At 45.2% G+C, this 57671-nt stretch carries 50 protein-coding genes (2 of these 50 cut by a window edge); 13 read left to right on the top strand and 37 right to left on the bottom strand.

The features are described 5' to 3' along the window. Window positions 1-10651: the 3' portion of an Ig-like domain-containing protein gene (locus SIO70_RS22645; RefSeq protein ID WP_320574562.1), read on the top strand. 4616 nt of this gene lie to the left of the window's left edge; only the last 10651 of its 15267 coding nucleotides appear in the window; its start codon lies off the left edge, out of view; it ends in the stop codon at window positions 10649-10651. Beyond that, complete coding sequence (locus SIO70_RS22640; protein WP_320574561.1) at window positions 10648-11637, top strand: type IX secretion system membrane protein PorP/SprF; 990 nt, start codon at window positions 10648-10650, stop codon at window positions 11635-11637. Before SIO70_RS22645 ends, SIO70_RS22640 begins: the two co-directional genes overlap by 4 nt. Window positions 11638-11976: 339 nt before the next feature. Here the strand turns inward: SIO70_RS22640 and SIO70_RS22635 are convergent, their stop codons facing one another. The 11 genes from SIO70_RS22635 to SIO70_RS22585 form a co-directional block, all read right to left on the bottom strand. Continuing rightward, complete coding sequence (locus tag SIO70_RS22635) at window positions 11977-12888, bottom strand: putative 2-dehydropantoate 2-reductase (protein WP_320574560.1); 912 nt, start codon at window positions 12886-12888, stop codon at window positions 11977-11979. A 95-nt stretch (window positions 12889-12983) separates the two neighbouring features. Continuing rightward, a complete protein-coding gene (locus tag SIO70_RS22630; RefSeq protein ID WP_083724878.1) occupies window positions 12984-13640 on the bottom strand; it encodes a response regulator transcription factor in 657 nt (218 codons plus the stop codon). 8 nt (window positions 13641-13648) lie between these two features. Continuing rightward, on the bottom strand, window positions 13649-14434 hold the full coding sequence (locus SIO70_RS22625; RefSeq protein WP_320574559.1) for a sensor histidine kinase: 786 nt from the start codon (window positions 14432-14434) through the stop codon (window positions 13649-13651). Then, on the bottom strand, window positions 14383-15060 hold the full coding sequence (locus SIO70_RS22620; protein WP_320574557.1) for a hypothetical protein: 678 nt from the start codon (window positions 15058-15060) through the stop codon (window positions 14383-14385). Before SIO70_RS22620 ends, SIO70_RS22625 begins: the two co-directional genes overlap by 52 nt. Window positions 15061-15074: 14 nt before the next feature. Then, window positions 15075-15704, bottom strand: coding sequence for a hypothetical protein (locus tag SIO70_RS22615; protein WP_320574555.1), 630 nt, complete (start codon window positions 15702-15704; stop codon window positions 15075-15077). 186 nt (window positions 15705-15890) lie between these two features. Further along, window positions 15891-17549 carry a phage tail protein gene (locus SIO70_RS22610; RefSeq protein ID WP_320574553.1) on the bottom strand — a complete coding sequence of 553 codons (1659 nt, stop codon included), beginning with the start codon at window positions 17547-17549 and terminating at the stop codon, window positions 15891-15893. 129 nt (window positions 17550-17678) lie between these two features. Continuing rightward, window positions 17679-18017 (bottom strand): hypothetical protein, encoded by a 339-nt coding sequence (locus tag SIO70_RS22605; protein ID WP_320574552.1) that lies wholly within the window; start codon window positions 18015-18017, stop codon window positions 17679-17681. A gap of 284 nt (window positions 18018-18301) precedes the next feature. Then, window positions 18302-18970, bottom strand: coding sequence for an ABC transporter permease (locus tag SIO70_RS22600; protein ID WP_320574550.1), 669 nt, complete (start codon window positions 18968-18970; stop codon window positions 18302-18304). Further along, window positions 18918-19295, bottom strand: coding sequence for a hypothetical protein (locus SIO70_RS22595; protein ID WP_320574548.1), 378 nt, complete (start codon window positions 19293-19295; stop codon window positions 18918-18920). The genes SIO70_RS22600 and SIO70_RS22595 overlap by 53 nt, the downstream gene beginning before the upstream one ends. 133 nt (window positions 19296-19428) lie before the next feature. Next, window positions 19429-21120, bottom strand: a complete 1692-nt coding sequence (locus tag SIO70_RS22590) for an arylsulfatase (protein WP_320574546.1) — start codon at window positions 21118-21120, stop codon at window positions 19429-19431. 111 nt (window positions 21121-21231) lie between these two features. Beyond that, window positions 21232-22089 carry a hypothetical protein gene (locus SIO70_RS22585; protein ID WP_320574544.1) on the bottom strand — a complete coding sequence of 286 codons (858 nt, stop codon included), beginning with the start codon at window positions 22087-22089 and terminating at the stop codon, window positions 21232-21234. 435 nt (window positions 22090-22524) lie between these two features. On the opposite strand from SIO70_RS22585, the gene SIO70_RS22580 reads away from it, so the two are divergent. Beyond that, the gene (locus SIO70_RS22580; protein WP_320574542.1) at window positions 22525-23733 is read left to right on the top strand and encodes a hypothetical protein; all 1209 of its coding nucleotides are present in this window, start codon (window positions 22525-22527) and stop codon (window positions 23731-23733) included. Here the strand turns inward: SIO70_RS22580 and SIO70_RS22575 are convergent, their stop codons facing one another. Further along, the gene (locus SIO70_RS22575; protein ID WP_320574540.1) at window positions 23734-24630 is read right to left on the bottom strand and encodes a LysR substrate-binding domain-containing protein; all 897 of its coding nucleotides are present in this window, start codon (window positions 24628-24630) and stop codon (window positions 23734-23736) included. Between the two features lie 89 nt (window positions 24631-24719). Here SIO70_RS22575 and SIO70_RS22570 point away from each other — a divergent pair, with 89 nt between their 5' ends. Then, on the top strand, window positions 24720-25934 hold the full coding sequence (locus SIO70_RS22570; RefSeq protein ID WP_320574539.1) for an MFS transporter: 1215 nt from the start codon (window positions 24720-24722) through the stop codon (window positions 25932-25934). A gap of 224 nt (window positions 25935-26158) precedes the next feature. After that, the gene (locus SIO70_RS22565) at window positions 26159-26665 is read left to right on the top strand and encodes a GNAT family N-acetyltransferase (RefSeq protein WP_320574536.1); all 507 of its coding nucleotides are present in this window, start codon (window positions 26159-26161) and stop codon (window positions 26663-26665) included. A 199-nt stretch (window positions 26666-26864) separates the two neighbouring features. Here the strand turns inward: SIO70_RS22565 and SIO70_RS22560 are convergent, their stop codons facing one another. The 5 genes from SIO70_RS22560 to SIO70_RS22540 form a co-directional block, all read right to left on the bottom strand. Next, window positions 26865-28178 carry a Gfo/Idh/MocA family oxidoreductase gene (locus SIO70_RS22560; protein WP_320574535.1) on the bottom strand — a complete coding sequence of 438 codons (1314 nt, stop codon included), beginning with the start codon at window positions 28176-28178 and terminating at the stop codon, window positions 26865-26867. Window positions 28179-28218: 40 nt separating this feature from the next. Continuing rightward, window positions 28219-28980, bottom strand: coding sequence for an SDR family oxidoreductase (locus SIO70_RS22555; protein WP_320574533.1), 762 nt, complete (start codon window positions 28978-28980; stop codon window positions 28219-28221). 14 nt (window positions 28981-28994) lie between these two features. Continuing rightward, window positions 28995-29597, bottom strand: a complete 603-nt coding sequence (locus SIO70_RS22550) for a TetR/AcrR family transcriptional regulator (RefSeq protein ID WP_320574531.1) — start codon at window positions 29595-29597, stop codon at window positions 28995-28997. A 96-nt stretch (window positions 29598-29693) separates the two neighbouring features. Next, the gene (locus SIO70_RS22545; protein ID WP_320574529.1) at window positions 29694-31202 is read right to left on the bottom strand and encodes a sigma 54-interacting transcriptional regulator; all 1509 of its coding nucleotides are present in this window, start codon (window positions 31200-31202) and stop codon (window positions 29694-29696) included. A gap of 33 nt (window positions 31203-31235) precedes the next feature. Beyond that, complete coding sequence (locus SIO70_RS22540) at window positions 31236-32330, bottom strand: vWA domain-containing protein (protein ID WP_320574527.1); 1095 nt, start codon at window positions 32328-32330, stop codon at window positions 31236-31238. Between the two features lie 78 nt (window positions 32331-32408). Between SIO70_RS22540 and SIO70_RS22535 the strand changes: the two genes are divergently transcribed. Beyond that, window positions 32409-33806, top strand: coding sequence for a carboxylesterase family protein (locus SIO70_RS22535; RefSeq protein WP_320574524.1), 1398 nt, complete (start codon window positions 32409-32411; stop codon window positions 33804-33806). Here SIO70_RS22535 and SIO70_RS22530 read toward each other — a convergent pair. Next, window positions 33776-34489, bottom strand: a complete 714-nt coding sequence (locus SIO70_RS22530) for an alpha/beta hydrolase (RefSeq protein WP_320574523.1) — start codon at window positions 34487-34489, stop codon at window positions 33776-33778. The two genes, SIO70_RS22535 and SIO70_RS22530, sit on opposite strands and share 31 nt — an antisense overlap. A gap of 81 nt (window positions 34490-34570) precedes the next feature. Beyond that, on the bottom strand, window positions 34571-34714 hold the full coding sequence (locus tag SIO70_RS22525; RefSeq protein WP_320574521.1) for a hypothetical protein: 144 nt from the start codon (window positions 34712-34714) through the stop codon (window positions 34571-34573). 232 nt (window positions 34715-34946) lie between these two features. On the opposite strand from SIO70_RS22525, the gene SIO70_RS22520 reads away from it, so the two are divergent. Continuing rightward, a complete protein-coding gene (locus SIO70_RS22520; protein WP_320574518.1) occupies window positions 34947-36038 on the top strand; it encodes an anaerobic sulfatase maturase in 1092 nt (363 codons plus the stop codon). Here SIO70_RS22520 and SIO70_RS22515 read toward each other — a convergent pair. From SIO70_RS22515 to SIO70_RS22490, 6 genes are all read right to left on the bottom strand, one after another. Beyond that, window positions 36005-36292, bottom strand: a complete 288-nt coding sequence (locus tag SIO70_RS22515) for a hypothetical protein (protein WP_320574516.1) — start codon at window positions 36290-36292, stop codon at window positions 36005-36007. The genes SIO70_RS22520 and SIO70_RS22515 overlap by 34 nt on opposite strands. Window positions 36293-36409: 117 nt before the next feature. After that, entirely contained in the window at window positions 36410-36796 is a 387-nt protein-coding gene (locus SIO70_RS22510; protein WP_320574515.1) for a DoxX family membrane protein, read from the bottom strand. Between the two features lie 19 nt (window positions 36797-36815). Beyond that, window positions 36816-37679: a serine hydrolase gene (locus tag SIO70_RS22505; protein WP_320574513.1), complete on the bottom strand. Its 864-nt coding sequence runs from the start codon at window positions 37677-37679 to the stop codon at window positions 36816-36818. Between the two features lie 43 nt (window positions 37680-37722). Then, on the bottom strand, window positions 37723-38412 hold the full coding sequence (locus SIO70_RS22500) for a DUF2461 domain-containing protein (RefSeq protein WP_320574511.1): 690 nt from the start codon (window positions 38410-38412) through the stop codon (window positions 37723-37725). A gap of 30 nt (window positions 38413-38442) precedes the next feature. After that, window positions 38443-39555 (bottom strand): tetratricopeptide repeat protein, encoded by a 1113-nt coding sequence (locus tag SIO70_RS22495; protein ID WP_320574510.1) that lies wholly within the window; start codon window positions 39553-39555, stop codon window positions 38443-38445. A gap of 22 nt (window positions 39556-39577) precedes the next feature. Further along, entirely contained in the window at window positions 39578-40303 is a 726-nt protein-coding gene (locus tag SIO70_RS22490; RefSeq protein ID WP_320574508.1) for a DUF72 domain-containing protein, read from the bottom strand. Between the two features lie 100 nt (window positions 40304-40403). Here SIO70_RS22490 and SIO70_RS22485 point away from each other — a divergent pair, with 100 nt between their 5' ends. Then, window positions 40404-42791, top strand: a complete 2388-nt coding sequence (locus SIO70_RS22485) for a discoidin domain-containing protein (protein WP_320574506.1) — start codon at window positions 40404-40406, stop codon at window positions 42789-42791. A 52-nt stretch (window positions 42792-42843) separates the two neighbouring features. On the opposite strand, the gene abc-f is transcribed toward SIO70_RS22485, so the two are convergent. Further along, the gene (gene abc-f / locus SIO70_RS22480) at window positions 42844-44433 is read right to left on the bottom strand and encodes a ribosomal protection-like ABC-F family protein (RefSeq protein ID WP_320574504.1); all 1590 of its coding nucleotides are present in this window, start codon (window positions 44431-44433) and stop codon (window positions 42844-42846) included. Window positions 44434-44576: 143 nt separating this feature from the next. Between abc-f and SIO70_RS22475 the strand changes: the two genes are divergently transcribed. Continuing rightward, window positions 44577-45230 carry a suppressor of fused domain protein gene (locus tag SIO70_RS22475; RefSeq protein WP_320574500.1) on the top strand — a complete coding sequence of 218 codons (654 nt, stop codon included), beginning with the start codon at window positions 44577-44579 and terminating at the stop codon, window positions 45228-45230. Here SIO70_RS22475 and SIO70_RS22470 read toward each other — a convergent pair. Together SIO70_RS22470 and SIO70_RS22465 are read right to left on the bottom strand one after the other, a co-directional pair. Next, window positions 45225-46100 (bottom strand): hypothetical protein, encoded by an 876-nt coding sequence (locus tag SIO70_RS22470; RefSeq protein ID WP_320574498.1) that lies wholly within the window; start codon window positions 46098-46100, stop codon window positions 45225-45227. The genes SIO70_RS22475 and SIO70_RS22470 overlap by 6 nt on opposite strands. A 48-nt stretch (window positions 46101-46148) precedes the next feature. After that, on the bottom strand, window positions 46149-46904 hold the full coding sequence (locus tag SIO70_RS22465) for a helix-turn-helix domain-containing protein (RefSeq protein WP_320574496.1): 756 nt from the start codon (window positions 46902-46904) through the stop codon (window positions 46149-46151). On the opposite strand from SIO70_RS22465, the gene SIO70_RS22460 reads away from it, so the two are divergent. Then, window positions 46903-47085, top strand: a complete 183-nt coding sequence (locus SIO70_RS22460) for a hypothetical protein (protein ID WP_320574494.1) — start codon at window positions 46903-46905, stop codon at window positions 47083-47085. The two genes, SIO70_RS22465 and SIO70_RS22460, sit on opposite strands and share 2 nt — an antisense overlap. Before the next feature lie 81 nt (window positions 47086-47166). Here SIO70_RS22460 and SIO70_RS22455 read toward each other — a convergent pair whose 3' ends face one another. Both SIO70_RS22455 and SIO70_RS22450 read right to left on the bottom strand, forming a co-directional pair. Then, window positions 47167-47580 carry a hypothetical protein gene (locus tag SIO70_RS22455; protein ID WP_320574492.1) on the bottom strand — a complete coding sequence of 138 codons (414 nt, stop codon included), beginning with the start codon at window positions 47578-47580 and terminating at the stop codon, window positions 47167-47169. A 231-nt stretch (window positions 47581-47811) separates the two neighbouring features. Continuing rightward, entirely contained in the window at window positions 47812-48375 is a 564-nt protein-coding gene (locus SIO70_RS22450) for a PhnA domain-containing protein (RefSeq protein ID WP_320574490.1), read from the bottom strand. An 86-nt stretch (window positions 48376-48461) separates the two neighbouring features. Between SIO70_RS22450 and SIO70_RS22445 the strand changes: the two genes are divergently transcribed. The 3 genes from SIO70_RS22445 (at window position 48462) to SIO70_RS22435 (ending at window position 51331) form a co-directional block, all read left to right on the top strand. After that, entirely contained in the window at window positions 48462-49298 is an 837-nt protein-coding gene (locus SIO70_RS22445) for a methylated-DNA--[protein]-cysteine S-methyltransferase (protein ID WP_320574489.1), read from the top strand. 109 nt (window positions 49299-49407) lie between these two features. Then, the gene (locus SIO70_RS22440) at window positions 49408-50835 is read left to right on the top strand and encodes a glycoside hydrolase family 28 protein (RefSeq protein ID WP_320574487.1); all 1428 of its coding nucleotides are present in this window, start codon (window positions 49408-49410) and stop codon (window positions 50833-50835) included. Between the two features lie 28 nt (window positions 50836-50863). Then, window positions 50864-51331, top strand: coding sequence for a hypothetical protein (locus SIO70_RS22435; protein WP_320574485.1), 468 nt, complete (start codon window positions 50864-50866; stop codon window positions 51329-51331). Window positions 51332-51537: 206 nt separating this feature from the next. On the opposite strand, the gene SIO70_RS22430 is transcribed toward SIO70_RS22435, so the two are convergent. The 7 genes from SIO70_RS22430 to SIO70_RS22400 all read right to left on the bottom strand — a co-directional run. Further along, window positions 51538-52071, bottom strand: coding sequence for a DUF4256 domain-containing protein (locus SIO70_RS22430; protein WP_320574483.1), 534 nt, complete (start codon window positions 52069-52071; stop codon window positions 51538-51540). A gap of 93 nt (window positions 52072-52164) precedes the next feature. After that, window positions 52165-52632: an SRPBCC family protein gene (locus tag SIO70_RS22425; protein ID WP_320574481.1), complete on the bottom strand. Its 468-nt coding sequence runs from the start codon at window positions 52630-52632 to the stop codon at window positions 52165-52167. Between the two features lie 72 nt (window positions 52633-52704). Further along, window positions 52705-53025 carry a metalloregulator ArsR/SmtB family transcription factor gene (locus SIO70_RS22420; protein WP_320574479.1) on the bottom strand — a complete coding sequence of 107 codons (321 nt, stop codon included), beginning with the start codon at window positions 53023-53025 and terminating at the stop codon, window positions 52705-52707. 75 nt (window positions 53026-53100) lie between these two features. Beyond that, window positions 53101-54510: a C1 family peptidase gene (locus tag SIO70_RS22415; RefSeq protein ID WP_320574478.1), complete on the bottom strand. Its 1410-nt coding sequence runs from the start codon at window positions 54508-54510 to the stop codon at window positions 53101-53103. Beyond that, window positions 54507-55424 (bottom strand): hypothetical protein, encoded by a 918-nt coding sequence (locus SIO70_RS22410; protein ID WP_320574477.1) that lies wholly within the window; start codon window positions 55422-55424, stop codon window positions 54507-54509. The genes SIO70_RS22415 and SIO70_RS22410 overlap by 4 nt, the downstream gene beginning before the upstream one ends. Before the next feature lie 114 nt (window positions 55425-55538). Beyond that, window positions 55539-56189, bottom strand: coding sequence for a response regulator transcription factor (locus tag SIO70_RS22405; RefSeq protein ID WP_320574476.1), 651 nt, complete (start codon window positions 56187-56189; stop codon window positions 55539-55541). Window positions 56190-56220: 31 nt separating this feature from the next. After that, on the bottom strand, window positions 56221-57671 hold the 3' portion of the coding sequence (locus SIO70_RS22400) for a 7TM-DISM domain-containing protein (RefSeq protein ID WP_320574475.1). It continues 379 nt past the right edge of the window; only the last 1451 of its 1830 coding nucleotides appear in the window; its start codon lies beyond the right edge, outside the window; it ends in the stop codon at window positions 56221-56223.

Here is a 57671-nt window from a genome sequence, read left to right as displayed (position 1 = left end):
TGTAGTTGGTTCAGATGTGGATGGTGATGCGCTGACTTACAGCAAGGCTACCGATCCTGCACACGGTACAGCTACCGTCAATGCAGACGGAACATATACTTATACTCCTGCTGCAAACTACAATGGTCCTGATAGTTTCACTATCGGGATCAATGATGGTAATGGCGGTACAGCAACGGTAACAATCAATATCACTGTAACAGCGGTAAATGATGATCCAACTGGCGCAGATCAAAACATCACAACTCCTGAAGACACACCATACAATGGTAGTGTAGTTGGTTCAGATGTGGATGGCGATGCGCTGGCTTACAGCAAAGCTACCGATCCAGGGCACGGCACCGCTACAGTTAATGCAGACGGAACATATACTTATACTCCAGCTGCAAACTATAATGGTGCCGATAGCTTCACTATCGAGATCAATGATGGTAATGGCGGTACAACAACGGTAACTATCAATATCACTGTAACTGCAGTAAATGACGCTCCGACTGGTGCAGACCAGAACATTGCTACTCCTGAGGATGTAGCTTATAATGGTAGTGTGGTAGGTTCAGACTTGGATGGTGATGCGCTGACTTATAGCAAAGGGACCGATCCTGCACACGGTACAGCAACCGTAAACGCAGACGGAACATATACTTATACCCCAGCTGCAAACTTCAATGGTGCTGATAGCTTCACTATCGAGATCAATGATGGTAATGGCGGTACAGCAACGGTAACAATCAATATCACTGTAACAGCGGTAAACGATGCTCCAACTGGCGCAGATCAAAACATCACAACCCCTGAAGACACTCCATACAATGGTAGTGTAGTTGGTTCAGATGTGGATGGCGATGCGCTGGCTTACAGCAAAGCTACCGATCCAGCTCATGGTACAGCTACCGTAAACGCAGACGGAACATATACTTATACTCCTGCTGCAAACTACAATGGTCCCGATAGCTTCACTATCGAGATCAATGATGGTAATGGCGGTACGATAACGTTAACAATCAATATCACTGTAACAGCGGTAAACGATGCTCCAACTGGCGCAGATCAAAACATCACAACCCCTGAAGATACTCCATACAATGGTAGTGTCGTAGGTAATGATGTGGATGGTGATGCGCTGACTTACAGCAAGGCTACCGATCCTGCACACGGTACAGCTACTGTCAATGCAGATGGAACATACACTTATACTCCTGCAAGCAACTATAATGGTCCTGATAGTTTTACTATTGAGATCAATGATGGCAATGGCGGTAGTGCAACAGTAACAATCAATATCACAGTAACCGCAGTAAATGATGCTCCGACTGGAGCTGATCAGACGATCACCACACCAGAGGATACTCAATACAATGGAAGCATTGTAGGTAATGACGTGGATGGTGACGCGCTGACTTATAGCAAGGCTACTGATCCGGCACATGGTACAGCTACCGTCAATGCAGACGGAACTTACACTTATACTCCTGCTGCGAACTATAATGGTCCTGATAGTTTCACTATCGAGATCAATGATGGTAATGGCAGTACAGCAACGGTAACAATCAATATAACTGTAACAGCGGTAAATGATGCCCCAACTGGCACAGATCAAAACATCACAACCCCTGAAGACACACCATACAATGGTAGTGTAGTTGGTTCAGATGTGGATGGTGATGCGCTGACTTACAGCAAAGCTACTGATCCATCACACGGAACCGCTACCGTAAACGCAGACGGAACATATACTTATACTCCAGCTGCGGACTATAATGGTGCCGATAGCTTCACTATCGAAATTAACGATGGCAATGGTGGTACAGCAACGGTAACAATCAATATCACTGTAACAGCGGTAAACGATGCTCCAACTGGCGCAGATCAAAACATCACAACCCCTGAAGATATTCCATACAATGGTAGTGCCGTAGGTAATGACGTGGATGGTGATGCACTGACATACAGCAAAGCGACCGATCCAGGGCACGGCACCGCTACAGTTAATGCAGACGGAACATATACTTATACCCCAGCTGCGAACTATAATGGTCCTGATAGTTTCACTATCGAGATCAATGATGGTAATGGCAGTACAGCAACGGTAACAATCAATATAACTGTAACAGCGGTAAATGATGCCCCAACTGGCACAGATCAAAACATCACAACCCCTGAAGACACACCATACAATGGTAGTGTAGTTGGTTCAGATGTGGATGGTGATGCGCTGACTTACAGCAAAGCTACTGATCCATCACACGGAACCGCTACCGTAAACGCAGACGGAACATATACTTATACTCCAGCTGCGGACTATAATGGTGCCGATAGCTTCACTATCGAAATTAACGATGGCAATGGTGGTACAGCAACGGTAACAATCAATATCACTGTAACAGCGGTAAACGATGCTCCAACTGGCGCAGATCAAAACATCACAACCCCTGAAGATATTCCATACAATGGTAGTGCCGTAGGTAATGACGTGGATGGTGATGCACTGACATACAGCAAAGCGACCGATCCAGGGCACGGCACCGCTACAGTTAATGCAGACGGAACATATACTTATACCCCAGCTGCGAACTATAATGGTCCTGATAGCTTCACTATCGAGATCAATGATGGTAATGGCGGTACAGCAACAGTAAGCATCAATATCACTGTAACCGTAGTAAATGATGATCCAACCGGAGCTGATCAGAACATTACCACACCTGAAGATGTAGTTTATAATGGCAGTGTGGTAGGCTCAGACGTGGATGGTGATGCGCTGACTTATAGCAAGGCCACCGATCCAGGGCACGGCACCGCTACAGTTAATGCTGATGGAACATACACTTATACTCCTGCAAGCAACTATTATGGTGCTGATAGCTTCACTATCGAGATCAATGATGGTAATGGTGGTACTGCAACAGTAGCAATTAATATCACTGTAACCGCAGTAAATGATGATCCAACAGGTTCAGACCAGACGATCACCACACCCGAGGATACTCAATACAATGGTAGTGTAGTAGGTAATGATGTGGATGGAGATGCGCTGACATACAACAAAACTACCGATCCTGCACACGGTACAGCTACCGTCAATACAGATGGAACATACACATATACTCCTGCAAGCAACTACAATGGACCAGATAGTTTCACTATCGAGATCAATGACGGCAATGGCGGTACTGCAACAGTAACAATCAATATCACCGTAACCGCAGTAAATGATGATCCAACAGGTTTAGACCAGAATATTACTACGCCTGAAGATGTAGCATACAATGGTAGTGTAGTAGGTAATGACGTGGATGGTGACGCGCTGATATACAACAAAGCCACTGATCCAGGGCATGGTACCGCTACCGTAAATGCAGACGGAACATACACTTACACGCCAGCAGCCAGCTATAATGGACCAGATAGTTTCACTATCGAGATCAATGATGGCAATGGTGGAACTACCACAATAACTATCGATATCACCGTAACAGCTGTAAACGATGCTCCAACTGGCGCAGACCAGAACATTACTACTCCTGAGGATGTAGCTTATAATGGTAGTGTAGTAGGTAATGATGTGGATGGTGATGTGCTGACTTATAACAAGGCAACTGATCCAGCACATGGTACAGCTACCGTAAATTCTGATGGAACATATACTTATACTCCTACTGCAAACTACAATGGTGCTGATAGCTTCACTATCGAAATTAATGATGGAAATGGAGGTACGGCAACGGTAACAATCAATATTACTGTAACATCGGTAAATGATGCCCCAACTGGCACAGATCAAAACGTCACAACCCCTGAAGACACTCCATACAATGGTAGTGTGATCGGCTCAGACGTAGATGGTGATGCGCTGACTTATAGCAAAGCTACTGATCCATCTCATGGTACCGCTACAGTTAATGCTGACGGAACATACACTTACACTCCTGCAAGCAATTACAATGGTCCTGATAGCTTTACTATCGAGATCAATGACGGCAATGGCGGTACTACAACAGTAACGATCAATATTACCGTAACAGCGGTAAATGATGCTCCAACAGGCGTAGACCAGAATATTACCACACCTGAAGATGTAGCTTATAATGGAAGTGTGGTGGGTTCTGACGTGGATGGTGATGCGCTGGCATACAGTAAGGCAAGTGATCCAGCACATGGTACAGCTACCGTCAATGCAGATGGAACATATACTTATACCCCAGCCGCGAACTATAATGGTCCTGATAGCTTTACGATTGAGATCAATGATGGCAATGGTGGTACTACCACAGTAACGATCAACATCACTGTAACAGCTGTAAACGATGCTCCAACTGGCGCAGACCAGAACATTACTACACCTGAAGATGTAGCTTATAATGGTACTGTAGTAGGTTCTGATGTGGATGGAGATGCGCTGACTTACAGCAAAGACACCGATCCTACTCATGGCACTGCTGCAATTAATGCTGATGGAACATATACTTACACTCCAGCTGCAGACTATAATGGTCCTGATAGCTTTACTATCGAAATTAACGATGGCAATGGTGGTACTACCACAGTAACTATCAACATTACTGTAACAGCGGTAAACGATGCTCCAACCGGCGCAGACCAGAATATTACAACACCAGAGGATATTCAATACAATGGAAGTGTCGTAGGTAATGATGTGGATGGTGATGCGCTGACTTACAGCAAAGCCACCGATCCTACTCACGGCACTGCTACAGTCAATGCAGACGGAACATACACTTACACTCCTGCAAGCAATTATAATGGTCCCGATAGCTTCACTATCGAAATCAATGATGGCAATGGTGGTACTACCACAGTAACGATCAACATCACTGTAACAGCTGTAAACGATGCTCCAACTGGCGCAGACCAGAACATTACTACACCTGAAGATGTAGCTTATAATGGTACTGTAGTAGGTTCTGATGTGGATGGAGATGCGCTTACCTACAGCAAAGATTCTGATCCAGCTCACGGAACCGCTACCGTCAACGCAGATGGTACATATAATTATACCCCGGCAACCAATTACAATGGTCCTGATAGCTTTACTATCGAGATCAATGATGGTAATGGTGGTACTGCAACAGTAACAATCAATATCACTGTAACAGCAGTAAATGATGATCCAACAGGTTCAGACCAGACGATAACCACACCAGAGGATACTCAATACAATGGTAGTGTCGTAGGTAATGACGCAGATGGTGATGTGCTGACTTATAACAAAGCTACCGATCCAGCCCACGGTACCGCTACCGTCAATGCTGATGGAACATATACTTATACTCCTGCAAGCAATTACAATGGACCAGATAGTTTCACTATCGAGATCAATGATGGCAATGGTGGTGCTGCAACGGTAACAATCAATATCACTGTAACCGCAGTAAATGATGATCCAACCGGCGTAGACCAGGATGTTACTACACCTGAAGATGTAGCATATAATGGCAATGTAGTAGGTAATGATGTGGATGGTGATGTGCTGACTTATAGCAAGTCCATCGATCCTACTCACGGCACCGCTATCGTCAATGCAGATGGAACATACACTTATACTCCTGCAAGTAACTATAATGGACCTGATAGCTTCACTATCGAGATCAATGATGGTAATGGTGGTACTGCAACAGTAACAATTAATATCACTGTAACAGCAGTAAATGATGATCCAACAGGTTCAGACCAGACGATAACCACACCAGAGGATACTCAATACAATGGTAGTGTCGTAGGTAATGACGCAGATGGTGATGTGCTGACTTATAACAAAGCTACCGATCCAGCCCACGGTACCGCTACCGTCAATGCTGATGGAACATATACTTATACTCCAACTGCAGACTATAATGGTCCCGATAGCTTCACTATCGAAATCAATGATGGCAATGGTGGTACTACCACAGTAACTATCAACATCACTGTAACAGCTGTGAATGATGCTCCAACTGGTGCAGACCAGAACATTACTACTCCTGAAGATGTAGCTTACAATGGTAGTGTAGTAGGTTCAGACGTGGATGGTGATGCGCTGACTTACAGCAAGGCAACTGATCCAGCCCACGGTACCGCTACCGTAAACGCAGATGGAACATATACTTATACTCCTGCTGCAAACTACAATGGTCCTGATAGTTTCACTATCGAGATCAATGATGGCAATGGCGGTACTGCAACAGTAACTATCAACATCACTGTAACCGCAGTAAATGATGATCCAACAGGTTCAGACCAGAATATTACTACGCCTGAAGATGTAGCATACAATGGTAGTGTAGTAGGTAATGACGTGGATGGTGGTGTGCTGACTTATAGCAAAGCTACCGATCCATCCCACGGTACCGCTACCGTCAATGCAGATGGAACATATACTTATACTCCAACTGCAGACTATAATGGTCCCGATAGCTTCACTATCGAAATCAATGATGGCAATGGTGGTACTACCACAGTAACGATCAATATCACTGTAACCGCAGTAAACGATGCTCCAACTGGCGCAGACCAGAACATTACTACTCCTGAAGATGTAGCTTATAATGGTAGTGTAGTAGGTAATGATGTGGATGGAGATGTGCTGACCTACAGCAAAGATTCTGATCCAGCCCACGGTACCGCTACCGTAAACGCAGATGGAACATACACTTATACTCCTGCTGCAGACTATAATGGACCTGATAGCTTCACTATCGAGATCAATGACGGCAATGGCGGCATTGCAACAGTAACGATCAATATCACCGTAACAGCTGTGAATGATGCCCCAACCGGTTCAGACCAGACGATCACCACACCAGAGGATACTCAATACAATGGCAGCGTCGTAGGTAATGACGTAGATGGAGATGCGCTGACCTACAGCAAAGATTCTGATCCATCCCACGGTACCGCTACCGTCGATGCTGATGGAACATATACTTATACTCCAACTGCAGACTATAATGGTCCCGATAGCTTCACTATCGAAATCAATGATGGCAATGGTGGTACTACCACAGTAACGATCACCATCACTGTAACAGCAGTAAACGATGCTCCAACTGGCGCAGACCAGAACATTACTACTCCTGAAGATGTAGCTTTTAATGGTAGTGTAGTAGGTAATGATGTGGATGGTGATGTGCTGACTTACAGCAAAGATTCTGATCCAGCCCACGGTACCGCTACCGTAAACGCAGACGGAACATACACTTATACTCCTGCTACAGACTATAATGGACCTGATAGCTTCACTATCGAGATCAATGACGGCAATGGCGGCACTGCAACAGTAACGATCAATATCACCGTAACAGCGGTAAATGATGCCCCAACCGGAGCAGACCAGACGATCACCACACCAGAGGATACTCAATACAATGGCAGCGTCGTAGGTAATGACGTAGATGGAGATGCGCTGACCTACAGCAAAGATTCTGATCCAGCCCACGGTACCGCCACCGTCAATGCTGATGGAACATATACTTATACTCCTGCTGCAGACTATAATGGACCTGATAGCTTCACTATCGAAATCAATGATGGCAATGGTGGTACTACCACAGTAACGATCAATATCACTGTAACCGCAGTAAACGATGCTCCAACTGGCGCAGACCAGAACATTACTACTCCTGAAGATGTAGCTTATAATGGTAGTGTAGTAGGTAATGATGTGGATGGAGATGCGCTGACTTACAGCAAGGCAACCGATCCAGCACACGGTACCGCTACCGTAAACGCAGATGGAACATATACTTATACTCCTGCTGCAAACTACAATGGTCCTGATAGTTTCACTATCGAGATCAATGATGGTAATGGCGGTACTGCAACAGTAACTATCAACATCACTGTAACCGCAGTAAACGATGCCCCAACTGGCACAGATCAAAACATCACAACCCCTGAAGACATGCCATACAATGGCAGTGTAACAGGCTCTGACGCAGATGGTGACGCGCTGACTTATAACAAAGCTACCGACCCAGCCCACGGCACCGCTACCGTCAATGCTGATGGAACATATACTTATACTCCAACTGCAGACTATAATGGTCCCGATAGTTTCACTATCGAGATCAATGACGGCAATGGCGGCATTGCAACAGTAACGATCAATATCACCGTAACAGCTGTGAATGATGCCCCAACCGGCGCAGATCAGACGATCACAACACCAGAAGATACCCAATACAATGGTAGTGTCGTAGGTTCTGATGTGGATGGAGATGCGCTGACTTACAGCAAGGCAACTGATCCAGCCCACGGTACCGCTACCGTAAATGCAGCCGGAACATATACTTATACTCCTGCTGCAAACTACAATGGTCCTGATAGTTTCACTATCGAGATCAATGATGGTAATGGCGGTACTGCAACAGTAACTATCAACATCACTGTAACCGCAGTAAACGATGCCCCAACTGGCACAGATCAAAACATCACAACCCCTGAAGACACGCCATACAATGGCAGTGTAACAGGCTCTGACGCAGATGGTGACGCGCTGACTTATAACAAAGCTACCGACCCAGCCCACGGTACCGCTACCGTCAATGCTGATGGAACATATACTTATACTCCAACTGCAGACTATAATGGTCCCGATAGTTTCACTATCGAGATCAATGACGGCAATGGCGGCATTGCAACAGTAACGATCAATATCACCGTAACAGCTGTGAATGATGCCCCAACCGGCGCAGATCAGACGATCACAACACCAGAAGATACCCAATACAATGGTAGTGTCGTAGGTTCTGATGTGGATGGAGATGCGCTTACCTACAGCAAGGCAACTGATCCAGCCCACGGTACCGCTACCGTAAACGCAGCCGGAACATATACTTATATTCCTGCTGCAAACTACAATGGACCAGATAGCTTCACTATCGAGATCAATGACGGCAATGGTGGCACTGCAACAGTAACTATCAACATCACTGTAACTGCTGTAAACGATGCCCCAACTGGCACAGATCAAAACATCACAACCCCTGAAGACACGCCATACAATGGCAGTGTAACAGGCTCTGACGCAGATGGTGACGCGCTGACTTATAGCAAGGCTACCGACCCAGCACACGGCATCGCTACCGTAAATACAAATGGAACTTATACTTACACGCCAGCTGCAAACTACAACGGCGCCGATAGCTTCGCTATCGAAATCAATGATGGCAATGGCGGTACAGCAATAGTAACTATCAACATCACCGTTACACCTGTCAATGATGCACCAACCGCCTTCAACCAGATCGTTACCACTCCCGAAGACACCCCATACAATGGCAGTGTCATAGGTACCGACCCAGATGGCGACGCCCTCACTTTCAGCAAAGGCTCAAACCCTACGAACGGTACAGCCACTGTCAATGCAGATGGTACTTTCACTTATACGCCAAATGCAAACTATAATGGTACGGACGCCTTTACTATCGTAATCAGCGATGGACACAGTGGCACAACTACCATTACCGTTAACGTGACCGTGACACCTGTCAACGACGCACCTACCGGCACTGACCTGAACATCACCACTCCAAAAAATACCGCTTACACCGGTAATGTTACTGGCGCTGACATAGATGGCGATGTGCTCACATATACTAAAGCCACCGACCCATCATACGGTACGGTAGTCGTAAATATGAACGGTTCATTCACCTACACACCAACAACCGGCTATGTAGGCAACGACAGCTTCACTGTCACCATCTCTGATGGTCAGTACAGCATTACTATTACCGTCTACATCACTGTCACCCAGGTAATCACTCACCCGGGCATCACATTGGTGAAAACCGCCGTTCTCAATGGTAATGTCATCACCTACACCTTCACGACCACAAACACTGGCGATGTTCCGTTAATCAATGTCATCCTCGCCGATCCAATGGTCAACCTGAACACCACTATCTCTGCCACCCTGCAATCAGGTGCTGTGGTTACGCAAACCGCTACTTACACCCTCACACAGACCGACAGAGAAAACGAATCAGTGACCAACACTGCTACCGTAAGTGGGGCAACCACAGATCATGTCACCGTGTCCGACATCTCGGGTACTACCGCCGGCAATGATACACCAACAACGATCACGGTTCCGGGAGCACCAAAAGCCAAAGACGACGAGTACGATACCCGGATGAATACGAAGATCAGTTTCAATTTCATAGATAACGATGACTTAGGTACTTCTACACTGGGCACCTACACCATCATCAGTGAAGTACAACATGGTACTATATCCAGAGATGTAAATGGTTATACCGAATACACTCCTGACCAGGGCTATGTTGGTGACGACACCTTCACCTATACCATCACAGATGCCGACGGCTATATTTCCAACGTCGCTACTGTAATCATTCATATAGGTGCTGTCTATATCGCCGTGCCAACCTTATTCACGCCAAACGGCGATGGTAAGAACGACGTATTCGAAATCGTCGGCCTGGAGAAATACACCGAAAATGAATTGATCATTGTAAACCGTTGGGGTAACGAAGTATACCGCCAGCATAACTATTCCAATACCTGGACCGGAGATGGATTAAGTGAAGGCACCTACTATTACTTATTACGCGTTAAGAAACAAGGCGGCGCGGATTGGGAAGTCTTCAAAGGTTTCACGACCATCCTCCGCAAATTCAAGAAATGATGAAAAGAGGTTTTATATTGTTGCTATGTATGGCGTTGGGCAAATCGACATTTGCCCAACAAGAAGCGCAGTTCAGTCAATATATGTTTAACGGCATCTACATCAACCCGGCGTATGCAGGCTATAAAGAGGAATTATACCTGCATGCGTTCTATCGGGCACAGTGGACTGGAATAGAAGGAGCTCCCCGGAGCTTCTCTGTTTCTGCCGATAATATTGCCAACGACGGAAATGTAGGCTGGGGCATCCAGGCGGTCGCCGACAAACTCGGTGCACAGACCAACCAAACCCTCTATGCCAGTTATGCCTACCGCATACGCATGAATGAAGACGGTACTTCCCGTTTGTCTTTCGGCATTAGCGGTGGCCTGGTGAACCTCGCAGTGAACACGTCTTTGCTTACCACCACCAATCCTGAAGACGATATGCCTGTCGGTACTTTGACGACCACCGTTCCCGATGCCAGGGCGGGTGTATTTTATGCAGATGATAATTTCTATGCCGGCGTTTCTGTAGACAACCTCGTTGCACCGCATATCAACAAGTCTAAATATGTATATATCGCTACACCACGTCCACATTATTATGTCACCGCCGGTGCTTTGTTCAAACTGAATGACCAGCTTTCTCTCAAACCTTCTTTCTTATTGAAAGACGACAGGGGAGGACCCACCAGTTTGGATGTCAACGCTTTTCTGCTGATTACAGATAAACTCTGGCTGGGAGGGTCTTACAGAACCAGTGTCTCCCTATACGATAAAGCCTATCTGCAAAAGACGCTGACCACCAGGGACGCCGCCGTTGCTGCGATTGAAATATTCCCGATGCCGACCCTCCGTATCGGTTATGCCTATGACTTTTCCATTGGCCCTTTACAGAGCTATAGCAACGGATCTCATGAAATATCCATTGGATTTACCATTCCTACAAACAAGGATCATGTAAATTTGCGTAAATTGGGTATCTCATGCCCCAAAGTATTTTAATGTAGCTATGTCAAATGAATTTTCGCAGGCTGAGTGGGATGCCTGTATCAAAGTACTGTAAGTGTTGTCCAAAGATCCCGATAAATCGCTGGATACCCTGACGATCAAAGGTCTCGTCAAAAAATTATATAAACGCGCCAGGAAGGTCCAACGTGAAGTAACAACCCAGGCTATACAGCAACAGATTATTACCCTTACTAGTTCTACTGAAAAATTGCGGAAGCTGTCCCGACAACAGGATTGGTTAAAGCAATATGATCAAAAAATCGGCAGGACTCGAACTTGCATCTGCAAACTTGGGGTAAGCAGTTTTCCATTTAATTAATAGCGTAAAAATAATTAATATTTACTCAGAAACAATAACTGCCGCAGCAACATATCTACTTTAGACATATAATACCCTGCTGCTTTCGCCATTGCTAGCGGATTTTCATAAATGTATTTCAACTCAAGCGGGCGCTTATTGTCAAAATCCAGTTTCATACTCGGTGCATAAGGACGCATCGCTATCGTAAACTGCAACATATCATATACCATTGTTTCCGGCAACTGCGCACCGCAGGCATTTGCCCCATTAATTACTTCATGCATGATCTCTTTAGACAATTCGTAAGTAGCCTTATCTGCCAGCAGCTTGTTGGCTGTAGTATTCAAAACTACTGACATTCCATTGAAGGTGATGTTCCATACCAGCTTCTTCCAGCGCAATGTATTCAGGTCCGCTGCCTTTTTTGCAATCAATCCTGTTTTATCAAATGCATCTACCACCTGGTCAATAATACCTGTATCCTGTATATTATAATTGCCAATTTCGATATCTCCATAGTCGAGGTGATGCATTTGTCCGGGGCTGACCTTATTCACTGAAATCAACGCCGTAGCACCTGCTATGCCTACACCCGGGAACATGGTGGCTACATCGGCTTCCACACCGAGGCCATTTTGTATCAGGATCATAACCGACTTGTCATGTAATAAGGGCTTTACCAATGAGGGCAGCATGCTTTCATTACTGGTAGTCTTTAAACACACCAATATCACATCGCAAACGGGCATGTCTGCCGCCTGTTGATATGCGTTTACCTTGTCTAAATGAATATCGCTGAATACTTCAGATATGAGGTGGAGTCCGTCTTCCTTTACTGTTGCATAGTCACTGTTTAATAAAAAGTGTACTTCCTCGCCGGCATTGGCTAACATGGCACCATAAAATCCTCCGATGGCACCGGTTCCTACTATCGCATATTTCATTGTATGAAATTATAATGTGGCTGCTAAGGTACAATCTATTACCTTTTCTACCTGACATGCATATAAACCCGCGCTCCAGCTGGCATCGGGGCTCTTTACTTCAATGTAATCAACTCATTTTTAATCGCAAACAACACCAAACCAGTTCTGGATTTAATCCCAAACCGTTGAAACAGGTCCTGCCTGTAATTATCTATCGTATGCGGACTCAAATTCATCTGATCCGCAATTTCCTTATATGTATACTCTGTACAACACAACTCTAAAAACTTTATCTCATTACTACTCAGCTTCTCCGGTGCGTTATTCCCCGCCAGGTGTCCCTGAATATTCCGCAGTAATTTAAACGATACCAGCTCATTTATAAAGAATCCCTGCTCACTGATCGTCCTGATCGCATGCACCACATCCGTCATCTTCGACTCCTTCAGCAAATACCCACCCGCACCATTCTTCAGCATTTTAATGATCGGCTTCTCTTCTTCAAACATGCTCAGCGCCAGCACATGCACATCCGGATAATTTTCCCGCAACCATCGGGTACTCTCAAACCCATCCATCACAGGCATACTGATATCCATCAAAATTACCTCCGGCAAAGGAAATTTAGTCAGCTTAGTCTTCATATCCTCACCATTAGAGGCATCAAATACAATAGAGATTTCCGGAAACTCAGACAACAGGCTTATCATCCCCTGACGGAACAAGGTATGATCGTCAATAATGGCAATCGTGGTTTGCTTTTCAGCCATAATTTTATTTAGTAAGGAATCGTTATCTTAATCGTAGTGCCGGCACCGGGTGCTGATTGGATCTGGGTATGCCCGCCAATCATGCCTGCCCGCTTCTGGATATTCTGTAATCCCATGCCTTTGTGCTGCTTCATGATTTCAGCCACATCAAATCCATTACCATTATCCTGTATAGACAAGGTTAATACATTACCAGCAAACGCTAAGTTAATAACAATTTCATTGGCTTGTGCATGCCGCACGATATTATTCAGGATCTCCTGGAATAGACGGAAGGTGATCGTCGCTTTATCTGCAACGGGTGGGAGGGGAGTATCAGGGTGTGTATAGGAAATACGAAACAGGTCCGATCGTTCCAGGTACTCGAGTTCAAAGGCAATAGCATCTACCAGCCCCCTGTTCAGGAGCTCTTCGCCATGCAATAACCGGGATAGTGCCCGCAGCTCTTTCACCGCCCTTTTGGCAAGTGCTTCCGCCGCGGCCACCTTTTCGCCGGCCTTCTCTGTATCTTGTACGTTGATAGAACCCAGGGTCATTACCGTAAGGCCCAGCAACTGTCCGATATTGTCATGTAAGTCGTAACCAATGGTCTTCAGGGTTTGCTCCTGGACCTCCATTTGGGTTTTCAACAATTCGGTGTCAAATGCCTGTTTCAGGCTTTCCTTTTCTTCCGCATGCTTCTTTTTCCGTCGGTTATAGAGGTTCACATATACTATCAGGAACAAGGGGGCAATCAGAAAAATTATGGTTGTGAGACCGATGAGGAATAATACTTCCTTTGAAGAAATCTGCATATAAAAGCGTATGACCAACAGGCATACAACAACACATTCAGGATTGAAAAGGTGACATACCTGATCGAAGAAGAAATAAGCGAGATTTTGTCATGCACCAGATAATCATTGAAAATATTGGTCGCTGTACTACCAAAGTAAAATATAAGGGTTCCATTCACCCACCAAAATGGCGCGTAGGTATTCAGGACTACATACTTTTCGTCCCTTAAGATAAGATAATAAAAATAAAGACTTGCCAATACAAATACTACAGATTCTGTAGAGGCAGTAACGTTTACGAACTTTGCAAAATGAAGGAGTTGACTTTCCCGTACATACATGGCCAGAAATATACATAGCCAGAGGATGAGCGTACTGCGTTTATTGGTGTATTGCAGGTACAGATAATAGAAAAAATAACTAATAAAACCACATTCTACCAATAGGTATACATTATATAAGGGCGCATTGGACATGTCTGTCATTTCCCGGATATATATACCTGTTAGTTCAGTCACACAGGTTAGCAACAAGAAGATGATAAAATACCGCCATATGGGCGTTTTGTCTTTTGCAAGACAAAACACCCCTATTAACAGGCAGATCATTTCTGCGACGGTATTGACTGTAAAATATAATTTCATGCTGTATAGTCAAATCATTCAGTAATTAACAGTGCGCCGGCAGACTTACAGTTAGCAGGCGGTGGACACAGTTCGCCACGGTTTTCAGGTGCAGCCAGTACGATACGGCCTTTCCTTACAGTGCCATGTGGGTCGTTGTTGTAATAATCCCAATGGAAGATGCTGTCATTTCTGGTAGAATCCCGGGTAGTCACCATCACAAGCGTGTTACGGTTCCAATATGGTTTCTCCGGGATGTGTGTATGCGTGCTGTCGTACTTGTTGTAAGTACTGTCGTACGATGCCAGATAAAAACGGATACCATCGCCGCCCTCTTTTTCCAGCTGGTCAACGAGTGCTCTCAGTTTTGAAACGCTGAACCATACGGTGCGTGTATTGGAGCCCATCTTGTGAGGTTTGCCATCGATCATTGCAGTGGAGCCATCCCAGAAATCTGAATCCACCGGGATTTTACCGGCACGTTTTGCATAATTTTTCACATAGATTTTTGCAAACTCAATACTGATAGTGTCTTTGTCCAGCAATCCTAACGTAGGCGTGTCCTTGTGGTCATCTTCCGGTATGGAAGGTGATTGTTTTGGTTGACAGGCAGTCATAGTCATAGCTACCATAGCTATGGAGATAATGGCAACAGGGATGTTCATAAACATTAAATGGTTTAAGGTGTACCTAAATGTATAAAAAACTGTCTTAATTCTGACAATTCACCCGTTACTACTTTCAAAAGGCAGTGGAGGGCAGCTACCTAGCCCATGAGCCGCCTTGTCCACGTACCTTTCTGAAAGTAGTGCGCAGGTTATGATTGAGGGGGATGTATAAGGATGAAAGGCCTATTTAAATCGGATGATGTAATCTACATTTACATTGATTGGTCTTGACTCCCGGTCGCCGCCTGCTACCAGGTGAGAGTGATCGCCATCATTTGAAGTCTCACTTTCTTCTGCATTGAAGGATGCCAGTTCATAACCATCTGAAGGATCTATCGCATGCCTTTCGGCGGGCACACGGTAGATGGCATGTGTATGCTTTCCATTGGTGGTGGTGATAATCGGATTGGCTGGTGAGCCAGTAGTAGAGATCACCTGTATGGTGCCAACTTTTAGTTTGCCTGCTCCTGTTACAAAATAACCGCGCAGATCGGGCAGGGCAAATGTGAGTGGTGCCGCACCGAAGTGTGTACCGATTATGTCAAACAGTTCGCGGTATGTATGCCTGCGCAGGGAACTGCCATCGCAGGGAAACCAGCCTGCTGCCTGCAGTTTTATTTGTACGTCCCTGTCCGTTATGTCACCACCAAATGGCATGATGGTGCCTATTGGAGGCGCTGCGCCCACGATGTCTGCTGCAGCAATGAGGAAATCGGCGTAGATGTTTTCAGGCCTTGTTTCCTGGTCGCCGCCCTGGATGGTGTGCAGATGTTCTCCGGCAGTGTTTGTTTGTTCGGTATCGTCCGTCCATGCGATACAGTTGTAGGCATTGAATCCTGTGGCGCCTTTGGCCGCAGTTTGGGTAGACACGGGCACACTTTCAACCTGGTGACTGTGTGCACCGGCTGTAGTGGTGGTAATGCCGGGAGGAGATGCGGTGGCATAATACTCCACTGAGCCGATGTTGTCGCCCGTGTTTCCCCCTTTGTGAAGGGCATGGCGGGTATCCGCATCCGGGTCCCTGTTAGTTAAGTGACTAGTACCTCTGAGAAAATATCCCCTTAAGTCCGGGACATTAATAATTTTAAGACCATCTCCGCCAAAGTTGCCCAGGATCGTTTCTGACAGGACAGGGTGATCCGTATATGCATAAGGTTTGCCATCGCAATAGAGCCATTCTGCCGGTATGTGAGGCAGTGGGCCTCCGAAGGCGGTAATAGTGCCTGCCGGTAAGATGCCGGCAGGCACTTGTGGTGCACGGCATTTTATGACGAAATATAAAGCCACGTTAATAGGAAGGGTCGCATTGTCAAATCCTGTGAGTGTGTGAAAGTGTGCGCCCCCCGGTTCTGTGGCAATTGTTTGATTTCCTCTGGCCATTTCTTGCCGGGAGCCGCTCCATGCCCTGTGCATATTGGCAGTAAGCCTGCCGCAGGTATGGTTATGGGCACCGGTGATGGAGAGGGACCAGAGTGATGCAGGCAGACCGGTGGCAGTCTTTTGCAAAGAGCCGGTATGGTTGCCCGTAGCGCCCCCGGGTGCGGCTGCAACCCGGTTTTTGGCGTCCGGGTCTGTACCCCTGGCCTTATGTAATGTCCCTCTCAGAAAACGTCCGATCAGATCAGGAATGTTGAAATATGATTCGTCTCCACCGTGGGCATTGCCAATGGCGGCGTAGAGTTCCGGATATTCTTTGGTAGGGAATGAACTACCATCGCACAGTAACCAACCTTCTTTTTCCAATGCCTGTAACTGATCCCTGTTTGAGAGGTCTCCGCCAAAGGTGGCGATCGCACCTATAGGGAGTCCATTGGATACAGTTGTGGCATTTTTAATATTCATGTCCCGGTTTGTTTGATTGATGATTCAAAGGTCATCTAAAACGAATCGGGAAAACAGGCCGGAATGTTCCCTTTTTACAGCTGTTTTTAGGGGGTAGAAAAGGTGGTTTTCGGCTTTGTGAGAATTAAGTTATTGATTTTCAATAGGTGTGATAGGGTTGTCGACCAGCCATTGGGTGAGTTTGTAACGGGGAAGGATCTCGTCCATTTTCTTTTTGAGCCATTTGGAGACGAGTTCGAACACGATGAACCCGATAATGATGGAAATGCCCCATTCGAGGTTGGTGTAAGTATGTTTGGATACAATGGTTTTGTGGGTGGTGAGGCCCCAGAGGTTGTGGATGGAACGGGTGGTGAAGAAGTGGGAGATAAGGCGGGTGGAGATCATGCCGATGACGAAGCCGATGAAGTTGCCGATGTAGTTGGAGTAGAGGTATTCGAGAAATTTGCGAACGACTTTGAGTTTCATGTGAGTTGGCAGGGTTTGTTTGAAAACAAGATAGAAATAAAATGGCAAAAAATCGCTTCCGCCTTCGGCAGAAGCGATTTTTTGCAGGGGGCCGGTAGGTGCCTGCTGCTGCAGGCACCTACCGGGTTAATGCAGGAGGCCATGAACTGATTTTTTAGAATTTTTATTTACTCCGTTTTTATACTTTTCGCCGGGTTTACAAGTGCCGCACTCAACGCCTGAAAGCTTACCGTTACCATTGCAATCCCCACCGCCAGGACACCCGCCAATAAAAATAACCCAACTCATATATCCACCCTGTAAGCAAAATCCGCAAGCCACAGATCCATGGCATACCACGCAAGCGGTGCCGCAATTACAATAGAGATTATTACTAAAGCAATAAAGTTCTTAGTCAGTAATAGCACAATATTCCCCACACTGGCACCTAATATCTTGCGCAAACCAATCTCCTTGGTACGTTGCCGGATGCTAAATGCTGCCAACCATAACAACCCCATACAGGAAATCAATATCGCCATTGTAGTCGCTGTATTTAATATCGCCGCCGTCTTTTGCTCCTTGGCATAGAACCCCGCTATCGTATAGTCAAAGAATTTATATTCAAACTCCTCATTCGGATATACCTTATTATAAGCCGCTGTGATCTGAGAGAAATTTGCGCTATGTAATTTTACACTCAGGTTGATCGCGAACAATTTAGATGCTGTAAAAAATGCAGGCTTGATTGCTTCATGCAATGACTGCGCATGAAAATCAGCTACCACACCTACAATCGGGCAGATAGGAGAGGCGTCGTCACTCATGCCGCTTTCCGCAACCTTTCCAATCGCATCTTCCGGATGGGCAAACCCCAATGCCTTCGCCGCACTTTCATTGATGATAAACTCTCTCATACTATCAGATGCCTGTACATTCCTGCCGGCTGTCAGCAGCAGGAAACCGCTTTCCATTGGGCACATCGACTTTGGTATAAAATGCGTGAAGGTCCGCTACCTCAGCTATTCCGCTGATATGCCCCCTGATGGCGTCTGCTGCAGGATCCGGCGGCATTGAAAAAAAATCATGCCTGCCTTCTGGTGCCATTCTATCTCCTACTACCCTGTAAATATGCTCTTTACCAGGTTGGAAGTTCTCATAACTCAGCTCGAAGTTGCACGTTACCCAAATGGCAACGCAGGATAGGATCCCCAGTGTAAGTCCTAAAATATTGATGCCTGTGTACAGTTTATTACTGACCAGATTTCTATAGGCGATTTTGATATAAGTCCTGATCATAAGGGTAGAGATTAGCTACCACCTGCATACACGGAATATGCCTGTTCTTTATGATATGATTATAAATTGCGTATGATTATTTAAAACTAATATATGCTCGGTTTCACCTTTTGGCGTGTCCGATAGCGAACGATTAGTTTAAATCTAACAATGGTTTCCACGGTGCGGGTAATACTCCTACCCGTTTGGCATAGGCGTTCCAGATAGCACTTAATTCCTGTACCTTCTCCGGATAGAGCTCTGACAGGTCATGTAGCTCACTTCTATCCTTTTTCATATTATACAACTCCCATTTCCCCTCTTTATAATGTTCTTTATCTTTTAGTAATTCTCCTTTAGATACCAGTTTCCAGTCGCCGAGACGTACTGCTTTATTCATTTCATGCTCCCAGCAAATAGCTTTTCCTCTATCCAGCGATTTCCCCTTAAACAACGGCACCAGGCTCACCCCTTCCAATGGGATGCTACCCGCATATGTCGCCCCTGTCAATTCTACGATCGTTGGCATAATATCAATTATATGTCCTACAAAAGGCGTTATCTTATTCTTTCCGGTGATCACTCCCGGATAATGAACAATGAGCGGCGTAGAGATGCCGCCTTCATGCACCCAATGTTTATACTCTCTAAATGGTGTATTAGACACATTCGCCCAAAACTTTCCGTAGGAAATATAGGTAGAATCAGGTCCCCCAATCACACCTTTTCCTTTCTGCACCAGCTTCCCATCTCTTGTAATTTGCGGAATGGTGGCATAAGAGATTTCATCTTTTTTCAATGGCTTCAGCGTTTCCGGATGTGGTGCCCAGTTGCCCGTAACCCCTGTAGCACCAATATCTTCCGCACAACCACCATTGTCCTGCATGTACATGATGACGGTGTTATTGTCAATGCCTTGCTGTTTTAAAGTGGCAAGAATTGCCCCAACACCCTGGTCCATATCATCTATTATCGCTGCATATATTTCCATGCGTGCCGCCTGCACGGCTTTGTCAACCCCGTTATCCCAACCGGGATAATCTGCCGGTGCTAATTCTGTATTGTTGGATAATAAACCTTCCTGCCGTAGCTTTCTGAATCGTGCATCCCGCACCACATCCCAGCCTTTATCATACTTCCCTTTGTATTTTGCAATATCTGCCGGCCTGGCATGCAATGGCCAGTGTGCCGCTGTATAGGTTACATATAAAAAGAAAGGTTTGCTGGCATCTCTTTCTTTTATAAACCGGATGGCCTCATGTGTAATGGCATCTGTATAATAAAAGCTATCCGTCTTATATTCCGGATCTGTAAAAGGAGAGATCAAATGATTGTCTCTACACAATGCCGCCGGATCGAAATAACTACCCGCACCCTGTATCGTGCCATAATACCGGTCAAACCCACGCTGTAACGGCCAGCTTGTTTTGGGCCCATCCTCTTTGATATTCTGACTCACATGCCATTTACCTGCCAGGAATGTTGAATAACCTGCGGACTTAGCTACCTCTGCCATCGTAGTGGCTTTAGGATTAAGGTCTCCCCTGTAACCGGGCAACTGGTAATCCGTATCCCGCATCCAGCCCATTCCTGCCTGATGGGGATACAAGCCTGTGAGCAGGGATGCACGGGTAGGACAGCACCTTGCCCCATTATAAAACTGTGAAAACCGTATCCCCGTCTGGGCCAGCTGATCCAGATTCGGTGTATGGATCTCACTTCCATAACAACCAATATCAGAATATCCCATGTCATCACTTAAGATCACAATGATATTCGGGCGTTGCTGCGCCTTTACAGAAATACCAAGAAATAAAAACAGCAGATGGGCTACACGAAGTTTCATATCAGAAAAGGTCTTAACCTTAGAAAATTACAATTAATTTCCCAGGATTGATCTAACCTTTTCTCAGCAATGGATTAAAATATTCTTAATTTCAAAATCCCGAATCATTAATTATATCAATTTCTTTAGACTAATTCCCCTTCCCAACACTCCTTTGAGAATATCTCCCTCACTTTTGATCCTCCCAATCGCATTCTTAATATTGAAATTTTTCATTTGCAATCCTTTCTTCACTTCCTCCCAATGCAGCGGCATTGATACTGTCGCTCCCGGTTTTGGACGCAGACTATAGGGCGCCGCCAGCGTAGCTTTGGGCTGGTTTTGCAAATAGTCAATATACAATTTCCCTTTCCTGTTACGGGTCATCCGATCTATACACGTAAATTTCGGTAAGCGTTTATGTACCTCTGTCGCGATAATTTTGCCGAACAACTGGCACTCCTCATATGTATATTTCGCCCCCAATGGAATGTAAATATGAATGCCGGTAGACCCCGAAGTTTTAGGATAACTTTTTATCTTCAATTCATCTAATACCACCTTCACTGTTTGTGCCATTTCTATCACCTGTTCAAAGGTATTTCCCTTATCAGGATCGAGGTCTATCATACACCAGTCAGGATAATCCGGGTTATGGATCGTCGAGTTCCAGGGATTCATCTCTATTGCACCCAGGTTTGCCATATACAACAAAGCAGCCGCATCTTCCGGCACTAAAAAGTTCTTATCTTCTCCATCTACCACGGCATTGTTACCCCATGCCAACAGCGCATCGTACACCGGGTAAAATTTTTCATTGAAAGGCTTATTATTTCTGGAAAGGATATTCACTTTACCCATGTTGCAATAGGCCACCGCCCTGTACCCATCCCACTTTACCTCATACAACCAGCCAGGTTCATCAAAAGGTTTGTTGACCAGCGTAGCCAGCATAGGCTTGATCACCTTAGGAATTGGATCTTTCTTCATAATGATATGCCAGTACGAAAGGTGGTCCTTACCTTATGATAATAATATTCATTGAAAGACTCCGCCTTTCGTTCAGTATAAAAAAACAGAAAAATATTCGCTGTCTATAGGGCTGGAAAGCAGTTCAGCAACAGACCTTTGAAGAAATAAAAAATGAACAGCCGGTGCTAAGCCGGCTGTTTGCATTTGATCATCTGATCTCTTTTACTTATTGATCGCCTGTGTTTGTTATCAAACCAATTAGATAAAAAATTATCCTGTTGGGTTATTTATTGTGAGTAATTCGAATAATTATCACTGCTAAGGTAGGGCAGTACGGCTCCATAGGAAATGATCATTCTCAAGAATAATGATGATCGTGGTCAATTGATAGCGGACTGAATTGTGGCACAGTATTTTATATTCTTACCAGTAATGAAGGGATTACTAATAATTATGTTAATTACGCTTACAACTGACGTCATTGCCCAGGATTCGATTCCAAGAATGAGGAGATATTATGGTTATGATGTGGATACTGTACCTAAACTTGACTTAATCGACATCTTCAGCAAGACATTTCATATTCACGGCAAGAAGATGCCTAAGAAAGGAGACAAGAGGGTATATTATTCATTAGTACCCATACCGACAAATATTCCTGGTGGTGGCGTGGCGCTGATAACCAGTACCAATGCGGCTTTTTATATGGGACCACGGAAAACTACCAATTTGTCCAACGTCTCTTTTGCCCCTTCATTTTCGTTCAGGGGACGGTTTTCCTTTAGCTTCCACAGCAATATCTGGCTCACGGGCAACCAGGATAATGTGACCGGTGATATGCGTTTCATTATCAACCCACAATATACATGGGGGGTGGGAGAGGGCGTATCCAATGATCAGAAAGAAATACTAAACAGCAACTATTTCAGGTTTTATCAAACCTGGTTACACAAGTTAGACGGTGGTCTGTGGATGGCAGGTCTGGGTTACATGCTGGACTGGAATTCGGCCATCAGGTTCAAAAACAATGACAGTGTTTCGCTATCGGAATTTAGTCATTATGAATACGGGACCCAGTTGGGCAAGCATTCCGTGTCATCCGGTATCTCATTTAATGTACAGAAAGATGCCCGTCAGAACTCCATCAACCCTCAGTCTGGTTATTATTTCAATACCGTATTGCGCTATAACTTTAAATGGCTGGGCAGTAGCGAAAACTGGCCCTCATTGTATGTAGATTATAGAAGATATCTGCATTTTGGAGATCCACGTAGCCAGAATGTGTTAGCATTGTGGGGCTTTTATTGGACAGCACTGAGTAATAAAACCCCATATCTGGATTTGCCAAGTATCGGTTGGGATCCTACGACCCACAGTGGAAGAGGAATTACGCAAAATAGATACAGGGGCAAAGGTTTATGGGACCTGGAAGCTGAATATCGCAGAGATATTACAGCCAATGGTTTCCTGGGTTTTGTGGTCTTTGCCAATATGAATGCCGTGACCAAACTCGAAGAATATCGCTTTACTGCCCCACATCCAGCTGTGGGTACTGGTTTGAGAGTAAAGTTCAATAAGCGTTCTAATACCAATATTGCATTTGACTATGGTGTTAGCTCTACAGGTGGTCGTTTCAGCATGATGCTGGGCGAAGCCTTCTGATCATTCTCCTCCAAACTGTTGCAGCATTTCAGCAAATACCATCGCCGCTTTTTTCCGGTAAGCATTGGCTGGCCACGAGATGGTGGCCTGTCTGCTCATTTCCATTCCGGTGATCGTTACAGCCTGTACCGCGGTCTGACCCACCAGCGAAGCCGTTGTTAATACCGTATACCAGCGGCCTGTCGCCACCAGTTGTAATAATATACTGATGTCGCTCAGCTCCATCCTGATATCAGGATAGATCTTATTATTCTCAAACATTTTATCCAGGAAACTTCGGGTGTTGAAGGCTTTGGATGGCATGAGCAATGGCAGACTTTCCACCTCTTTTATATCTACACTTTTGCGTGCTGTGAGTGGATCATTGACGGGTACGATGAGGGATAAACGGGACTCGAACAATGTCTGTGAGATCAGGACATCATTCTTCTGGGCAGGCGTGAAAGAGAGCACAAAATCCAGTTGTACCTGTCGTAGCTTTTCCAACAGATCCAGGGAAGGCCCTGAGGCCACGATGATCTTTATGCGGGGGTACCGGGCAGAGAATTCCATTAAGGTAGGGGTGAGCAGGGCTTGCAGCCCATAGGTAACCCCAATGGCGAGTTCACCCGTTTCCAGTTCCTGCAGGTCCTCCAGCAGGTGCTGACCGTCTTCTGCGTTCTGAATGCTCTGTCTGGCATAGGGCAGAAAAAGCTTGCCGGCCTCTGTGAGCATCACTTTTTTGCCTATTCTGTCAAAAAGCGGTGTGTTCAGTTCTTCTTCCAGCTGTTTAACCTGCTGAGAAAGGGTACTTTGACTGATATAAAGCATACTTGCAGCTTCCGTAAAGTTTAGGATTTCTGCAGTTTTCACGAAATAGCGCAATTGGCGTAGTTCCATGAAACGAAGGTAGGTCATCGATCGGTTTTATCAATGATAACCATAGAAAAATACCATGTTTACTAATCGAAGCGCCGTTATAAATTTGTGTAATAAATACAAGGATTATGCAAGCGGTAGCAGACGTCGGGGTGTTAAAAATGCGCCCTGAAAGACAAAAAGCGGTGAAAGGGTGTTTACGGTATACACGTATCAGGTTCGGTATCTTTTTGTCAGGTTTGTCGGTTTTTGCGCAGTTATATTTGTTTCAGCCCATGCTGACATTGTTGTGCAAACAGTTTAACATCACACCAGCCCATAGTAGTCTGGCAGTATCTGCCTGTACTGTGGGGATGGCCACCGGGTTGTTTTTATTTGCCTTTAAAGCCGACCGTTTTCCAAGAAAAAAGCTGATGGTGAGTTCAATGATCATCTCTACCGTTCTCACAATTATCTCAGCGACTGTCAGCAATTTTGAATTGCTCATCGCCATCAATTTCGTGAAAGGAATGGTATTGTCAGGAGTTTCTGCGGTAGCACTGGCTTATTTATCAGAAGAAGTAGATGCGGGTTCACTGGGTACTTCTATCAGTTTATACCTGGCCGGTAATACCATGGGAGGCATGATGGGACGTGTAGGCGCTACTTTAATGTCTGGCTGGTGGGGATGGCAGTGGGCTACAGTAGGTATAGGTGTAGGCAGCTTATTGTTAGGGCTTGTGTTCGCGCGTGTATTTCCTGAATCCAGGCACTTTGCACCTGCCAAGGTACAAACAAGACGTAAGCTGGAACATATGGGACAGTTTCTCCGTGATCCGTTGATCGTAAGGTTATATTTTGTAGCTGCATTGATCATGGGTGCATTCGTAAGTGTTTATAATTATTTAGGGTTCCGTTTGGAGGCAGCACCATTTTCATTGCCACATTACCTGATCGCATTTATCTTCCTGATGTATACCACAGGGGTAGCGGGCTCACTGGTAACAGGTAAATGGTCTGACAGGCATCCGGCAGATAAGATCCTCCGTGTGTTTATGTTGTTGCTGGTACCTGGATTATTGTTCCTGCTGACTAAAAGTGTCGGCTTGATAATTATAGGATTGGGCATCTTTACTTTTGCTTTCTTTGGTGCACACACGATGGCGAGCAGAATGGTATCACAACAGGCAAAGCATGGGAAGAGTACGGCCACTTCTTTGTATTGGTTGTTCTATTACCTGGGATCCAGCCTGGTGGGCAGTAGTACGGGTATCGCCTTACAAAAATGGAACTGGGAAGTGTTTATCGGCGTATTGTTTTTGCTGGTATTGGGTTCCCTCTTATTGGTGAAACCGAAAAAATAAATATTATCTACATATTAATTATTTCTTACTCTTTCTTTTTTAATTGTTTTTTGTTATATTTGTTACCCTCCCTATTTGTACAGGGAAGTGAGCAGTAAGGCTTTGTGGATGCAAAGGATGCTGACGTTGAGTTAATTGTAAAGTATCAATTTACAGTAATAGATATCAAGCCTTCTGATGCCTCAGGAGGCTTTTGTATTTTTTGTAACCAAACCAAGAAGTGTATGTTGGAAATTGTAGAAGTAACAAAGGATGATGTAAAGAGACTGGATCAGGTAAAAGGCCTGTTCAGAGAGTATGCTAACTGGCTGAGTGTGGACCTGAGCTTTCAGCGTTTTGAAGAAGAATTGAGTAACCTGCCGGAACCTGCTTATGTAGCTCCAGAAGGTAGTTTGTTTTTAGCACTGGTAGATGGACTGCCTGCAGGCTGCGTAGCCGTAAGAGCTTTTGAAAATTCAACCTGTGAAATGAAACGCCTCTTTGTAAGAGATGCTTACAAGGGTCATGGGGTAGGAAAAGCCCTGGCAGCAAGTGCCATCGAAGCCGGGCGCAGACTGGGATATAAACGTATTTTGCTGGATACCCTTGCGCACATGCGCCGTGCAATCGACCTTTATACCGGACTCGGATTCAGACCAATTGCCGCCTATTATGATAATCCCATCAGCGATGCGGTATACTTGTCTATGAGTCTTGATACAGAAAGTGAGAGTACAGGTAATGCAGCTTAAGTAGCGCTGCTTTTTATAGTGTAGCACCAATGGTAATACATGCTCCATGATTGCCCGGTGAACGTTGTGTGATTTTTACGCAGTTAAGCGTACCTACCCCCTTGTGTTTTCCATTTTTAATTTTTTGTGAAAGCTGAATGCCAATGGCATAAGGGGGAAAGGGTGTGCGTAGCAGGTTCACCTGCTACGCACAGTTTTTTTAGGAACGAGGCAAATGATACCCGTTATGATAATGGGGCATAATAAGCTTATTTCCGGCCTTTTCATCAAAGCGCTGACGTTCGGTGTTCCAGTGTAGTTTCAAGCCTGTTTTATAGGCTATATTTCCCATTTGGGCCACTTTTGCCACATGTGCTCCCACCTGTATCGGGGCATGCAGGTCTTCCAGTTTCCGGGATTTTATCACCTCGAGGAAATTGTTTGTATGTTTATCCAGGCCGTTGTCGACCTTTTCCCTGCGGGGTACTGCGGGCATCTTTTCTTTCCCATCTTCTTTTTCAGGCACGACTTCCCAGCCGCCTCTGTCTAATATCAACGTACCATTATTCCCGATAAAGGCAATGCCATGATCCCTGTTATAAGGGCCTCCATTGATGCCTGTAGCGTGTTCCCACTGGATATTGAATCCATCGAACTGGTAGACGGTGGTGAGGGTATCCGGTGTTTCTGCCGCATCATCGGGGTAAGCAAACTTGCCACCGGCAGCCATGATGGATTGAGGATCCGTGGCTTTCATGCCAAGCAGTGCGTAATCCAGTAAGTGTACCCCCCAGTCGGTCATCAAACCACCTGCATAATCCCAGTACCAGCGGAAGTTAAAATGGAACCTGTTAGGATTGAAAGGTCGTTTCTCCGCCGGGCCTAGCCAGCTGGTGTAATCTACGCCTGCAGGCGGTTCGCCGTCTGGTTTTACAGGAATAGAATGCATCCAGCCCATATATGCCCAGGCTTTTACAAGACGTACCTGCCCCAGTGCTCCGCTGTGCACAAAAGCGATGGCATCGTTAAAGTGCTGCATACTTCTTTGCCACTGGCCTACCTGTACTACGCGTTTAGTACGTTCCTGGGCTTCGACCATAGCGCGGATTTCGGAAATGGAGTTGCCAATGGGCTTCTCTACATATACGTCTTTGCCTGCAGAAACCGCATCGGTCATTTGCAGACAATGCCAGTGGTCGGGTGTGCCGATGATGACAGCATCGATGTCTTTATTGTCAAGCAACTGCCTGTAGTCGCTGTACGTTTTGACATGGATGCCTTTAGCAGCCAGTTCACCGGCTCTTTTGTCCAGTACGTTTTTGTCTACATCACAAAGGGCGATGCAGTTGGCGGCCGGGTTTTTCAGCATGGCTGTGAGGTCAGCCCATCCCATACCATTGATGCCGATAGCGGCGACATTAATGCGATCGCCAGGTACCATAGCACGCAATGTGGATGGGAGGGACGCGGCCAGTCCGGCACCCGCTACAAGGGTGGATGCCGAACGGATGAATTTTCTGCGGGTTGTGTTCATAAAGTGGAAATTGAGACGGTATACAAGATATAAAAATATCTTACAAGATTGTATTTAATACACCGCCGTCTGCACGAATTGCTGCACCATTTGTAGCAATGGATAACGGAGAAGCAAGGTAGGCCGCAAGTTGCGCAATTTCTGAAGCATCTAAAAATCTTCCCAACAGGGATCCCGGATTGGTCGCAGCGAAAATATTTTCCTTTAATAACTCAGCAGGTACGTTTTGTGCGGTTGCAATGGATGCGATTGCCGTTTTTACCCCGTCGGAATAAGTAGGTCCCCCTAAAATTGTATTCACCGTTACTTCCGTGCCCTTGGTTAATTGCGCTAATCCACGGCTAATCGATAACATCGCTGTTTTCGTCATGCCATAATGAATCATATCCGGAGGAATATTTACACCTGATTCGCTACTGATGAAAATAATCCTGCCCCATTTTTTTTCAAGCATAGATGGCATTAATGCACGGGATAATCGTACACTACTCATCACATTTACATTAAAATAATGCAACCAGTCCTCATCCGTCAGCTCAAAAAAAGATTTCAGACCAAAGATGCCCACATTATTTACTAAAATATCTACCCGCGGTATATCTATCGTGGCGATATCTCCTGCAATACCTAAAACCTTTCCAAGTGGCTGTAATTGCGCAATCGCCTGTTCTAATTTTTCTTTATTCCGGCCATTAATAATCACCGAAGCACCTTCTTTAAGTAACTGCTCCGCTATGGCAAAACCAATCCCCTGAGAAGATCCGCTGATGAAGGCAGTCTTCCCCTTTAATTGTAAATCCATGTATGTAAGTTGATTTAATTGAGTATTTCCAGTTGCATGTCTATTTGCTTCGCGAGAATAGTATTGTCAGGATACATGCGTCTTGTTACATTAATCCCGTTCCAGAGCGTGATAAGATAACGGCCAAGTACCGCAGGATCTGTCTGGTTTTTAATGGTGCCGTTCTTTTGTGCAGCTGCAATCGTTTCGGTGAACATGGCTTCTACTTCTTTAAGTATAGTCACTGCTTCGCCTTCCAGTTCTTCATCCAGGTTGGCCATTTCCACGACTGTATTGACAATGATGCATCCCTGCATATGCGTTTGCTGATCAGTAGCTGCAATGCTGCGAAAGAATTCTTTGATAAGGTCCAATGGTACTGGGGCTGCCTTTAATTCCGCCTTAAATGCAGTAAAAGCCTCCCTGCGCTGCTGTATCGCTTTGCTGAAAAGCTCTTTTTTACCCCCTTTAAAAGCGTTGTAAAAGCTGCCGGCGCCTATGCCGATAGCTGCTAAGATATCAGGTAGCGAAGTGGCGGTATACCCTTTATTCCAGAATACCTGTTGGGCTTTCGTCAATGCTTCTTTATTATCGTAAATGGTCGGTCTGCCTCTCATTTGTATTTCTGTAATGATCACTACAAAAATAGATAATCCTACTTAAAACACCAAACCCCTTCAATTTTGTCGTAAAATTGAAGGGGTTTGGTTATAAGGCCTGCGGCCAGCTAATTTTTAAAAATCTTCAGATTCTTCCTCTTCACCAGAACTAGTACCAAAATTCATCATGGTACCCAGCAGGTCGCTGAACCTTGTCTCATTTTCCACCACCTTCTTACTGATTAAAGAATAAGCAGCCAAACCATGCAGCACGAATTCCATCAGCAGCAGCTGTTCCTGTTTATTCGCCTGTGGAAAACGGGCTTTGATCAGTTCTTTCAGCCCATCTACTTTTGTCAGTGCAGTTTCGTATTGCTTATCGCTCACATCCTGCAGTAACTGTACCGCATTACCTTTGTCAAACCACTGAATTACTTGTCTGTAAGGATTTTCGGCCTGTTGTACCTGTTTGCTGCGCTTTTTGAACGAATCCGGGTTCGGGAAGTAAGTAGCAAAGAGTGTACGGATAGATTTGTCCAGCAGATTCACGGCTACCTGCAATGGACCTTCCTGTTCACCTTCATATACAAGTTCTATCTTACCGGTAATAGCCGGAATGATACCCTGTAAATCCGCGACGCGGACAAAAGTTGATTTTTCACCATTAATGATAGCCCTGCGTTCGCCGGCACTCACTGCATTTTCATACGCAGCGATGGTAAGACGGGCAGAGACACCGGATTTCTTATCTACATATTCGCTGTTACGTGCTTCAAAAGCCACCTGTTCGATCATGCGCTTGATCATATCACTGATCTCAACATGTGATTGCTCTGCATGTACATTCGCTTCCTGTTCGGTGATGAGCAGGGAGTTCTCTACGCTCTTAGGATAGTGCGTGATGATCTGGCTTTCGATACGGTCTTTCAGCGGCGTCACGATAGAACCACGGTTAGTATAGTCTTCGGGGTTAGCTGTGAAGATAAAGAGGATATCCAGCGGCATGCGTACTTTGAAACCACGGATCTGTATATCGCCTTCCTGCAGGATGTTGAACAGGGATACCTGTATACGTGCCTGCAGATCGGGCAATTCGTTGATTACAAAGATGCCGCGGTTAGAGCGGGGAATGATACCAAAGTGGATCACCCTTTCATCTGCGTAGTTCAGTTTCAGGTTCGCCGCTTTGATAGGATCAATATCACCTACCAGGTCAGCTACGGAAACATCTGGCGTAGCTAGTTTTTCGCCATAGCGGGCTTCTGCCGGCAACCAGGAGATGGGTGTTGCATCACCGAGTTCAGCGACCAGGTCCCGGGCGTATTTGGAAAGTGGTGCGAAAGGACTGTCGTTCACTTCAGAACCTTCCACTACAGGAATGTATTCGTCCAGCAGGGAGATCATCTGGCGGGCCATACGTGTTTTTGCCTGACCGCGCAGACCGAGGAAGAGGATATTGTGCCTTGACAGTAATGCTCTTTCTGTGTCGGGGATAACGGTATCTTCATAACCGATGATACCGGGGAATGTGATCTCTTTTTGTTGTAATTTTTTTATCAGGTTTTGTCTGATCTCTTCTTTGACCGATTTAGGTTTATATCCACTCTTCTTTAACTCACCTAGCGTTCTGATGTTAATATTCATTAATTGATAAGATTTTACTGATTACAATTGAGTTTACAGCACCTTTTTTTTCCCGTTTTCGAAGTCGAAGAAGAGGAATTGTCCCAGTTTGTCAAGACCGGAAAAGAATGCTTTCCCGTTGTTGGTTTCGGTGAACTCGGTCACGAACTTTTGCAACCACGGGTCAGTCGCTACCATGAAGGTAGTGATGGGGATTTTCAGCTTTTTGCATTGTGCCGCCAGGTTCAGTGTGCGATTCAGAATTTTGCGGTCCAGGCCGAAGCTGTTTTTGTAATACTGTTTGCCGACTTTGAGACAGGTAGGTTTCCCATCGGTGATCATGAAGATCTGTTTGTTGGGATTCCGGCGTCTGCGCAGGATGTCCATGGCCAGTTCCAGGCCTGCTACTGTGTTGGTGTGGTAAGGACCCACCTGCAGGTAAGGGAGATCTTTGATCTCTATCTGCCAGGCGTCGTTACCAAAGACGATTATGTCCAGTGTGTCCTTGGGATAGCGGGTGGTGATGAGTTCACTCAGTGCCATGGCTACCTTTTTGGCGGGAGTGATACGGTCTTCGCCGTAAAGGATCATGGAGTGGGAGATGTCTATCATCAGGGCCGTAGACGTTTGGGTCTTGAAATCCGTTTCCTGTATTTCCAGGTCGTCCTGATGTATGGAAAAGCTCTCGATACCATGATTGATCTGGGCATTGCGGATGGACGCTGTCATGTCGATCTGTTCCAGTGCGTCGCCGAACTGGTAAGGTCTGGAATCGGCGTTCAGTTCATCACCCTGTCCTGATTTACGGGTGTTATGGTTGCCCACGTTTGACTTTTTCAGCTTACCAAAGATCTCTTCGAGGGCACGTTTGCGGATGTTCTGTTCGGTTTTTCCGGTGATCTGAATACTACCGTTTTCTTCGTTTTCGCGGATGTATCCTTTATCCCTTAGCTCCTGTATGAAGTCTCCGATACCGTATTCTTCGTTGGTCAGCTGGTATTCCTTGTCCAGTTCGGTCAACCATTGCAGTGCTTCGCTGACGTCGCCGCTGGTGTAAGTCAGCAGTTGGGTAAACACGTCAAGTAATTTCTCAAATGGCGATTTTCCCTGCTCGTCGGGTTCAAATTTGGAAAAATGTATGCCTCTCATAATAGTTCTAAATTAGTGATTTTAGTTGACAGTCAAAGACAGTGACAGGATGTGAGGGATTTTTTTAATTTTATGTTTATGTTAAGAAGAATATTCCCTGCTTTGGCACTCATTCTCCAATGCAGCATTTCCACGGCCCAGACAGTTAAAACAACCCGCGGTTACATCAAAGGTATCGAAGAACAGGGCATCTTCGTATTCAAAGGTATACCATACGCCAGCGCGGAACGCTTCAAAGCACCCACTCCCAGGCCCGCCTGGAAAGATACTCTCTCGTGTACGAATTTCGGCCCCATCGCTCCACAGTGGGATGGGAAAGTAACAGGCGATGAAGATTGTCTGCGGCTAAACCTCTATACACCCGGTGTGAAAGGGAAAAAGCCGGTGGTAGTATGGGTACACGGTGGTGGTATGACAGGCGGTACCGGCATGTGGATGAACGGTCATGCTTTTGCAGATCATGACAGTATCGTTACAATTACAATCAATTATCGGTTAGGGGCTTTGGGCTTCCTGTATTTAAACGATATCCCGGGCTATGAAACTGCGGCGAATAATGCCGTGCTGGATCTGGTAGCCTCCCTGCAATGGATCAAAGAAAACATAGCCGCATTTGGCGGTGATCCGGATCGGGTAACTGTAATGGGGGAATCAGCAGGTGCAAAACTGACCAGTGTACTGCTGGTGACTCCTGCTGCCAAAGGCAAATATCAGCAACTGGTACTCGAAAGCGGTGGCGTAAACTGTATCAGGGATACTGCTACGGCCAAAGCTATCAGGCAGTGCCTCATGGATACTTTACATATTGCTGATCCCGGACAACTCCTCACTTTATCTGTGAATGACATCATCACTGCACAGGCAAAGGTGTTAAAAGGAGCTTCTGGTACGAATTATTTCGGCCCTATGGCGGATGATAAGATCGTTTTCAGCGATGCATACAACTGGCTAAAAAAGCACCCTGTAAAAAATGTACGGGTCTTACTCGGCAGCAATAAAGCAGAAGCCCTGGTGTTTATGAATGCTGACAAACGATTATACCATGGGGATAGACAGGCGCTCAGGGATTGGTTTGGTAAAAATGGGGATCTGGTACAGCTGCCACCGGATACTGCTGGTAAAATACAAACACTCAGCCGCATTATGTACCAGCTGCATACTTATCGTCTTGCCAATGTACTCAGCGCACAAAAAGCTAACGTATGGCTGTACTCCTTCGAACAGCCCAGTCATGGCAACCCCGCTACCCACGGGCAGGAGCTGGGTTACATATGGGGCAGCCAGCAACCACTGGAAAATCCTTCGTTGCAGCAAACAATCCATACAGACTGGGTGAATTTTATCAAAGGCAAAAGCCCCTGGATAAAATACGACAGTCGAAAGCTGGGAATGATTTACGGGGAACCTACCCGTGAGGATAAGATCCCCGGCTATGAAGATCCGAACTATCCCGCGATGGGCTTTTTGCTGGATTGATTTGCTAAAATAATGGTAGCCAGCAGCTGCGCATTCACCAGTTCTGCCGGGTGTGGGGTATGGGGTAAAACACCCAAACCTGCATTCGGCAGTAATTTATAGGTTTGTAACGTTTCTTCAAAAGACACCATCCGATCGCGGTCTCCTAATAAGATCAATGTAGGGGTAGAGATGTTTTTGTAGTCATCAGGTTGTAATGGATTGTGCGTACCCATAGCCAGCATCATTTCTGCTGTTTTTTTTACAACAATTTTCCAGTCATTCGGCGCATGCATTTTCTCCAGCGCCTGCGCAAATGCGGGTACTTTCGCCAGCATCGTCTCCGGATTGAGCATCTTCGTTTCCTTTTCAGCCGTAGGAGGATCCCAATGGAATTTTGTGCCAAGTGTGATGATCCGGTCCACAAGAGCAGGATGTGCTGCCGCTAAATGCAAGGCAACATATCCTCCCATACTGGCGCCAAAAATCGTGAGATCTTCCAGTTGCTGTGAGCGGATGTGATCTGCGACAGCTTCAGCAAAAAGTGCAATAGAAAATGGCTCCTCCGGTAATGGTTGTCCGCCATGTCCGGGAAAGTCAAATAAGTGGATAGTATAATGTGGAGACAATGCTTCGGCGATCGCCGTTAGCTGCTGTGAGGCGCCAATGGCGCCGTGGAGTAATAACAATTGGGGCTTTTTCATGCCCGCAATATAAAGAAAAGGCCGGAATGCCTACCCAATAAGCATCCCAGCCTTCTGCTAAATATTAAAAGTACGAGACTATTAGTAGCGATAGTAACCGCCACCACCATGGTAATGATGATGATGTGGAGGACCATAACCAGGACCACGTTCAACCAGACAGCTACTTAAGCTGATAGTACCGATAAATAATGTTGCGATGATGAAATATTTAAACGTTTTCATGATGATTAGGTTTGAATAAACTGTGATCAATAAAGGTTGTTTAAGTTGGCGTCTGCAGGCGTTTTTTTAAACTTCTGATTAAGTAAATGAGAAAAGTGTGCCAGAGTCAAAATTGGATTGTTATTTACTGTTAAAAAGCCTGTAATCCGCTGTGGGTGAATGATCGCCGTCATAGTTTACACCCGTTTTTTCTACTAGGTTTGCTGTTATGATGCAAATTCCTTTCAATTTAATGGCAAAACCTGCGGGTGCTACCTGCAATCTGCAATGTTCTTATTGTTATTACCTGGAAAAGGACACACCGTATATGGATGATACGGTGCTGGAAGCATACATCCGGAACTATATCCGGGAGCAACCCAGCCAGCAGGTAGATTTTGTCTGGCAGGGAGGTGAAGCAACTTTGCAGGGCATCCCTTTTTATAAAAAGGCCCTGCAGTTACAAAAACAATACAGGAACGGAAAGGTGATCACGAATTCGTTTCAGACGAATGGCACTTTGCTCACGGATGACTGGTGTCGTTTCTTCAGAGATAACAATTTCCTGGTAGGAATTTCTATTGATGGTCCGGCAGAATTACATGACCCATACAGAGTAAATAAAGGAGGAAAAGCCACCTTTAAACAGGTGATGCGGGGCTTACGGTTATTACTAAAACATAGGGTAGAATTCAATACGCTGACTGTTGTACACGATTTAAATGTAAGGAAGCCGATGGAAGTATACCGGTTTCTGAAAAGAGAAGGAAGTGAGTACATGCAGTTTATTCCATTAGTGGGCAAAAAAGAAGCTGTGAATCCACTGGAGTTTGGGCAGTTTATGAGCAACATCTTCGACGAGTGGGTAAAGAGAGATGTAGGCCGGTATTTCGTGCCTGTTTTTGACGCTGCACTGGCAAATGAGGTAGGTGTGCCGGCAGGGAGTTGCGTATTCAATGATTATTGCGGACAATCGATTGTAATCGAACATAACGGCGATGTATTTGCCTGTGATCATTTTGTGGAGCCGCAGTATAAAATAGGGAATGTATTGACAGGGGGGCTGCAGGAGATGATGCATTCAGATAAGCAGCAGGCTTTTGGCTTAAATAAGTTCAGGCTGCTCCCGGCAGCCTGTGGCACATGTGATGTCTATAAATATTGTAGAGGGGAATGCCCGAAGAACAGGCAGTCAGATGGTCTCAATTACCTTTGTGAAGGTTACCGTCTGTTCTTCAGGCATATCCGTCCTTATATGCAATTTATGGCCAACGAACTGGCCCAACAGCGATCTCCTGCAAATGTCATGCGTTATGCTTCAACAGGTTTTCCGCCTCTGAACTGAGGTGGCAACATACTGATTTGCTGACTGATTGTTTCAGCAATTTGTCTGCTCTGTTCGCTTAAACCTGATTCATCATAAGTAGGAGCACTCTCCTTATCAAAATCATTTTGAATCATTTCAAATCCTGCCGGGATCAGGTTACTGAAATGCTTGTTGGGAGTTACATGATAGACGATGGAATGATCGCGTTGTTCGAATTCCAGGTCCAGCATAAACTGTTGCCCATCTAAGTTAATTGTGATTTGCCTGGTCATATGTTTGAGTTTAGAATTGTAAGACAAAAGACAGGCCATATGTCAACAATTCCACAGCAGGAGCAGGGGTGTTTTTATGGTGGTGTTTAAACCGGGGTAGGTAATGTGTATACTAAATCAGGAAAATCGTCGTAATGCATTTGTGCTCCATAAAACCCAAAGAATTAATACCGGCTGGAAGAACAGTCTTATCAGCCTTAAATTATCTGTATTCAGCCCAAATGCATCCCTGTGATGTATGTACTGTGCAATATTGCCCGGGAATACCAGGACAAAGAATAGCGCAATCAGCCAGCCTACCTGTACGCGGTATTTTCGTACAAATATCAGGGCAAGGCCGATCAGAATTTCTACTACCCCGGAGAGCAGTACCACTAAATCTGCATTCAATGGCACAAAAGAAGGCACCTGTGCCTGGAATTCATATCGGGCGAAACTCAGGTGCCCAACACCTGCGAAAATCAAAAATAAGCCCAGTAAAATGCGAAATATATGACGGATCATGTTTTTTGTAGTCTAAATATCATGCCTTTTTCTTTTCAAAGTATTCCCACAGGTATTTGGAGACTTTCCTTATCAGGATAGACGCTTCATTGTCATCTGTCCAGCTTTTATCGGCAATATTCTTCGTGCCGATATAGAAGGCATATTCCCCATGTGGGGCATTTACATACACGACTTCTGATCTTGATTCGTCTACAGCGCCTGATTTGTGAGCAGCCTGTACATAGGGAGGAATGGCGGAGATAGCTCCTTCGTCATAATAAGGATGCGTCATGAGCCGGTACATTCTTTCAGAAGCAGATTTACTGATGATTTCTCCATTGCGGATTTTGATCATCAGGGTGGTCATCTCACGGGGAGTCGTCATGCCCCAGCCGTAGATTTTCCATATTTCCTGTCTGCCGGCTGTACGGGAGTTCACCTTTGTGACGTGCAGTCCGTATTGCTCCATGAGCTGGTTAATACGTTCGCCACCACCGGCAAGGGCCTGGTTCCAGAGGGAAGCTGTGTTGTCACTGTACGACATCATGAGGGCGAGGAGTACGCTGAGCTCTGTTTCTGAACTGTCTTTGAAATATTGCATTATACCAGAGCCGCCGTATTTGGCGCTGTCCCTGTATACGAGTGGCTGGTGGTATTGGAGTTCTCCTTTCTCTATCTTGTCAAATACACCTACCAATATAGGTACCTTTACGATACTGGCGGTAGGGAAGATGCTGTCTGCATTGATTTCGGCATAGTGGCCGGTTTTCAGGTTACGGACATAAATACCTACATCCCCGTGAAAACCGGAGATCACTTCGCGGAGGCCTTTTTCCAGTTTTTGGTCGTGCTGGGCGAAGACGAAAGTTGGGAGCAAAAGCGCAAGAAAGAAATACTTCATATTGGTAAGATAAAAAATCTTAATGAATTACGGTAGTCCTGAATCATTCCCCGTTGCCATTAGAGGTCAGTACCTCACTCATATAATCAAAAAACGGGCGCATCGCCTTATATGTTTTATTGGCTTCTTCCAGGAAAGACGCTTCCATTACTTCCTCATCCGTAAACCTCCTGATCAGCAGATATTGTTTATACCTCAACAGATCTATGGCTTCATGATCCGCAGGATACCCCTTAGGAGCCGTCTTTAACTGCTCCCCCTGTAATGTGCCAAAAGCAGCAGTGAATGCTTTACTGTGGATGATTTTCTGCAAAGGTGCAGGATCAAAGGCGATGTCATCCCTGATCAGTTTCAGGTCTGCCGGTACAGGGCCAAAGAATCCACCTGCTACAAAGCTGTTCCCCTTTTCTATATGAAAATAATACCCACCCCTGCGCTGTTTTGTCGCACGTTTAAAGCTCCCACTCCAATGTGTTTTGTAAGGTGTTTTATCCTGTGAAAAACGGGTATCCCTATAAATGCGGTAAAGGCTTTTTTTGCCTGATGGGGTTTCAATCAGGTCGTGTACATTCATTTTGGCCAACAGGGCTTCAGCAAAGTTTTCAATATGCTGCAGCTCCTGCTGGTAAGTCATTTTATGCTCATTAAACCATTCGCGGTTATTATTCTTTCTTAATTTCTCCAGAAAATCGTATCCGGATGCAGGTATGATCACCTGTGATTGTTTTGCCATGACAATGAAAATTGAATGGCAAAGATAATCCTAATGAGCACTACCCGCTACAGCTTGTTTTTTATTATCCAGGATTTTCAGCACGGCCGTTTTCAGTTCTTCATACGGTGTATTGTCACCGAATCTCACCCCGTAGTTGTTATGCCCATCATTATCCGTTCCGCAAAGTAAATAAGGGTTGCTTTCCTCAACAGGAAGAGTATATTCTGTCTGGATCGTCATTTCAACCGCTTCGGGGGTAGCCATGACCACAAAGATGATCTTGTTATAATTTTTGTCGGATGTACCATGCTCATATCTTTCGTATACAACCACATCTTTCTTATTCCATTTAAATCTGTCTAGACAAAACCTGTCATTCAGCTCTCCGTCCAGTTTACCGTCCCGCTGTGCCGCGTACAATTTCGCCTTGTATCGTTCGCCCGTTATATAATCCTTATCGTGATAGCAGATCTGGATCATTTTGGTCATCGCTACATAATTCGCCGTGTCTATTTCCAACAATTCCTGCACTACCGGCAAGGCCAGCTCATGTCTGCCTTCTTTGATTTCAAGATCACAGATGCCGATACAGGCCGTCTGGTAATCCTCCCCATCTTTTGCCAGTTTATCTTTCACCTTGTAATATACAGCCAGCGCTTTTTCATTATCATTCTGTTCTGTATAGATCTGGCCAATCATGACATTGGCATGCCCGTCGTCATCAGGTAGTTCGCTTGCTTTGGTTAATACTTCTAGCGCCTGAGGGATTTTTTTTAAACCACGATAGGCAACACTCAATCCTACATAGTTGCGGGCACTGACATCGCAATCCTGTGCCTTTTCAAATACGGGAATCGCCTCCCTGTATTGCTGTCTCAAATTGAGCAAAGTGCCTTTCAGGTAATAGGAGCGGGGATCTTTTGGTGATCTGGCACTGGCCTTGTCAAAGATGGAGATCGCCATACTATCCTGTGATAACATTTGATAAGCAATGCCAAGGATATTCAATGCCGGAGCCGATAGGGTATCAGGTGCTGTGGTAGCAGCGATAATGTCCTGCCAGTTTTCTGCCTGCGCCAGCCTTTTAAAGAGGACACTGTCCTGGGCGTAACTTTGGTACAGGGCGCAACAGCAACAAATGGTTGCGATAAACTTTTTCATATATAGGGATATTTTTTCCCGTTTAACCGATCAATGCATTCAATGTCATCAGGTTTGTAATTGCATCCCCGATGGTGTTATTGAAATACACATACACCTCTTTCTCTTCTCTCATCCATTCTTTGATCTGTAAAGCATGTTGTTCCAGCTGAGCATGGGTATAACCACCCTTATAATCGCCAGCGGGACCGTGAAACCGAAGATAAACAAAATTGGCCTTGTTATTTAACCGGGTATTTTTTGATTTCGGAATATCGTGCAGGACTATACTGGCGCCGTATTCGTCGGCCAATTCAAACGTTTCGCTGATGTACCAGCTGGAATGCCGGAACTCCAACGCTACCTTCCACCCGGAAATTAGCGACAGCAGTGATTCCACCTGACCAAAACCATCGATCGTCAGGGAAGGTGGAAACTGTACCAGCAAACAACCTTTCTGATCCCCTGCCTGGTCAATGACAGTCATAAAATTTAACACATCTCCGGGATTAAATGCTAACCCTTTTATATGGGTAATTTCCTGCCATAATTTGTAAGTAAATACGAAATGAGGCGGCACCTCTTCCGTCCATTTTTTTACCGTACTACCTTTAGGTAATTTATAGAATGAGCTATTGATTTCAATGCTGTTAAACAAACTGGAATAGTAAGTAAGCCGGCTCTTATCCCGGTACGCCGGCGGGAAAGCAGCTTTGTTGGGAACTGGCAGTACAAGCCCGCTGGTGCCCGATTTATACAGGCCATTCATATTAATATCTGGTTTGATAATACATTATAAACAATTATATTTGAATCATACCTATGTTCATCAATTTCCCTCATTCAACAGAAAAACCATTAAACATCTCATGATGCAAAAACTCAAAGTAATCATTCTTTTATTCCTCGTCATGCTCTCTGTGAAATGCTTCTCACAGGTATCATGTTACAACATCATAGGGTATTACCCTTCGTGGGTAGCCGGAGGTAGTTACTACATCAACAGCCCTTCGAAGATCGACTATACCAGATACACGCATATTATGTATGCATTTGCCATTCCGGGCACCGATGGTAAAATTGGTGGTGTGGACAATAGCGCTTCATTGACCGACCTGGTGACCCGGGCACATGCAGCCAATGTAAAAGTGTTGTTGTCTATCGGTGGCTGGCTGGATTCTTCTCCAGGCAACACGCCATTCGAAACCATTTCCGGTAATACCACTTATATCAATAACCTCGCCACGGCCTGCGGAAACCTGATCAGTCAGTACAACCTGGACGGCATTGACCTGGATTGGGAATACCCCACTACCAAGGCTAAGTGGAATGCTCTGGCGACGACCCTGGGTACTAAGATCCACGGCATGGGCAAACTGTTTACCGCCGCGGTTTCCGAGAGTGCAGCCAACAATGGCGATCACTATGATGACGTCTCTATGCTGGATCTCGTGAACATCATGTGCTATGGTGATTACAGCCTGGCCAGCAGTTCTATGTCTTACTGGACATCAAGGGGCGTACCGCAAAGCAAACGTATGCTGGGTGTACCATTTTATAGTTCAGACAATAATACGGCAGAGCATATCCAGAAATCCACACTGGCCAAATCCACTGCAGGTGGAATTATGATCTGGGATATTGCCTCTGAATATGGTGATATCAATTCTATTTACAGCACCTTAGGTACCGTATGTTCCGGTAACACACCAGTGCCGCAGAATCTGGCCAAAGGCAAAACTGCCATAGCTTCTTCAGTAGAAACCAGTACAACCTATGTAGCAGGTAATGCTACTGATGGCAGTTACACCACCCGCTGGTCCTCCGATTATAGCGATCCGCAGTGGGTGTATGTAGACCTGGGTGCGAATTATGACATCAGCGAAGTTAAGATCACCTGGGAAACAGCATCAGCTACCGCATACCAGGTACAGGTTTCTGCGGATGCGGGTACCTGGACCACGATTAAATCTGTAAGTGGCAATACCACGCTGACCAATGATGTAACAGGTCTCAGTGGCACTGGTCGCTATGTACGCATTTATGGTACGGCCAGATCCACCGCTTATGGCTACTCTATATATGAACTGGAAGTATACGGTAATGCTGCGCAAAGCCCATATGGTGGAAGTGCGTGGACCATTCCCGGAAAGATAGAAGCAGAGAATTTTGATAATGGCGGCGAAGGGGTGGCGTATCATGACTATGATGCAGGCAATACACAGGGACAGTACAGAACTACTGAAGGGGTAGATATTGAAAGCTGTACGGATACAAACGGCGGCTATGACGTGGGGGCTGTGCACACGACTGAATACCTGGAATATACAGTGAATATTACCAAAGCGGGTGTATATACCTTCCAGGCGCGTGTGGCCACTACTGCAACCGGCAAGTCTTTCCATGCTGAACTGGATGGTCAGAACTTTACTGGTACGATCAGTGTACCTACTACCGGTGGCTGGCAGACGTGGACTACCGTGAATGTGACTACGCCGGTGCTGACAACGGGTAAAAAGGTGCTGAAAGTCTATATGGAAAGTGCTCAGTTCAACCTGAACTGGGTAAACTTCGTCTTACAGTCCGAAGATTTAGCCGCAGGTAAAAAGGCAGTTGCTTCTTCTATTGAGACAGCTGATTTTCCTGCCATTTATGCATTTGACGGAAATGATTCGACTACCAGGTGGTCATCTGCATTCAAGGATAGCCAATGGGTAAGGGTAGACCTGGATACAGTTCGTGCTGTATCAGAAGTAGTGATCAAATGGGAAGCCGCGTATGCGACCAGTTACCGGATTGAAACCTCTTTGGATACGCTTAGCTGGACAGTACAAAAAGCCGTAACGAATGGTACTGGCGGCACGGAAACTATTAGTTTCCCGGCGGTGAATGCCAGGTACGTACGTGTATTGGGATTGAAACGTGCTACGGCTTATGGCATTTCATTGTGGGAAGTTGTGATTCATGGGGGCAATGCGACTGCCGCAACGACCGCATCTGCAAAGAAAACGACAACAGCAGTTGTTGATTTTTCACTAAACGCCTCTCCAAATCCAACCACCAACATCCTCCATGTACAGGTACAAGGTATTAAATCACCTACCGTACTGCGTGTATACAGTATGAACGGACAAGCCATGTACACCACTCTCCTGAAACAGGATGTAAACCAGTTGCAACTGGACGTTTCAGGATGGCCTAAGGGGATTTATATCATATCCGCTGGCGGTCAGTCACACAAGATTGTAGTACAATAAAATTGTTTGAACATAGGTTATACCGTCCCGGTGATGATGCCGGGGCGGTTTATTATCTTAGCTCAATTGTCCTGACTGCACGTACTTCTTCCAGGAAATACTGATCGTGTGAAATGACGATCAATGTACCATCATAAGCATTGATGGCAGCTGTGAGAATGTCTACATTCTGAATATCGAGGTTGTTCGTCGGTTCATCCAGGATGATCATATCAGGCGCTTGCTGATCGATAGTCAGGCAGCAAAGCAGCAGGCGCATTTTCTCGCCACCACTAAGGGTACTGCAGGGCTTATCCCAATATTCTTTTGTAAAGAGAAAACGTGTGAGACGGATCTTTATTTCATGCTCCTGTAATGCGGAGCGATTGAATAATTGGGCCTGGTCGTATACGCTCAGGTGGTTATGGATCAATGAATAATCCTGGTCGATATACACTGTTTTACCTGTCTGACTGGTGAGTATACCGGCAGTCGGCGTCAATTGTCCCAGCATCATTTTGATCAGGGTTGTTTTCCCTGAACCATTCAATCCTTTGATGGAAAGTCTTTCTCCGCTATTGATCTGAAAACTGAGTGACTGTGACCAGAGTGGGGTATGCTGATAACCGAAATTAACACCTTGCGCATTTATGAGTGGTTTACCTTTGTGCAAATTAGCATTTTCAAATCCCAGTTTCATTTTGTCAATGTCGGGCAGCTCTTTGCGCAGGTCCTGCAGGTCCTGTGCGAGTTGGCCTACCTTTTCTTCATGCGCGCCTTTTACACGGGCAGTGCTCTTTTCTGCATTGTTACGGAAGGTATTCATGGCGATAGTCGGCAACCCTGCTTTTTCCTGTTTCTTTTTCCCCCGTGCATCAAGTTTTTGTTGTCTTTCTGCCGTTTCCCTTTCCGTTTCTTTTGCTTTGCGGAGAGCCTTTTCTTTGCTTTTTAAATCCTGAGCCAGGGCGTTATTTTCTATTTGTTTTTGTGCAAGATAGAAGTCGTAGTTACCACCATAAATGGTAATACCTTTTTTACTCAGCTCAAATACCTGGTTGGGGAGTTGCAGTAAATGCCTGTCGTGGCTGACGACTACGATGGTAGCGTTCGCATGTTCGATCAGGTCATATAGCAGGGCACGGCCATGACTATCCAGGTGATTGCTGGGCTCATCCAGCAGGATGATGTCTGGCTCATGAATGGCAATGCCGGCGAGAAAGACTTTCGTTTTCTGTCCGCCACTGAGGGTGTGCATAGGCTGTGAGAGGGTGAAGTCCTGTAACCCCCAGTGTAATATCGCTGCTGCGCATCTTTCTTCTATGGTCCAGTCATCATCCAGCAAGGTCATGTTGGATTCGGAAACATCGCCTTCCAGGATGCTGTGCAGTGCGTTTATTTTATGATCGATATGCAATGCCTGTGCAATCGTGAGGTCATTGTACTGACCGAAATGTTGTGGTATATAATATGGCTTGCCACTGGTATGAATTGTACCGGAAGCAGGTGTCAATATGCCTGCCATGAGTTTGAGCAGGGTGGACTTACCCGCACCGTTATTCCCGATCAATGCGCATTTTGCATTGGTAGGAACGGTGAGGTCAATATTGTCGAATAGCAGATCCTTATTAGGATGCAGATAGGTTACCTGTTGTAAAGTGAACATGGACTATTTTCTTCAGTAAGAATTAGTGAAGTGGGTTTGATTACTGATTATTTATAGAAAATAGATCTCACATTGGAGTAGGCGTAATTTTTGCAAATATAGGGAAAAGGTGCTATTTTTTCAGCGTACCATACTTTATTTTTATGACACCAGAAGCCTATAAAAGTTTGTTTACCGAGGACGATACTGTTGGTTGGACAGCCATTGACAATGTGTTTGATAAAATTTACCCGGGTCAGGAACCAGCACATTATGCCCCACCGTTACACTATGCAGCAGGTGGAGAAGATCCACTTGATGGCACAAGTATTTACAAAAGTAATCAGCAGGAAGAACATTTTCATATTGTGAGTTATGGTTTTTCTGAATTGTATTACAACGAAAAAGCCGCAGGTGGTGAATTCAGCAAATGGGGGTTTGAACTGACCATGCGTGTAAAGCCATTTGCGGGTGATCCGGATAAGCCAACCTGGGTGATCAATATGATGAACAACCTGGCCCGCTATGTATTTACTTCAGGTAAATGGTTTGAGGAATTTCAGTACATACCAGCTAATGGGCCCATCCGTCTTGACACGGATACTGATATTACTGGTCTGGCTTTTATCAAAGACCCGGAAGCCGGTCGTATCAATACGCCGAATGGAGAGGTCACCTTCCTGCAAATAGTAGGATTGACCACAGCTGAGCTTGGGCGGATTCAAAAAGCCAATACAAGAACAGCTGTGGAGGAAGTACTGACAGCATTAGCTATTACTAATCCTTTGCTGATCACTGATTTGGAAAGACGGTCATAACCGGATCATGTCAAGATGCACAGAATCCTTTTCCAGTGTGCCCGTCAATGTAATATGATCCATCTCTTTTTTAATAATACCTTTTAACGGCCCTGCAATGAGCGTATCTCCCCGGTATTGGTATTTACCAGTGTATCGGTGGTTCACATCGCCCCATTGCAGGGTTACATCATTAAAATACTCTAAATACACGATGGTGAGCGCATGGTTCCCCACCTTATACTTGCCTGTAATGGATGGGTGTTTGTTTGGAGAAGGAGCGGTAACGACTAACAAAAATGGAAGTACAGCCGCCGCGAGTACAGTATAAATATTGAATTCATTTTTTTGAAAAAATACCTGCTTTAATTGGTTATAAAACTCCGCTAACAGATAGATGACTCCGGCAAATAAAATAGTTGCGTGAAGCAATGCTCCCATACCAATCTTGTAAAAAACATCTATCATCATGATATTCAATAAGACAGGGATCAACATGATCAAACCCAATAGCCGGGTGCTTCTGAATAACAACAGGAAGGAACAGATTATCTGGGTCAGCGCAATGGCCACCATATAGGGATAAGAATACTGGAAATAAGCCCAGTTAACCGTATCGGCAGGCAGGGAGCTAAATGGCAGGTCGAGTACCGATTGGGGAACGTTGGCCTGTTGATGAAAAAGTTTTTGCCAGCCAAAAACAATCAGGTCAAAGGAGATGGCAAAGCAGATCCATTGTTTCGATGGTTTAATAATTAATATAATACTTAGCAATGCTGTCAATCCCCACATCCAGGGCATTGGTAAAAAGTTAAAATACCTCATGGCAATCCTGCTGAAAACTGCTAATGCTAATAATCCACTCAGGATGGAAAGCGGAATTTTTCTCATGTTTTTTTTCACAATACTACCATGGGGATTGGTTTTCGGCGTTCCGAACTATATTTCCGAACCACTTTTTTTCCAGTCCGAAGGGGATAGACCGGTCGCTTTTTTGAAGGTGGTATTGAAGGTGGTCTTGGAATTAAAGCCTGCTTCAAAGGCAATTCCCAGTATGCTCAGGTGGGCATGTCTTTCTGAAAGCAGGAGCTCCTTGGCCAATGTGATCCTGTAGGTATTGATGAATTGATTGAAGTTCTGGCCATAGCCGTTGTTTAATAATGCGGACAGGTCATGGACACTTATCTCCATTTTTTCGGCCAATAAGGGTAGGTTCAGGTCGCTGTCTGTATAAACCCTTTGTCTGGTCATTAAATCTTCCAGACGGGCTTTTAAATCATCAGGAATGGGAGTCTGAACCGGACGTGGCTGATAATCCTTTTGCCTGATAGCCAAAAATCCAATTCCGAAAATTGCCATCACTACCGCATATTGATTAAGACCGCTGAACCAGATGAGCATCAGGCAACAGATACTCCATAGCAAATATCGGAGCCAGGGCAAATGCATAGGGTGCTTCATGAGGCGGTAAATAGACAGGGAGACGTATAGGAATAACTGCACCTTTATAACTCTGGCCATGATCCAGCCAAAGACGGGTGAGTAGGATGCAGGTAAGGAAAAGAGATGTCTGTTGCAAATGATTTCAGGTACAGTAAAAATAAAAAACAACCCTGCCGGTAAGAAATGCCAGTAGGCTGCTTTCTTAAACCCCTTTGTATAATGCAGTACACAGAAATAAAGGGAGGGTGCCATGGCAAAACGAGTAAGCTCTGTCAACGGTATCCACCGGGCCGGGACAATCATAGAGGCGATAGCACATCCTACACAAAAGAAAAAAGCTCCCAACCAGCGATTTGCCGGCAAATTTACCTTTCCTGCGGTACTGGCCAGTAAAAAAGACAGTAAAAAAATACTGCCACAGGTTAGCGCATAAATCATACGTTAATATACAAAAAAAGCGTCTGCCTAATGGGGCAGACGCTTTTTCAAAACTACAACATAATATAGGTCTCCATTATTTGATACTTACCAGTACTTTAATGACGCCTGTACCATTGCCATCAAAATTAGCCAGTGCTTTACCGATCACCTGACCAGGCTTTACCTTGTCAATATCAGCTTTCATAGCATGACCCGCTTTGCTGGAAGTTACCAGCAGATCGCCACGTTTGATAGCACCATTTTCACCACATACCTTGGTTGGTATTACGCCGATCACACCCATTGGCACTTGGTCGGTCAGTTCATCTTTTAATTCCTCGTCTTCGGTGAGTAGCACACCAGGTTTGGTGGCATACACACCAGCGACGAGCGTAGAGTATGGTTCGGAAGAAAGGGCTACAGTGCGGTCATCCTCAGTAGAGATGACGAGTACATCGCCGGCACTGTAAGACGAAATTTTACCTTCTACAGCAAAAGCCTCTGCCACGTCAGCACCACTTGTTTGTGTACCCCGATGCTACTTCATTTATTAACTGCAACTACATGCAAATATGTTACAAATGCCTGCTGGGGGCAATGTTCAATTCTTACATGGCGGAATTCATTTTTTAAATGGCAGGCCAGGGAGGACAATTGGTTTTGATGTAATAGAAACAGTGGGGCGGGATAATTGTTTTATACTAATAAAAAAACCTGCGGAATTTCGCAGGTTTTTTTATTATGATTTACGAACATATTTCGTTAGGATCACAATGGTTTGTTCATTGATCTTTCCTTCTATTTGTTCGGGATTGTCACTGACTAATCTGATTTTACGTACAATCGTTCCTTTGGGTGCCATAAAGTTGGCGCCTTTTACATTCAGTCCCTGTGTCAGTACCACGGTATCGCCGTGTTCCAGTTCAGTACCATTGCTGTCACGATGAACGGCTTTTACTTCGAATGCGCTCAGTGCCCAGTGGCTCACTGATTCATCTATTTCTACACCATTTATGATTTCGGCTGCCCATTCCTGGTCTTTGTGTTTGTAAAGCAGGCGATAACTCAGGGCCTGTACGCTAGGCTCCGGATTCCAGATACTACCAGCCAGTACATGCCAGTGCATAGCTGCAGCTGCATCTTCCATGGCGGCAGCGCAGGTGTTGCAAATCGCAACTTCATTTTCAATCGCATCATTGTTTTTGGGACTCACAGCAAAGGCTATCGAGGCATCTTCACCAGTGCACAGCTCACATGTGCCGTTACTGCGCTCTCTTAATGCAGGCGTAATAGTTGTACTCATAAATGGTTTATTTTCTATATAAAAGTTGCAAAGATAAACGCATATTCCGGATTTTCTGTAATGACAGAAATCAGGACATTTGTATTATGAAAATACAGGAGCATATCAATTATTCCCGGATCGCGGAGGCAATTGACTATATCAGGACCCATTTTCGGGAGCAACCGAACCTGGATGCGGTAGCAGAAAGTGTGCACCTGAGTCCGGCCCATTTCCAGCGGATGTTTACAGAATGGGCGGGTACAAGTCCCAAAAAATTTCTGCAATACATCAGCCTGGAATATGCCAAGGGGATGCTGAAGGAAACGACTATTTTTGATGCCGCATATGAAACCGGGCTGTCGAGTACCAGTCGTTTACATGATTTATTTATTGGGATTGAAGGTATGACCCCGGCAGAATATAAACATGGCGGCAAAGATCTGGTGATCAATTATAGTTTTGCTGAGAGTCCGTTTGGGAGCCTGATTGTGGCGTCTACACCAAAGGGTGTTTGTTATATGGCATTTGATGCGGACGAAGTGCGGGCGTTGGAAGATCTTAAAGTGAAATTCCCGAATGCTGTTTTTGTACGCAAACTGGATTTGTTACAACAAAATGCATTGTTCATCTTTCAGCATGACTGGACTAAACTGCCTGAGATTAAACTACACCTGCGGGGAACGGATTTTCAACTAAAGGTATGGGAGAGTTTATTGAAAATACCTTTAGGGAAATTGTCTACCTATGGTGCGATCGCGGCCAATATCGGTAATCCGACTGCAACGCGGGCAGTGGGAACAGCCATTGGCAATAATCCCGTAGCATATTTAATTCCCTGTCACAGGGTGATACAATCCAGTGGTACATTCGGAGAATATATGTGGGGGACTACACGAAAAACGGCGATCATTGGCTGGGAAGCCGCAAAGGCAGGGTTATAGGTGCCGGTTGTATTTCATGAGCTGCCTGGTGATGCGTTGGCCTATGGGTTGAATGGAGGTTGGTGTCTATTGTGGATCGCAAGGTAAAAGATATTATATTTATTGTGGAATGAAAAGAACTGTCACATTATTGCTGGCTTTCCTGAGTTTGAAGGCCCTGGCACAAAAGGAATTTCCTATTACCCGCTTTGGAGCAAAGTCGTCGATGAATTTTGATAACGCCAATGCTATACAACGAGCGATTGATTCTGCTACCCTTAAGGGCGGCACGGTAATCATTCCTGCGGGGATGTACCTGACCAGCCCTTTGCAATTAAAAAATAATGTCACATTACATTTGAATAAAGATGCCATTTTGTTCGGGAGTACGGAGAGGATGCACTACAGCGGTCCGGCATTGATTGTGTGTATAGGGCAGCAAAATGTGGGGATTACAGGAGAGGGGATGATTGATGGACAGGGTAGGGAACTGGTAGAAAATACCATTCAATGTCTGCGTGAGGGAAAGATCGTGGATGAGGAGTGGTTGAAAAAAAGACCTACAGAGAAAAACAGACCTAACCTGTTGTACTTTGAAAACTGTACGGGGGTACGGATAAAGGGAGTGACCTTAAAGAATTCAGCCTGTTGGGTGCAGAACTATAAAGAGTGTACCCATGTGGTGATAGATGGGATTAATGTAGAAAGTACGGCTTACTGGAACAATGATGGGGTAGATATTGTTGATTCAAAGGATGTAGTGATTAAGAACAGTTATTTCAATGCGGCAGACGATGCAATATGTCTGAAGTCAGAAAATGGGGCGCGGAGTTGTGAGGATGTGACTGTCGAAAATTGTACGCTGCGGTCCAGTGCGAATGGGTTTAAATTAGGAACTGGATCACTGGGTGGGTTTAAGAATATTGTGGTAAAGAACATTACGGTGTTTGATACTTATCGTTCAGCTATTGCTTTGGAGGCGGTAGATGGGGGATTTATAGAGAACGTGCATGTGATTGATGTACGGGCCCTGAATACCGGCAATGCCCTTTTTATACGATTGGGGAAGCGCAATAAGGATGACAGGTATAGTACGGTCAATAATATTGTAATTGAAAAAGTAAAGGCGGAAATCCCGGCAGGCAAGCCTGACATCGGGTATCCGCAGGAAGGGCCTTTGCCGAAGATGCCGGTTCAATATGTACTACCGATGGTGATAGCAGGTTTGCCAGGGCATCCTTTGAAAAATGTGCAGTTGATAGATGTTGAAGTAATCTACCCCGGCGAGCATGTAAAAGGTCCGATCAATGAAGTACCGGAAAATGCGGCAGGCTACCCGGAATTCACCATGTTTGGCGACTTACCTGCATGGGGAATATATGTAATGCATGCAGATAGTATTCAAATGTGGAATTTTAAAGTAGACGTGCAGCGCGGAGATTCCAGGTCTGCATTAATGTTTAAGGATGTGAAGGCGCTATTAATGAGGCATGTAAAAGTTCCTGAAAAGGAGGAAATAAATACTTCACATAACGAAGCGAAAACGCTATCCTTTTAAAAATTATCTTTGTTCAAAATTGATACATATGTTCGAGCAATTATCATCTCTGATCCAGCAGTATAGTCAGCAAAGTGTAGCTGACAACCCCGCAATACCAAATGAACACAACCAGGGCGTTGTGGAAGAACTGAAGAATGTCATCCTCTCTAAAGTAACGGGTCTGGTAAGCAGCGGTCAGACCGACAAGATCACTGAAATGTTATCCTCCAATGGCGACACGCCTGAAACAAAAGACATGGAGAATAACTTTGCCACTAATATCATGCAGAAGTTCGGTATCAATAGTCAGGTAGCTACCTCCATTGCAGCTACACTGATTCCTGGTATCCTGAATGCACTGCGTGGACAGGGAGGTATACAGGAGATCTTAGCATCTCTCGGCGGCGGTGGCGGCCTTAGTGGCTTAAGCAGTTTAGGGGCTAAAATTGGCCTGGATAAAGATGCCGACGGAGATGTAGACCTGAATGATTTAGGCAAGATGTTTAAGTTTTAATATTTAACTAATAAAAAGGAGAAACCCGCTTTAGCTCAATGCTGAAGCGGGTTTCTCCTTTTTATTGTATCGTGTTGATAGATTAAGCAGGAAGATTTTAGGCCCGAATACCAAACTGGTATCCTTCACGCAGGTGAGCTATGCGTTGGATACTGTAACGCTTGCGAAGCAGATGACAGACCTTTGTGAGGCGTTTCTTTTATAGTTTACACTTTCAATGATCCCCTAAACCCCCTTGCTGCATAATAGGATTGCGCCCCATTGTGATAAACAAATACCCGATCATATCTGCGATCCCCAAAGATCGCCCCACCTAATTTCCTGATAGCAGGTGGCGTAGCCAGCCAACTGGAAGTTTTCAGATCAAACTCCCCCAGCTCCTGCAGCCCCCTATATTCCTCCTCAGTTAGCAACGCTATCCCTATTGCCGCCGCCATCTCAGTAGCACTATCCGCTGGCTTTGCTTCCTTTCTTTCATCCAGCGCCTGCTGATCATAACACACACTTCTGCGGCCTTTTGGGCTTTCTGGCGAACAGTCTACGAAAGTATATTCCCCTGTTATTTTATCAAATCCTATCACATCCGGCTCTCCGCCAGTTTCTTCCATAATATCAAGAACTTTTAATTTTTTCGGACTGGCAATTAGTTTTGCTTCCACCTTTGCCCATTCAATTCCTTTGTGGCGATTTGTATGTTTCTCAAAACGGGCTTTTAATATTTTCAGCAGTTCAGTACTCATACGGTTATTTTAAATTTTTAACTACTTTCTATGATTGATTGAGTGCAATGTTTAGACCTTTTTTGAAAGGTGATTTCAGCATGCCTGGTATTGTTATTTTAATTTATCAACGACTTCCTGTAAGCGATTATGTGCCATATTTAAACCTTGTCTGAAAGGCAATTTCAATAGCTGGTCTCTCAATGCTCCCGATCTATATACAATCTGCATAGTGAGTTTGCTGTTATCTTCATCCAAAGCCTCAAATTCCAGGAATTCCAGTTGCACATCAAAAGGTGCATTCCCCATCTCAAAAGTGCGGGTGATTTTTTTATTCGGCACAAACTCATGATACACCCCACTTGCCGTGAAGACGATATTACCTTCCCCATCGCTGGTATCAAACTGCCAGCTACCGGATTTTTTATTTTCCAGTTTTACAACTTTTGTGTTCATCCATTGTGCTACAATATCAGCATCTTCATATGCTTTGAATAACAGTTCTACTGGCAGTTCAAACTCCCTCGTAATGGTGAGTTGCTGTTGACCATCTTCAGCGTGGATTTTAGTCTTCAGTTCCATTTATTTCTTTTTGTAGGTTTCGTAATGTCTTCCCGCTTATACGCTATTGTAAATACTTAAAGAATGGTTGCCCTATTTCTTTTTGTAGGTTTTCATAATATCCTCCAACTTATTGAACCTGTCATCCCATAGTTTCCGGAACGGTTCAATAAAATCTGCAATTTCTTTCATCTTATTTGGGTTCAGGTGATAATAGATCTCCCTGCCATTTTGCTGTTGCTCAAGCAAATTACATTCCGTGAGAATAGCCAGGTGTTTTGACACGGTCGGTCTCGCAGTATTAAAGTTAGCGGCAATAGATCCGGCAGTCATCGCCTGTGACGCCACCAGCATTAAAATAGCTCTTCTGGTCGGGTCCGCAATGGCCTGAAACACGTCTCTTCTGATTATCATGGGTGAAGGTATTTGTGTACAAATATATGTGTAGTCATTTAACTACGCAAATATATTTTTAATGAAAACCATTCACTACGACCGGGTTTTTCTCCATTGTCGGAAAGCCCACACGCCTAATGGTATCAGGGAAAGCAGAACAGCCAATAATTTCCAGTTTACACTGTCATTGTTATCACTGGTACTGGACACCATCCTATATTTCCCCTCCCAATTCACAAACTCTTTCAGCATTCTTTTATCCCCTTCCGTCAGGTTCTTTTTATTTTTCAGATAGCTGTAATTCTCCCGCAGCATCGAATCAATCCCTTTGATATTCTCATCTACAACACCACTATCTATCTTCATGTTCATATGAACCGGCCTTACCTTATTATTGGTAAAATCAGAATAGATCGTCACCAGGGAATCCGATATATAAAACTGCTTCTGCTCGCCCTCCTGCAAATACCCTCTATAAGGATGCTGAGAGGTCGAATCAAAAATGCTAAATGAAACAGATGCATTCACCTTACTCAGATTCATCGAGAAATTATCAAAGGCAATGACTGAGTTATCCGGTAATTTTAAACTCATATGCTTACGGTGCTTAATAGTAGAATCCATGGCGAACTTTATAGCGGCAAGGCCTCTTTCTGGTATGAGCTTCTCTGCTGTATAAGCCTCCACCGTCCGGTCCAGTAGTTTCTTATAAGGTATCCACACAAATCCTTTATTCCCCCAGTCTGCTCCCCAGGAGTTCATTAGTTTGAAATACTGTTGATCGTACCCTACCACCAGCATGGCGTGGTATTCCCATTTATCCCGCTGCGCCGGGTTCCAGATAAACTTTCGGCTGGTATCCGCATTTTTCCCATCATCATACAAACTCTCCGAAGTATAGACCCCAATAATCACCGGGTACCCACTTTGCACCTGCACTTTAAAATCATATTCCGATTTCGTGATCCGCTGAAAGCGGTACCCTTTATGTTTGCTGGCACCCTCAATGCTGGCCGTCGTTACACCCCCCATACAACCATCCTGCACCGAATGATAGGGGAAGTCGGCCCATTGACAATTACCTTTGTCCATGATGATGTGAAATGCATCTTTGAAGAAAATACCCCGCTGACAGTCCGTAGGTATGACCTGCTGCTTCAGGTAATTGTAAATGAACGCGGGACTATACACTTTTCGTGGATCAGGTATGCCCTGGGAGATGCCATAATCCTTTAATCCTGCATATGCTCTTTCATAATAGCTGAACAGGTTATACCCCAATGCCCACGACACACAGGATCCCTGTTTCCCCTGATCACCTGCCGGAGGCAGCACTGGTTCCATATCCACTGCCGGCCGGAGTTCTACCCGGCGTCCGGAAGATGCAGCCAGCGGAAACTCCTTGAGTGAATCCGGTTCGGGTAGTAGTAGTCCCCCAGGTACATCAGGTGGCGTGCAGGCTACCATGTGGAATAGCAGGAGTGCAATGATCAACTTTTTCATCTGGCCGCGTTTCTGCTTCTGGCCGCTGCTCCTGGAGCGAGGCTGAGGTTAGAAAGGTTCAGCGTTTTCCTGAACCCAAGTGTGAGAATACGGTCATTAGGAAATCCTCTGAAATCATTCCTGTTTGTCAGGCATCTCCACTCCACGAATAACACATTGCTTTTGTCATTACCATCCGCATCTGTATTGGCCTCATGCGAGGTATTGAAATAAGTTTCGAATACCACCGTCACATATGAGATCCGGCTCTTCTCTGTATTGAATACCTTTCTAAAACTCTCTTCCGATTCCGACGTCAGGTTATGCCATGCCCAGGTATGTTGTATCCCTACCTGGAAATGATCATCATACCGGAACCCCATGCCACAGCGAACATTATACTGTGCGATAATCCGGCCTGAGTCCTGGAAATTAGTGTTCAGTTTTAATGCGAAATTTACGGGGAAGAGAATAAAATGCCCGTTACCATTTTCATTGAACGTAAAAAAGTTGTTGATGTTGATACCCGCAATGCCAGGCAGCATGAGGGCGGGGAGATAGTTGGCCGAATCCTTCACATCTATTTGTCCGGCCGAATAAGGATTAATGGCTAGTTCCCATTTAGCCCGGCCCCAGAATGCTTTTCCGATTGTCTTGATCCATCCGTAGTTGATAACGGGTGTAAGATTGGAGAGGTTGTTTTTACCACTGGAAAAGTTGTAGCTCAGTAAAGGGGTGAGTACGCTTTTTGTATCGTCGTCTTCCCCTGCTACTTCTACAGCTGCTGGTCCAGAAGGGGTGTAAACCGGGGCAGGAACAGTATCTGTTGGGGTAGTGGGAATAGGAGCCCTTAAGGGATGAAAGGCCGGTGTTGCCGAAATGCTGTTGCAAAGTGCGAAGGAGACCAGTGCTGTCAATAGAGATTTTACAAACATGATCATAAGTTTAGTAAAGAATAAAATATTGCTTTACCAAAACTAACCCGGACGCATGTCTGTAACAACGGGATTAAAGACGGAAATGGGGAGGGTGTTTTTCCCGTAATAAGGTTATAACTGCACGATATTATTTCTAATAGCAAACATGACCAGGCCCACCCGGGTATTCAGGTTGAGCTTTTTGCACAGGGCTTCCCGGTAGCCGTCTACCGTACGCTCGCTTACGAACATTTCGGCGGCAATCTGTTGATAGGTTTTCTCACTACATGCTAATCGAAGAAATTGTAGTTCTCTGTCTGTCAATTTCGCGAATGCTTTCAGGTCGCTTTTATCATCTGCCAATGCATGGATGCTGTTCATCACCTTGCGTGTGATCAGTTCATTATAGAAATACCCCTGTCGTATTACTTCGTCAAATGCAAGTTTCAGTTCTGCAGGATCTGCATCTTTGAGCACATAGCCTTTCGCGCCGTGTTTAATCATTTTTATGATGGCGGTGTCCGAGTCCATTGTACTTAGGGCCAATACTTTGATATCCGGGTAATTATCCCGAAGCCATCCGGCGGTTTCATAACCATCCATATTGGGCATCACAATATCGAGTAGCACGATATGCGGTGGATTCTCTTCCTGTAGTTGTCGCTGGAGGTCCTTTCCATCGGATGCATCCAGCATTACTTCGTAACCGGGAAACATATTTATCAATACGGACAAAGCTTTTCGGATCATCACCTGGTCGTCTACAATAGCGATCTTTTTCATTTATTGATAAGGCGTTTTAATTGACATTCAGTTATTGAAATGGTGTTTTGATCTGGATAATCGTACCTTTTCCGGGATGACTCACAATATGTGCTTCACCCCCGATCAGCGTTGCGCGACTAAACATGTTATGCAATCCCAGTCCCCGGTTTTGTTGTAATGTCGCCTCTTTATCGAACCCTTCGCCATTATCTTCAATCTCCACCAGGAATAAAGTACCCGTATAATCCAACCGGATATGGACGGCTGAGGCCTTCGCATGTTTGATCGCATTCTGGATACCTTCCTGCACTATGCGATAAAGTACCAGTTTTCGCTGGTTATCGATTTCCCGTTCTGTGCCTTTGATAGAAAGCTCAAGACGTGTAAATCCCGTACGATTGATATGTTGTACCTGGTTGGCGATCGTTTCACCCAGGTTGTTATTCTGTATATAATAGCTATTCAGGCTTTTGGCAATATTTCGCAAATCAGTCATCGCCCTGCCAAGATTATCTCTCAGTTCTATGATCATAGGGCCATTCTTAGCTTCCTGCTGGTCCATAATGTTGACCTGTATCCGGGCAAGGCTCAGGAATTGCCCTACATTATCATGTATCTCCTGACTGATGGCAGTGAATGTTTCTTCCTGTATTTCCAATCGTGTAGTCAGGATCTCCTGCCTAAAATTTTGTTCCATTTTTTCGATTTGGTTTTTCATCTCAAACTGCCGAAGGTTATCTTCCCGTTTTTCCCGCTGGAATCTTTTCGCAACAAGAATCGCCAGCAGAAAACCTTCCAGGAAAATGGCCGTGGAAACATAACTTACCGGGAATATATGTTGGGGCACACCTGTCTGTATGTACACGGCTTCCACCAGAATGAGTATAAACCACAAGGCATAGAACCCTGAAAAATAGTACCCCAGCCGGTTCCCGGATCGTCCCTCCTTCAACCCGACCATACTCGCGATCACAAATACATACAATGCAAAAACCTGGTTCACCAGCAAGACCGGCAGCGGTGGCAGGAAGGAGAGTCCCACCAGGTAAATCACGAAGCATCCGGCACTGTACAATGCTACCCGGTAAAGGTCCGGATGCCTGTTACGCAGCTCAAAGAAAGAGATGCAAAAGAGCAAAAGCGCAATCATGTCCAGTACCGGTACGATGCTGTACCAGAACATCATCTGAATCCGGGGAAAGAAGTAGATGGCGTAACCCTCCATGACCGTGGCAGAGGTCATCAGGTAAAAGAAGATGAGAATAGAATAATACAGGAAATAGTTTTTCTTCAGTGCAGCGTACAGGAAGAGGTTCACGATCACTGCCAATAGCAGGATGCCTGCATAGATTCCATAATCCATTTTTTTCCGGGCAGCTTGCAACTCCCAATATTTAAGGGTAATGAGCTGCACCGGCGTAGCATGGATCAATGGGCGCATGCGGATATATACCGGCCCATTCGAACGGGGATAAGGAATGACCTGGTTATGGTCCAGCA

The organism is Chitinophaga sancti (assembly GCF_034087045.1).
GTDB lineage: Bacteria > Bacteroidota > Bacteroidia > Chitinophagales > Chitinophagaceae > Chitinophaga > Chitinophaga sancti_B.
Note: the sequence above shows the minus strand (reverse complement) of the source record. Positions and strands in the feature narration are given on the sequence as shown.

Bases quoted from the DNA above. Each gene is read 5' to 3' on its own strand.
- SIO70_RS22540 (WP_320574527.1), bottom strand. From the start codon at position 32,330: ATGAGAGGCATACATTTTTCCAAATTTGAACCCGACGAGCAGGGAAAA.
- SIO70_RS22565 (WP_320574536.1), top strand. From the start codon at position 26,159: ATGTTGGAAATTGTAGAAGTAACAAAGGATGATGTAAAGAGACTGGAT.
- SIO70_RS22460 (WP_320574494.1), top strand. From the start codon at position 46,903: ATGGCAAAACGAGTAAGCTCTGTCAACGGTATCCACCGGGCCGGGACA.
- SIO70_RS22490 (WP_320574508.1), bottom strand. From the start codon at position 40,303: ATGAATGGCCTGTATAAATCGGGCACCAGCGGGCTTGTACTGCCAGTT.
- SIO70_RS22505 (WP_320574513.1), bottom strand. From the start codon at position 37,679: ATGAAGTATTTCTTTCTTGCGCTTTTGCTCCCAACTTTCGTCTTCGCC.
- SIO70_RS22595 (WP_320574548.1), bottom strand. From the start codon at position 19,295: ATGATCAGGACTTATATCAAAATCGCCTATAGAAATCTGGTCAGTAAT.
- SIO70_RS22405 (WP_320574476.1), bottom strand. From the start codon at position 56,189: ATGAAAAAGATCGCTATTGTAGACGACCAGGTGATGATCCGAAAAGCT.
- SIO70_RS22470 (WP_320574498.1), bottom strand. From the start codon at position 46,100: ATGAGAAAAATTCCGCTTTCCATCCTGAGTGGATTATTAGCATTAGCA.
- SIO70_RS22605 (WP_320574552.1), bottom strand. From the start codon at position 18,017: ATGAAACTCAAAGTCGTTCGCAAATTTCTCGAATACCTCTACTCCAAC.
- SIO70_RS22440 (WP_320574487.1), top strand. From the start codon at position 49,408: ATGAAAAGAACTGTCACATTATTGCTGGCTTTCCTGAGTTTGAAGGCC.
- SIO70_RS22520 (WP_320574518.1), top strand. From the start codon at position 34,947: ATGGCAAAACCTGCGGGTGCTACCTGCAATCTGCAATGTTCTTATTGT.
- SIO70_RS22600 (WP_320574550.1), bottom strand. From the start codon at position 18,970: ATGGAAAGCGGTTTCCTGCTGCTGACAGCCGGCAGGAATGTACAGGCA.
- SIO70_RS22445 (WP_320574489.1), top strand. From the start codon at position 48,462: ATGAAAATACAGGAGCATATCAATTATTCCCGGATCGCGGAGGCAATT.
- SIO70_RS22575 (WP_320574540.1), bottom strand. From the start codon at position 24,630: ATGACCTACCTTCGTTTCATGGAACTACGCCAATTGCGCTATTTCGTG.
- SIO70_RS22545 (WP_320574529.1), bottom strand. From the start codon at position 31,202: ATGAATATTAACATCAGAACGCTAGGTGAGTTAAAGAAGAGTGGATAT.
- SIO70_RS22640 (WP_320574561.1), top strand. From the start codon at position 10,648: ATGATGAAAAGAGGTTTTATATTGTTGCTATGTATGGCGTTGGGCAAA.
- SIO70_RS22590 (WP_320574546.1), bottom strand. From the start codon at position 21,120: ATGAAACTTCGTGTAGCCCATCTGCTGTTTTTATTTCTTGGTATTTCT.
- SIO70_RS22635 (WP_320574560.1), bottom strand. From the start codon at position 12,888: ATGAAATATGCGATAGTAGGAACCGGTGCCATCGGAGGATTTTATGGT.
- SIO70_RS22530 (WP_320574523.1), bottom strand. From the start codon at position 34,489: ATGAAAAAGCCCCAATTGTTATTACTCCACGGCGCCATTGGCGCCTCA.
- SIO70_RS22620 (WP_320574557.1), bottom strand. From the start codon at position 15,060: ATGAAATTATATTTTACAGTCAATACCGTCGCAGAAATGATCTGCCTG.
- SIO70_RS22585 (WP_320574544.1), bottom strand. From the start codon at position 22,089: ATGAAGAAAGATCCAATTCCTAAGGTGATCAAGCCTATGCTGGCTACG.
- abc-f (WP_320574504.1), bottom strand. From the start codon at position 44,433: ATGTTCACTTTACAACAGGTAACCTATCTGCATCCTAATAAGGATCTG.
- SIO70_RS22625 (WP_320574559.1), bottom strand. From the start codon at position 14,434: ATGCAGATTTCTTCAAAGGAAGTATTATTCCTCATCGGTCTCACAACC.
- SIO70_RS22615 (WP_320574555.1), bottom strand. From the start codon at position 15,704: ATGAACATCCCTGTTGCCATTATCTCCATAGCTATGGTAGCTATGACT.
- SIO70_RS22425 (WP_320574481.1), bottom strand. From the start codon at position 52,632: ATGGAACTGAAGACTAAAATCCACGCTGAAGATGGTCAACAGCAACTC.
- SIO70_RS22465 (WP_320574496.1), bottom strand. From the start codon at position 46,904: ATGGCACCCTCCCTTTATTTCTGTGTACTGCATTATACAAAGGGGTTT.
- SIO70_RS22580 (WP_320574542.1), top strand. From the start codon at position 22,525: ATGTTAATTACGCTTACAACTGACGTCATTGCCCAGGATTCGATTCCA.
- SIO70_RS22570 (WP_320574539.1), top strand. From the start codon at position 24,720: ATGCAAGCGGTAGCAGACGTCGGGGTGTTAAAAATGCGCCCTGAAAGA.
- SIO70_RS22500 (WP_320574511.1), bottom strand. From the start codon at position 38,412: ATGGCAAAACAATCACAGGTGATCATACCTGCATCCGGATACGATTTT.
- SIO70_RS22485 (WP_320574506.1), top strand. From the start codon at position 40,404: ATGATGCAAAAACTCAAAGTAATCATTCTTTTATTCCTCGTCATGCTC.
- SIO70_RS22415 (WP_320574478.1), bottom strand. From the start codon at position 54,510: ATGAAAAAGTTGATCATTGCACTCCTGCTATTCCACATGGTAGCCTGC.
- SIO70_RS22475 (WP_320574500.1), top strand. From the start codon at position 44,577: ATGACACCAGAAGCCTATAAAAGTTTGTTTACCGAGGACGATACTGTT.
- SIO70_RS22495 (WP_320574510.1), bottom strand. From the start codon at position 39,555: ATGAAAAAGTTTATCGCAACCATTTGTTGCTGTTGCGCCCTGTACCAA.
- SIO70_RS22535 (WP_320574524.1), top strand. From the start codon at position 32,409: ATGTTAAGAAGAATATTCCCTGCTTTGGCACTCATTCTCCAATGCAGC.
- SIO70_RS22410 (WP_320574477.1), bottom strand. From the start codon at position 55,424: ATGTTTGTAAAATCTCTATTGACAGCACTGGTCTCCTTCGCACTTTGC.
- SIO70_RS22630 (WP_083724878.1), bottom strand. From the start codon at position 13,640: ATGGCTGAAAAGCAAACCACGATTGCCATTATTGACGATCATACCTTG.
- SIO70_RS22430 (WP_320574483.1), bottom strand. From the start codon at position 52,071: ATGAGTACTGAACTGCTGAAAATATTAAAAGCCCGTTTTGAGAAACAT.
- SIO70_RS22610 (WP_320574553.1), bottom strand. From the start codon at position 17,549: ATGAATATTAAAAATGCCACAACTGTATCCAATGGACTCCCTATAGGT.
- SIO70_RS22525 (WP_320574521.1), bottom strand. From the start codon at position 34,714: ATGAAAACGTTTAAATATTTCATCATCGCAACATTATTTATCGGTACT.
- SIO70_RS22515 (WP_320574516.1), bottom strand. From the start codon at position 36,292: ATGACCAGGCAAATCACAATTAACTTAGATGGGCAACAGTTTATGCTG.
- SIO70_RS22420 (WP_320574479.1), bottom strand. From the start codon at position 53,025: ATGATAATCAGAAGAGACGTGTTTCAGGCCATTGCGGACCCGACCAGA.
- SIO70_RS22555 (WP_320574533.1), bottom strand. From the start codon at position 28,980: ATGGATTTACAATTAAAGGGGAAGACTGCCTTCATCAGCGGATCTTCT.
- SIO70_RS22510 (WP_320574515.1), bottom strand. From the start codon at position 36,796: ATGATCCGTCATATATTTCGCATTTTACTGGGCTTATTTTTGATTTTC.
- SIO70_RS22435 (WP_320574485.1), top strand. From the start codon at position 50,864: ATGTTCGAGCAATTATCATCTCTGATCCAGCAGTATAGTCAGCAAAGT.
- SIO70_RS22560 (WP_320574535.1), bottom strand. From the start codon at position 28,178: ATGAACACAACCCGCAGAAAATTCATCCGTTCGGCATCCACCCTTGTA.
- SIO70_RS22450 (WP_320574490.1), bottom strand. From the start codon at position 48,375: ATGAGTACAACTATTACGCCTGCATTAAGAGAGCGCAGTAACGGCACA.